The following is a 46,024-nucleotide window of genomic DNA, read 5'->3' as shown; positions in this document are numbered from 1 at the left end:
TTATATCATAATAAGCTATTTATATACATGAATTTCATCCATAGATTAATGAACAAGAATGTTTTTAATAGTAGTACATAGTAACATAATAAAAAACCAGTAACTACATATTGTAATTACTGGTTTTGTTGTTTTAAACTTATTTAAGATAATCAGCTAATGCTTGATCAATATAAGAAGCTTCTTCTGTAGTTGGTTCACACATTGGTAGATTAAATACGCCAGCAGGCAAACCAATTTTACGAGCTGCATACTTAACTGGAATAGGATTTGTTGTAATAAACATAGCTTTAGTGATTTCAGCTAATTTTTGATGTAATTGCGTTGCTTTTTGATTATTTCCTTCTTCAAAAGCTACAATCATATCATTCATATCTTGTCCAGCTACATGGGATACAACAGAAATAACGCCTGTGCCACCAACGGAAAGAATTGGTAATGTAAGACCATCATCTCCACTATATACCATGAAATCATCATCAGGCATTAAACGCTTAATTTCAGAAGCAATCATTAAATTGCCACTAGCCTCTTTGATGGCACAAATATGTGGATATTCTTTATGGAGGCGAGCTAATGTCGCTGGAAATATTCCAGTTCCTACTCGACCAGGTACATTATATACCATAATAGGTAATGTGGTGGCCTCTGCAATAGATTTAAAATGCAAATATTGACCTTGTTGATTAGGCTTATTGTAATACGGTACAACAACTAATAATCCATCAATACCAGGAATCGCAGATACTTCTTTTACAAAGTCTACAGAACCTTTTGTATCATTGGAACCTACATTAGCGATAATAGTACCTTTATCTCCACAAGCTTTTGAAATTGCTTTAAATAAGGCAATTTTGCTTTCACGAGACATCGTAGGATTTTCACCAGTGGTACCACAAACAACTAAACCATCAGACCCATGATCTAATAGATGCTGAGCAATGGATACTGTATTTTCAATGTTAACTGATCCATCTTCATTAAAAGATGTAATCATAGCCGTTAATACACGACCAAAGGTTTTCATATGTTTCTCCCCCTTGATAGATATTAAAATGCTTCTTTTTCTACCAAGTATTCTGCAATTTGTAATGCATTTAATGCGGCACCCTTACGAATTTGGTCACCTACAATCCAGAAATTCATACATTTATCATTGTATAAATCTTTACGGATACGACCAATTTCGCAATCATTTTGATTAGATGTATATAATGGCATAGGATACTCTTGCTCTGCTGGATTATCTTTAACTTGTAATCCTGGGAATGCAGCACAAGCTTTACGGAATGCTTCTACAGATACTGGTTCTTCTGTTTCGACTAATACTGATTCAGAATGAGAACGATACACAGGGACACGAACAGTTGTTGGCACGATTTGAATAGTGTCATCATGAAGAATTTTATGTGTTTCATTTACCATCTTCATCTCTTCTTTAGTATAATCGTTTTCTAAGAATACATCAATTTGTGGTAACAAATTGAAAGCAATAGGGAAATGTTTAGGTGCAGAACCTGTTGGTAACAAGTTAGCAGTCATCTCTTTACCTTCAGCATATTCTTTTACTTGGTTTTGAAGTTCTTCAATACCTTCTTTACCGGCACCAGATACAGCTTGGTATGTAGATACTACAATGCGTTTAATTGGAGAAATATCATACAATGGTTTTAAGCCAAGGCTCATAATAATTGTAGAACAGTTTGGGTTTGCAATGATCCCCTTATGCTTTAAAATATCTTCAGAGTTAACTTCAGGTACAACGAGTGGTACTTCTGGATCCATACGGAATGCACTGGAGTTATCAATAACAATAGCACCCCGTTTAGCTGCTTCTGGGGCCAATGTTTTAGAGATAGAGCCACCTGCAAATAAAGCAATATCGATACCATCAAAAGATTCAGGTTTAGCTTCTTCTACTATATATGTTTTGCCATTAACTGTAAGTTCTGTACCAGCAGAACGAGCCGAAGCCAATAGCTTTAAATTTTCATAAGGAAAATTACGTTCTTCAATAAGTGTAATAAATTCTGCTCCCACTGCTCCAGTGGCACCAAGAATGGCAAGATTAGGTTTTTTCATTTTATATCTCCTCAATTAAATGTATTGTTATGAATCTTATAAATAATGTTCTAAGCCATATGTTAATCCTGGTTTAGAAGCAATTTTTTTACATGCCAAAACGACACCTGGCATAAAAGATAAACGACTTAAACTATCATGTCGAATTGTTAGAGTTTCATCATAACCACCAAATAATACTTGTTGATGTGCTACATAGCCAGGTAGACGTACACTATGAATCGTAACATTATCAACCTTAGCACCTCGTGCCCCTGGTAAACTTTCACGTGTTAAGTCTTCGGAACCAGACACATGAGCGGCTTCCTTTGCATCGTTAATTAATTTAGCTGTCAAAATAGAAGTCCCAGATGGTGCATCGTATTTATGATTATGATGTAATTCAATAATTTCTACATCAGGAAAATAAGGCGCTAATTCGGCAGAAACTTTCATCATCATAACAGCACCTAAAGAAAAGTTAGGTGCTACTAAACAGTTTGCATTATGTTTTAATCCAAGTTTATGTAGCTCATTCCGTTGTTCTTCAGTAAGTCCTGTTGTACCAATTACTATATGTACGCCAGCACTAAGAATTTTTTTAGCATTTTCAAAAATAACAGCAGGATTCGTAAAATCAACGATTACATCAGGCTTATTATCACCCAACACTTCATCAATAGTTTCAGCCATTGTAATTTGTAATGGTTCAATTCCTGCTACAGTGCCAACATCTTGACCTGCCTTGGAAGGATCAATCCCCCCTACCATTGTTAATTCAGAATCAGCATGTACCGCTTTTACGACTTCACGACCCATTTTGCCGCCAGCACCATTTACCATTACTCGAATCATATTTACCTCCAAAAAAGCCAGTGGAGGTATCCACTGGCTTAATATATACGAAATATCGTTTATTAAACAAGAATTATGATAGCACTCCATCAATTTCAGTATTGATGACAGTCATCTACCTATTAAATAGACAACCAGCACGATGATTTGGCTATCATCGCACTTCGGCAAGTATACCTTTTGTCATGATTCATTGTTTGCCGACTCATCATGATGACTATTTATACTCGCACCTCTACCCTATTATTGAGTTAATATAATAAGTATAAGTAATTATGAGAGTTTAGTCAATGAAAATGATCAATAAGTTCTTGTGCAGCAGCAAGTGCAGTACTAGACATTCCTTTACCAGACATCATAGAGGCAATTTGTGAAAGTCGCTCTTTATCGCTTAATTCAGATAACGTTGAAATTGTTCTACCATTATATTCTGACTTAGCCAAATGATAATGCTGTTTTGCTATACTAGCGGTTTGTGGCAAATGAGTGATACAAAAAACTTGATTGGTTTTGGACAATGCTAAAATTTTTTCTGCTACTTTAACTGCAATATCACCACTTATACCAACGTCTATTTCATCAAATACTAGCGTTTTATGATTGTCGGTACGAAATACTGATTTAAATGCTAACGCAATACGTGCTAATTCGCCACCAGATGCGACTTTATGTAGTGGTAATAGTTGTTCGCCTTTATTAGCAGTAAATAATAATTCAATTGATTTAGCACCTAAAGGTAGGAGTTCTTCACATTCCTCTATGTAAAATCGAATATCCCCTTTTTCCATTCCTAAATCAATAATTTCTGTTTGTAATTGTTTTGCTATTATTTCAGCATTTTCCCGGCGTATAGAATTCAATGTAACTAATGCTTTTTTAGCAGATTTTTCTTTTTCAATTAATTGTTGCTCTAATTCACCTTGTTCGTAAACCTTAGACTCCAATTCCTCTAATCGTTGTTGAGCTTTATCTTCATAATTTAGTATATCTTGAACGGTATCTCCATATTTCTTTTTAAGACCATAAATTATAGAATCTCTATCTTGACAATATGCATAACGTTCTTCGTCATAACTGATAGAATCGCGATATCGATCAAGGGATTGTGCAGCTTCTTCTAATTGAAAGTAAGCAGAATTGACAAGTTCTGAAATGTCTTTAACTTGATCATCATATTTAATAAGATCATTTACTTCTACTTTAATTGTATTAACTGTCTCTAATAAAGGGTGTCGTCCACTATAAAACACATCATAACAAGAGCTGAGCACTTTATCTATATGATCAAAACTATCTAAACGTTTTAATTCTTCTGAGATAGATTCATCTTCCCCTATTTGTAATCCAGCATCTTCGATTTCATCAATCTGAAAACGAAGCATATCGAGTTCGCGGGCCCGTTCAGCCATATTTTCAGACAAATTATCTAATGCTTGTTTAGCTGTTTTATATTCTTTGTAAGCTGATTTATATGTTGCATATGCCTGTATACCAGCTTCGTTATAACTATCTAAATATTCGTGATGTGAATCGGGTTTTAAAAGTTTTTGATTGCTATATTGTCCATGAATATCTGCTAATAATAAGCCAATCTCTTTTAATGCTTTTAAAGGTATTGGTTGATCATTGGCTAATATTATGGATTTACCAGATATATTAAAAGATCTAGATAAAATAAGTTGATTATCTTCTACTATGATATTTTTAGACTTTAATACATCTAATAAACTTTGGTGATTGGCAATATCAAATATACCATCTATAACAAAACTATCTTTACCATGACGAATAAACTCGCTACTAGCTCGTTCTCCTAATAGAATACTGAAAGCATCCATTAGTATGGATTTACCTGCCCCAGTTTCGCCGGTAAAGATAGTAATGCCATCTTTAAATGAAATATTCATTTGCTCAATCAACGCAAAGTTGCGAATGCTCATTTGCGTTAACATATAATTTTAATCCTTCATTAAATCTTGAATTCTTGTAAGTACGGTAGGAACATCTTCTTCAGAGCGTGCGATAAGTAAGATTGTATCATCGCCAGCTAGTGTGCCAATTAATTCAGACCATTTTGCATGATCAATAGAAAAAGCTACAGATTGAGCAGAGCCTGGAATTGTATGTAATACAATTTGGTTTAAACTATGGTCAACCTTAATTAAGGAGTCTTGGAATAAGCGATTTATACGACTACGTGATAAAACCACATTTTCTTCTGGAGATAATGCATACCGATAATGTCCATCGCCAGTAGGTATTTTAATTAGCATTAGTTCTTTGATATCACGAGAAACAGTAGCCTGTGTTACTTCTATGCCTTCTTGTAATAAAGCAGCTGCTAACTCCTCTTGTGTTTCAATAGCCTTAGACTGGACAATTTCCTTAATTTTGTTATAACGATAGCGTTTCATTTTTTGCTCCCTTTTTTAAACTTGCACATAAAAGAGAATAGTATCTTTCTTACATTATTATACCATATATTCATAATTAATATATGGTATATTCCGTATATAGTATACGTGTTATGCATGTTATATTAATAATTAATAATTTTTAAATTTAATAATATGTATTTTCTTATAAATACACATAATACATGATTCATCTATTTATACAGAATTTATGATTAATGATTTTTATTGATATATTGCATAAATAAAAGACCCTTCTAAGGGTCTTTTATTTTGCATTATGCATTTTTAGTATAATAAAACTATAGAGTATTTCACTAAATATTAATTTTAATCAGAAATCAACGTTTTTGAATTAAATATAGTTCAGGCGGATGATTAGCTTGATTAATTGGTTGCCAATGACACACATTGTACTTAGATTGATCTAACTTGGAAATATAAGTATGTAATACATCCTTTTCTTCCATACCTTCAGGCGTACCAGGGTATGCTACGATAGTTATAATGCCATCCTTAGCTAATTTTGGAAAAGCATTATGTAAGGCTTCAATCGTATTTTTGGGCTGGGTTATAATACTATGATCTCCACCTGGTAAATAGCCTAAATTAAAAATAATTAAATCAATGGTATTTTCTTTAATCGCTTGATGAAGTGCAATATCATGAGAATTGTGTAAGAATGTAATTGTAACATTAGAATGTAATTTTTTTGATGCTAATAATTCTCTACTAGCATTAAGAGCTTGTTCTTGAATATCTATACCATATAGATGACATTCTGGTTGAGCTCGTTCTGCTAAATATAATAAATCATGTCCATTGCCACATGTTGCATCAACTACAACAGATGCAGACTTCATAATACGGTCCCAAATGAGATGCTGAAATTGAACTGCATTGTTGATATTAATCATACAACGTCACACTCCTTATAATAATTCGTCCCTACGAGATGCTAATTTTTTAAATAATGTACCAAAGAAACATTGGTCTTTAAATCGAACGAATAAACAATATACTGGATTTGATGAAACGTGTAAGGATTCTTTATTAGTGAATGAATAATCAAATGTACCATCTATACAAATATGTAGTTTAGGTTCTCTTTCTGGCATAGTTATTTGAATAGTATCATTTTCTTCTAAGACCATTGAAATTCCTTGAATTAAATGAGGAGCTACTGGCGTTACGATAATTGATCGGTTATCTGGTTTCATTATTGGACCACCGGCAGATAAATTATAGCCTGTAGAACCTGTAGCAGACGAAATAATAAGCCCATCTGAAGGATACATTTGAGTATGTTGTCCATTAACAGCCAAATTAATACGTGCCATTTTTGCAGGTTCCGATCGTGTGATTACAATTTCATTAATAATGGGAACAAGTTCATCTTTTGTACCATCTTCTCTGTCTACATAAGCGTGAAGATGTCCTCTTTTTTCAATCGTATAATCACCTTTTGCAATACGTTTAATATGACTTTGTAATTGATGGACTTCAATTTGATTTAAGAACCCTAGTTCACCTAAGTTAATACCACATACAGGTATATTATAAGAGAAAATTTGTCGTGCTAAATGAATGATGGTACCATCGCCACCAAAACTAAATGCTACATCAATATGTTTAAAAATTTCGGGTCTAGGAAGTACATTTTCCTTTGGTAGTTGTAATACCTTATAAGTATCAGGTATTTCTAGATCATCTGGTAAATATACTTCTATGTGTTCTTCTTTACAGATATGAGCTGCCATTTTAAGAACAGCCATGATTGTACTTTTACCCATATTGGGGAAAAAACCAATACGCATATATTTATCTCCTATAGTTTGTGAGCCTCATCTACAACGGCTGTAATCAACTCATTAGTTATAGATAATGCACTTTCTTTAGATTTTGTAAAATAGCCTAAAAACTCAATATTGCCTTCTGTTCCTTTGATTGGTGAGAAAGTTAATCCATGTAAATATAGTTGGCAATCATAAGCAACTTGTAATATACGTTGAAGCACTTCTTCATGCACAGCTCTATCGCGAACAATACCACCTTTACCAACTTTTTCTTTGCCAGCTTCAAACTGTGGTTTTATAAGAGCTACTAGTGAACCTGTATCTTTTAATAGTGTTGTGGCAACAGGTAATACTTTATCAAGAGATATAAATGCCACATCAATAGATATAAAGTCTACAAGTTCACCTAATTGTTCTGGAGTAACAGCACGGATATTTTGTTTTTCCATATTGATTACGCGCATATCTTGGCGTAGCTTCCAAGCTAGTTGATTATAGCCCACATCAATAGCAAACACTTTAGAAGCACCATTTTGTAATGCACAATCAGTAAATCCGCCAGTACTTGCTCCGATATCAATCATAACTGCATCAGTTAAATCAATAGGATATATTTGAATAGCTTTTTCTAATTTCAAACCGCCACGACTTACATAAGGTAAGGTATTCCCTTTTACAGTAAGTTTTGCATCTAAAGGAATCTTAGTACCTGCTTTGTCGATACGGATTGTATCCATAAAGATTTGACCGGCCATAATAGCGGCTTTTGCTTTTTCTCGACTTTCAAATAATCCTCGATTAACAAGGAGTATATCTAAACGCTCTTTATTACTCATATAACACCATTATATACAAAGAAATATTGAATATAAGCTATTAAAATACCCAACACTAAACCACCAAATACTTCAACAGGCGTATGACCAAGTAATTCTTTTAAAGCAATTTCTCTGTCTTTCAAAATAACAGGAATATTTCTTTTACTGAAATACTCAACAATTTGGTTTAATATTTTGGCTTGACGACCCGCTTCACGACGTACGCCGGAAGCATCATACATGACAACAATAGAAAATACTAATGCTACGACAAATATATCAGTAATACCATCATTTTTTAAGTATAATGCGGCTGTAGTAGAAATCACAAAAGATGTATGCGAACTAGGAAAACCTCCTGAACCTACTAGTCTTTCTAAGCGCAATGTACGATATCGGATAAGTTGCCATAAAAATTTAATGGCTTGTGCTGAAAACCATCCCCAAAAGGCTGCTTGAGCTATATAATTATGACAAATTTCTTCTAAAATATGGTACATATTATTTCATCCTTTAACGCTTAATGTGTACGATCCATTAAATAATCAATAATAGCACTTAGTATGTGTGTATTATCCTCTATTGTTGATAAAGCAGAATGTGCTTTTTGTGCTACTGCCTGTGCTTCTTTACGAGCTTGTTCGAGACCCAATAATGAAACATAAGTAGATTTATCCTGGCGTATGTCACTACCAGGTGTTTTCCCTAATTCTTCAATGGTTCCGGTTACATCAAGGATATCATCTGTAATCTGAAATAGCAAACCAAGACAATTTGCATATGTCATATAGGCGGCATATTTTGCTCGATCAGCATTAGATAAGATAAGTCCTAATTCAATAGCCGCATTAAATAAGGCGCCCGTTTTCCCACTATGTAAAACTTTTAACTCTTCTAGAGGAATATGTTTTCCTTCCGAAAGTAGATCAAAAGCTTGTCCACCAACCATGCCTGCAGGACCAGCTGCAGTAGCTAAACATTGAATAGCCTTAATTTTTTGCTCCGCTGATGCAGTTGTATTTTCACTACAAAGTTGGAAAGCATAAGTTAATAAACCATCACCGGCTAGAATGGCCATACCATCTCCATATACTTTATGATTGGTTAAATTTCCTCGGCGATAATCATCATTATCCATAGCTGGTAAATCATCATGAATCAGTGAATATGTATGAATACATTCCAATGCACATAGAAACTCTTTATATAAAGATGCATCAAGCTTCATTGCATCTAAAACAGCTTTCGTTAAAATAGGGCGAATCCGTTTACCCCCTTGCAATAAACTATAGTTCATTGCTTCATATAATTGTTTATATTCTGGTATAGGGGGCTTTAATACGATACTTAACCATTGTTCAATCGATTGTTTGCTAGTTTCTAAATATGTCTTTAACATAGCTCATTACTCTCCAATGCGTACCTCTTCGATAATTTGTTGGATTTCACCTTCCACAGAATCCAGCATATCTGCACATTCTTTAACTAAAGTTAAGCCTTTTTTATATTGATTTAACAACTCTGACATAGATAGCTCACCATCATCAAGTTGACGAACAATATCCTCAAGAGCTTTATATTTTTTTTCATAACTTTTTAGCGATGTTGCCATCCGGTATTACCTCCTCTACAACTGCTTTAATAGAACCATCACGCAATGTAATGTTACATATATCTCCTTTGGCTATATTTTGAATTGAATTTATGGTATGACCCTCTTTTTCTATTTTAGAATAGCCTTTTACCATCAAATGGATTGGATTTTGTAGTGATAATTCCTGTGTTATTAGCGAAAGTTTATGCTTTTCCTGCTGTAATCGTTGTGATACTAGAGTTTGTAATTTCTCCTTATAGGATTGTAAAAGAGAATTTTGTTTATGTAGTAACTGTAATGCGGGAAACCCAAGTCGGCGATTAAAAATCGTACTTAATTCAATACGTTTTTGCTGTAATGTTTGTTCCATTACATATTGTAAATAATCAAATTTTTGTCGTAAATTCTGTTGTAGTGTAGTCAATGGAAGCACCGCAATTTCTGCGGCGTGACTAGGTGTAGCACCACGCATATCAGCAGCATAATCAGCTAATGTATAATCTGTTTCATGACCAACTGCAGAAATAATAGGCGTAGATGCATTGTAAATAGCTTCGATAACAACTCTATCATTAAAGCACCATAAATCCTCCATTGAGCCACCGCCACGACCGACAATAATGACATCAACATCTGGATCTTTATCAGCAGCTTCAATTCCTTTAGCTATAATTGGACCCGCTGTTGTTCCCTGAACTGGTACAGAGAATAATTTAAATTGCATAAGTGGATTTCTATGTTCACTAATATGTAATATATCGTGTAATACAGCACCTGTAGAAGATGTAACAATACCGATACAACTTGATAGAACAGGTATTGGTTGTTTATGAGCATCATCAAAATAGCCCAATGCCGATAATTCTCTTTGCAGAGAATCGAATTCAAGCTGTAACGGGCTTTTAGAACCAACCTGCATATCCGATGCGATTAGATTTAAACGGCCCATTTTGTTATAGAAATTAACGGATGCCTTGATTGTTACTAATAATCCATTTTGGAATGCATTAGCGAGTCCTTTACTTTGAACCGTGCTAGACCACATCGTTACATCTATAGATGATTCCTCATCCTTTAAGGAAAAATACATATGACCACTACTATGACGCTTAGCATTTGTTATCGTACCACTAACATAGACATTTTTTAAGAGATATTCTCTATCTATTGTTCGTTTTATTAAGTTATTTAATTGGGTAATACTCAATATATTCACGATATACCTACTTTTGTGTTGCTAAAAATGCTCCATAAGCATTCCCCGTAGCATTGTCGACAGAGAATTTAGGATTTGCAAAATGAACATTTACGTTATTCTTATGGCAAAAACCATTAAGACGATTGCGTAGTATAGAATTACTCATTACACCACCAACGGCAATTAATGTTGATACTGGTGTATATCTGAGATGATAGGTTAATAATTTTTCTAGAGAATTTCCTATGCAACTAAATAGTGCCTTACTCATAGATGCAGGTGACGCCCCTTTTTCAATATTACGTAGTGCAGCACTACAAGGACCAGCAAAGCTAATCCATCCGTCTCTAACAGAGGAAGGTAACGAATCATACGTATCTGTTTGTAAAGCAAGCAGTTCTAATTCTTTGCCACAAGGAAATTGAATACCTAATGCAACACCTACACGATCAACAAATTGTCCTCCTTGTAGATCCTTAGAACCACCGATAATAGAGCTTTTAAAAATCCCCTTACCTTTATATTCTGTTAAAACGAGTTCTGTAGTACCACCAGAAAGATGTAAGCTATAGAATGGAAACGTAGGGACATGTCCAATTTCCCGTAGGGCTGCTAAAATATGATTTTCTTGATGAGCAAATTCATACATTGGTACTTGCATCATATGACTTAGTGTTCTAGCAAAACCATGACCAACAAGAAAGGCCGGCATATAAGAATCATCAGAGCGTCTAGGAAAAGCACTAACACCAATACCCGATAATGGAACTTGAGGTAATTCTTCGATAAGACGAGGCAATACCTTTGTATGTTGAAACACCATGTTAGATTGTTGAAGTCCCTTCATTCCTGGCTTTACATCTAATATTTTTCGAGCTTCCCCTACTATATTTAGTTCATCATCAATAATGGCACAGCTCGTCGTATAACAACTTGTGTCAATTCCTAGAAAATATCGTTTCATTATTTACTCTTATTATAAGCATCTAGAATCGCATTGATTAATTTATAGGATGCATCAGAACCAAAGAATTTTGCTAATTGTACAGCCTCATTGATAACAATAGATGGAGATACGTCTTCACTATTGTAGTTGAGCTCCCAAATCGCAAGACGTAAAATGGCACGATCTACTTTATCCATAAGTGCAAATTTTCGTTTTGTACAATATGGTTCAAGTATTGTGTCGATTTCTTCAAGATTGGATAACACACCATCTATTATTTGGTTTGCGTAGGCAATATCCATAGATAATGAGATTTCTCCATCTGGGAAGATCACATCATCGTTAGAGGTATGAAATTCATTAGCGTATAGAACTTGGAATGCATATTGACGTGCTTCACGTCTATTTCTCTTTTTAGACATATTGTCTCCTTATTCTTTGATAATTCCTTCAATATGTACATCAACCTTTACATGATCTAGGTCGAGCGTATTCTTTAATGTCTGTTTAATTTCAGATTGTAACTGTTTAGCAATATTTATGATATTGTATCCGTATAGAACACGAATATAAATATTGATTTCTAAAAATCCTTTTCTATGTTTTACATTAATGCCCGGTAAATTTTTTTGACCAAAAGCATTAGTAATACCATCTACAATTTCATCATATAAACGAGGACTTAAGGAATGAATACCAGGAATTGTACTTAGGGGCTTAATGGCAACATCAATAATAACAGAATCTGCAATATCAATAGTTGCAGTATCTAAACCATAGTTTAATTTATCTTCTTGATTCATAGGTCCTCCTATTATTCTCCAACCTTCGGTGGATCAGGTGTAAAATCATCAAAAATAATATCTTGGACTACTATATCTATTGTTTCTACTTCAATTTCAGTATATTTAACAAGTGCAGATTTAATTCGTTCTTGCAAGCGTAGTGCAATATCAGGTATACGGTAACCATATGAGATGCTAACGTATAAAGTTACTGAAATTGCCCCTTCATCATTAAAAGAAATTTTTACACCTTCATGAGCATTTTTACGTCCAAAAAACGTATTAACACCATCATTAAAAGTAGAACTCATATGATGAATTCCTTTGGTATCCAAAGCAGTCATACTGACAATCGTGGCATATACATTATCAGCTACTTTAATTTTACCAGTTTCTAACTCAGTATTTTTCTTAGTCATATAGGCCTCTTTCAAAAAAGAGCACCTGTCCCTATATAATGACATAGACGACAAGTGCTCAGCTCAACAAAGATATATGGGGGACTATATTACATTTAAAAGATCTGGCCCACTATATCAATGAAATAGTATTAGGCACGTTCAATGTATTGACCTGTACGTGTATCAATACGAAGTACATCATCTACTTCGATAAATAGAGGTACTTTTACAGTGTAGCCTGTTTCCAATACTGCTGGTTTGTTACCACCTGTTGCAGTATCACCACGGATACCAGGATCGGTTTCAACTACGCGAAGCTCTACAGCGACAGGTAAGTCAATACCAATTACGATACCTTGGAAGAACATAATAGATACTTCCATATTTTCAAGAAGGAAGTTTTTAGCATCACCTAATTGTTCAACATTTAATTCAACTTGATCATAAGTTTCGTTGTCCATGAAAGTGTAAGAACCATCGGATTCATATAAGTATTGCATACGACGACGGTCAACATGTGCTTTAGGAACTTTTTCACCAGCATTAAATGTACGTTCTACAACGGAACCAGTTTGCAAGTTTTTCATTTTTGTACGAACAAATGCAGCACCTTTACCTGGTTTTACGTGTTGGAAATCAACTACTTGCCATACATTACCGTCAATTTCAACGGTTACACCTGGGCGGAAATCATTACTGGAAATCATCTAACTCTTCTCCTTCTAAATACTTATTTCGATTAACTCTTTTGGGCTATGTGTTAATAATTCACAGCCATTGGCTTTAACAATAACACTATCCTCTATTCTCAATCCGATTTCACCAGAAAGATAAACACCTGGTTCTACCGTAATGATCATATTTTCGGAAAATACCGTATCGGATTTTGGATTAGCTACAGGTTCTTCGTGAATTTCAAGTCCTACACCATGACCTGTCCCATGATTAAATTCTTTAGTATATCCCTGTTCTCGTATATAGTCTCGACATACTGCATCAAGTTCTTTACCAGTAATACCAGCACGAACTGCTGCAACACCTCGTTTCTGTGCTTCCAAAACAATACTATATAAATTTTTTTGTTGCTCTGATGCAGGCCCCATAACTATGGTTCGGGTCATATCTGAATGAAATCCTTTATATACAGCACCAAAGTCAAAGGTGATAAAATCACCGGCCTCAATAACTTTGTCACTAGCGACACCATGCGGCATACTAGAGCGAGTACCAGAAGCTACAATCGTCGCAAAAGAAGGTTCTTCAGAACCTCGTTTTAACATTTCAGCTTCTAAAATGATTCGAGCATCATTTTCAGTCATGCCAACTTTTAATTGTGGTAACAATGCAGCAAAAGCTTCATCACCAATGCGAGCTGCTGTACGCATTAATTCTAATTCATCTTCCCGTTTTACAGCACGTAATTTAGCAAAATTAACAGAAGTAAAATTGAAGCGTTCATCTAATGTATCACACACGGTTTCATATGTATCAACAGGCATATATTTACCTTCGATTCCAAAGAGACCTTCGTGAATGTGATTGTCATTAAAAATATCTACAAGAGTATCCATAACCGATGTTTCATATTGAATAACCTTATAACCTTCACATTGTTTTGTAGCTTGTTCTGTATATCTAAAGTCAGTAATAATGAATGCTTTGTCTTGTGTAACAATAGCAAATCCAGTAGTACCTGTAAAACCAGCAAAATAATGTAAGTTTATAGGGTTAATTAAAATAACGCCAGTTAATTCTTGTTCTTTAATATACTGTTGTAGCTGATTTAATCCATTCATAATCATGCTCCTAGTCTATAAAGTACACTTTATAATACCATAAATTGCCTATATTGAATAGATTTTCATGCTATTTTTTAAAGTCTACTACATCTTGATCATCTAATTCTGAATATGTATTAATAGCCTCAATCCCATTTAATGTAATATGACCTATGGACAGTCTCTTTAAATAGGTAACTTCTCCCCCAGCAGCCCCAATCATACGTTTAACTTGATGGTACTTGCCTTCTTCAATAGTTATATGTAAAGATCGTTCAGAAAGAACTTGTATTTTGGCTGGTTTACATTGGGTTCCATCTCCCAATACTATCCCTGTTTCTATACGTTCAATGCCCTCTTGAGTGAGTTTACCCTTAAATTCCACATAATACAGCTTGGGTACATGTTTATGGCCATTTATAATAGAATGTGCCCATATTCCATCATTGGTAAGTAGTAAGAGTCCCTCTGTATCTTTATCTAGACGACCTACTGGGAACACACCCATTTTCTTGAATTCAGGTGGTAATAAATCCATCACTACAGGATGAATAGGATCTTCTACAGCCGTAATATATCCAGCAGGTTTATGAAATTTAATATAATACTGTTGTTTTGTCGATAGTTGTATGCCATCAACTGCAATGATATCATCACCAATATGTATGAACTGGTCTTTTTTTAGAATAACAGCACCATTTACAGTAACACGTCCATCCTTTATAATTTGGTGAACATCTTTGCGACTACCAAAGGCTTTATTGGCTAATAGTTTATCTAATCGCATTTTAATTCCTCTTTCATAATATTTGAAAGAATCAATTATACATGCCCTCTTAAATTATTTACGTGAGCAGTATCATTTAATAAGTTTAAAATATTGTGGTCCGATGGACCCATCCCATTGTAAAACACGCGATTAATTGCAGTATTACCTTGACTAAAATTCCAACAATGACCAATGGGAATATCGAGTATTTTGCATAAAAGTGTACGAATCGTCCCACCATGACAGGTTATTAAAATTGTTTCGTCATCATTATTTTGGCTTAAAAAATCTAAAAGACCATCCCATGCACGATTTTGTACTTCTTGAAAGCTTTCACCATTCGGTAGCTTTACAATATCAGGTTGTCGATACATTTGATCAATAAGACCTGGCCAGCGTTCTTCAATTTCTGAAAACAATAACTTTTCCCAGTCACCAAAGTCAATTTCTCGTAAGCGAGGATCTGCTGTAATATCAATTTTTCGATTGCCACGAATCATTTCTGCTGTTACGAGTGCTCTAGATAAATCACTTGATAGAATACGATCAAAATGTACATCCTTCAAAGCTTTAGCGCAAGCTTTTGCCTGTGCTATTCCATTATCATTTAGAGGAACATCGGTTATGCCTTGATAGCGACCTATTTTATTCCATTCTGTTTCGCCATGTCTAATAATATATAATGTTTTCATGTTGTGTTCCTATTTCTTAAATATGGTACTTAATAAATGAATAAGTTCCACGTTATGTGCATGATCTTTTATAGCAATCCGCATCCATTTAGGACCTAACCCTTTATAATTAGCACAGCTGCGAATTAATAGATTATGTTTTTCTAATCTAGTTTGTACATCATTAACTGTAATGGTAGGATTATTAAGTTCAATTAAGATATAATTAGCGGATGGCTTATAGACTATTAAATCTTTAATAGCAGTTAATGATTCATACATATATTTTGCTTCATTAGCCAATACCATCTTACTATCGTTAATATACTTAGTATCGGTTAGCGCAGATTCAATATAAGCTTGTGCCAATGTATTAACTGACCATGCAGGAATATACTGATGCAATTCTTGTGTTAATGTAGGATTTGCAAACGCAGCTCCAATACGAAGTCCAGGTACAGCATAAAATTTTGTAAAAGAATGTATGATAATTACATTGTCATATTGATTGATGAGTTCACGCATAGAGTAACTATTGTCTCGTAATGATTCATTGCCAATAAAATCAATAAATGATTCATCGATCACAAGTAAGCTATTAGCATCCTTTAGCATTTGTGCTAATACTTTGACTGACTGTTTATCCAACAATGTTCCATCTGGATTATTAGGATTCCCTAAAAACACAATAATGCGTCCGTCTTGCCCTTTTAATTCAGCAGCAAATGTTTGTAATGCTAAATATGGTACTTCAAAATATGGCATGCCATCATCATCTTGTCGTTGCCGATAAAAAATATCTCTCACCGGTATTTTAGCAGCATCCATAGAAGCTTGATATTCAGAAAAACCAGGTGCGGGGACAAAAGCCCCTGTAAATCCAGATAACCGACCAATTACATAGAGGAGTTCTGCTGCTCCGTTACCAAGAAGTATAGACCCTTTTTCTATACCATATACATCTGCAATAGCATTTATAACATCGTCATTTGTAACATCTGGATAGTGTGATATATAACGCAATCGCTTGTTAAGTGAATCTAATCCTTTTTGACTGGGGCCTAATGGATTAATATTAGCACTGAAATCAGATACTTTTGATAGATTTACATTGTGATCATGAGAAAATTTAAAAATATTTCCGCCATGTGTATCTGGCATAGAAAATCCTCCTTTATCGCTTTATATATGTTAGTCCTTCATTTGTAGTTTCTACAATATCAATATATTGTAAAGTAGGTAATTTTTTTTCAATATATCGTTTACATTCAGCAATAGCCGTATAATCACTAGGGAATAATAGTCCCATTATGGTACCACTGTGAGCAATGATAGTCCCAACACTATGAAAAGTATTACCAATATCGTGAAATTCATATAGATTTGGCTTATATAAAATACGTTGATTGGCAAAGGCACTCAATGTAGCTGCTTGTCCTATCAATGTAATATCATGTGTTTCTAAACCTTTTTTAAAGAGTTCTAGTGATTCTCTAATAATAGGTTCTTTCTCCTGGATTTTATGTAATAAGTCCTTTTGTTGGTTAAAAGAAATGGTATCAATGGTACCACCTTCATCAAAAATCAGAATTTTTAGAGGAGGACAAGTTCCTAAAAAGTTACAGATAGCCCCGTTTATATAATCAAACTGTGTGATACCAGGATAAAAAGCGGCATCTGTTGGTTCTACTGATAAACAAATGCTTTCTAATTCTTTTGGTGTTAATGCTTGATTACAGGATAAAGCGGTAGCCATTGCTGCTACAGCTATATCTGCAGAACTAGAAGCCATTCCCTTCCCTTGAATAATATCCGACCGTATATAGATGTCCGTATTGTTATGATTTGGTATATGTAATATATCTTTTACTAATTTACGAGCTTGACTAGACTTAGGTTGTAAAGAGCAATAATAGTGTGGTAATGAATGTGTTACTTGGCTCAGTGCATAGGAATATCGGTTGATGGGACATGTTACAAGAAATGATTGTCCATCAATAGATCCTTGTATAAATTCACCACAAGTGCCTGGAGCCCGAACATAATAAGTCACTAATTCCTCCTTATACAATAAAAACTATCTATGTATAATCAAATACTCAAAAAATAGGCGCTTTCACAACGGAAGACAGGAATGTTAACGTAATTATATATACTAATATTAATAGAACTTCTGTTACTTCTACTACAAATCCATATGTATCACCAGTTGTACCACCAAGTTGTTTAACAATATAATGGTTAATAATGCGATTTATAATATAACTCATAATCATAGAAAAAATATTGATTTCCATTAAACCAACCAAAGTGTAAGCCAGACCAAAGAGAGCTATACTATATGGTATAAATGGAATCGAAAATATACTTGTTATACCTAAAGCGATTGCATATAGTAACGATAAAAGTAAACAAATAATAATAGGCATACAGAAAGTAGAAATCGTGCTCCATGTGATGACATGTTTTGGTGCATATACTGCAAAAGCCTGCCCCATACCTGTCTTACGAGCGTATGGATATGACCGGATACTTAATACTAATGTATATCGACTCATAAGAGGCATTATTACAAGTATAATAGGAATAAATTCAGGAATAGGAATGGCAGTTAACAGCTGCCATTTTAACAATGTAATAAATACAAAGGCTACAACACCAAAAGAACCTACTCGGCTATCCTTCATTATTTCTAACTTTTTCTCTCTTTCACGTCCTGAGAAAAGTCCATCACTTGTATCCATTAAGCCATCAGCGTGCAATCCACCTGTAAATAAAAATTCACTAATAACAATAATTAGCATTAAAGGCGTAGGAGATAAAAATTGAGAAAATATGAAGTAGATTATGGTTAAAAAGATGCCTATGACTAATCCTACAAAAGGAAATGTGGCAACAGATTTACCAAAATCTTCCATGGACCATTCTGTTTGATTGACTATTTTTAGCCTAGTTAAAAATTGTAAAGCTATAAAAAAAGGTGTCATCTATATATTACTCCATAAGTTGATAAGTGATTATAGTTGTGATGATTATCATAACTATTGATGACAAATACATCATATATACACAGCGAATAATATGGAGTCGATTTAATGTTTCTAAAGCATCACCCATATATTCACGAAATGTCATCTTTTTAAAATATTGATTATAACCGCCAAGTCGAATATGTAAGGCACCTGCTACAGGAGCTTCTGCATACCCACCATTAGGGCTAGGATGTTTTGCGGCATCACGAAAACCTATACGTAATGCCGATTTACCGTCAAAACGTAGTATAAAAGCAGATATAACTAATAAAATAAATGTTAGTCGGGCTGGAATCCAGTTTAATATATCATCTAAACGTGCGGCTACACGTCCAAAGAACATATACTTTTTATTTTTGTACCCCAGCATAGAGTCCATCGTATTAGCTGTACGATATAATATGGCACCTACTGGACCACCTAATATAAAGAAAAATAAAGGTGAAACAATACCATCAACCGTATTCTCTGCTATTGTTTCTACAGTAGCTCGAGTTATTTCACTTTCATCAAGATCATCTGTATCTCGACCAACAATCCATGAAACACGATACCTTGCATCTTTAATCTTTCCTTGCTTGAGTAATCTATTAATTTCAAATCCAGCTGCTCCTAATGAACGAGGTGAAATTGTGATATATACAATAAGAACTTGAATAGCATATTCTACCCATTCATCAATAAGACTACCAATCCATAGAAGTAAAGAAGCTATAATATAAATAGTTAATAATATAAATCCAACAGTAATACCACCATACCAAAGTTTCTTAGTATCATTATCTGTCTCTTTATAAAACACTGCTTCGTAAAATGAGATGATACGGCCAATTAAAGCGACCGGATGAAATTTACTATTAGGGTCTCCAATTATCGTATCAATAATAAACGCAAAAATTGGAATACATATATAGTTATAATGTTTAAACCAATCTAAGAATATGCTAAAATCCATTCATATCACCCATTATCCTTAAGTAGAGTCATAATGTAATCCATATCTAAATGTTCTTCTACAATATCTGCTAAACGATTATAAGCATTGTTTTTATGTTCGAAGTAATGGAATACAACTGGTGTTTCATCTAAACCTTTACGTAATCGTAATTGGTTAATAATAAAACGGCGGAATTCATCATTATCGAAAATACCATGAATATAGGTCCCCATAACTTGATGACGACCATCTATAAATCCATCGACCACGGTAATTGGTGTTTCACTTCGTTTAGTAATAGTAAAGCAACGTTTTACTGTATTGTCATTGGGTTTTGTATCCCCCATATGAATTTCATAGCCCACAAGTTCACTTCCAGAAAATGTACCGTTAAGGAAGCTTAAATTATCAACATTAAATGTTACTTGATGAGTTGTTTTTTGATCTTTCATAGTTGTAGTAGAGTTAACTAAACCGAGACCTTCACTCTCTTCAATATCACCTTCCATATGATGCGGATCATATATGGCAGTGCCAAGCATTTGGTTGCCTCCACAAATACCAATTACAGGAGTTCCGTTTTCAGTTAGCTCTTTAATCTCATCAGCTAATCCCGAGTTTTTTAAATATGATAAGTCTGCTAATGTATTTTTTGATCCAGGCAAAATAATCAAATCGGGCGTGCCGATAACATCTCCTGCGCCTACAAAACGAACAGAAACATCCGGTTCATAGTTTAGTGCATCAAAATCTGTAAAATTAGAAATTTTAGGAGTTTGAATAACAGCAATTTGAATTTCTTTAGAGCCTATATTTTTTTTATTTTCCAAAGCTACAGAATCTTCTTCATCAATATCAAGGTTTTCAATAGCAGGAATAACACCAACAACTTTTTTACCCGTTTTTTCTTCTATGAAAGTCAATGCTGGCTCTAATAATTTAATATCGCCACGGAATTTATTGATTACAATACCTTTGATTAAATCACGTTCTTCAGGCTCAAGTAATTCTAGGGTGCCTACTATAGAAGCAATCGCACCACCTCTATCTATATCAGCAATAAGAAATACAGGTGCTTGTGTCATTTTTGCAATACGCATATTTACTATATCGTTAGCTTTTAAATTAACTTCTGCAGGACTACCAGCACCTTCAATAACAATCATTTCAAAATTTTTATCGAGAAATGAAAGAGATTCTTTCACTTTATCAAGAGCTGTTAATGAGTAATGTGTATGATATTCTTTAGCACTATAGACACCAACTGGTTTTCCCATAAGTACAACCTGAGATGACTGATTTCCCGTAGGTTTAAGTAATACTGGGTTCATTTGTACAATAGAATCAATACCAGCTGCTTCAGCTTGGGCAACTTGAGCACGTCCTATTTCATCACCCCATTTAGTTACATAGGAGTTTAAAGCCATATTTTGTGCTTTAAATGGCACAGTTTTATAGCCCATTCGATAAAGAATACGGCATAATGCAGTACATAAAATGCTTTTGCCTACATTAGAGCTCGTTCCTTGGAACATGATTTTTTTAGCCATTTATATGAACCTCCTGAGATTTTAATTCTATGGTTACTCCACTAACTGTTAAATACATTTTATTGGCAGCATTAGCAACTTCTCGATTTACACGACCAGTTATATCGCGAAAATATCTTGCTAATTTATTTTCCGGTACAATACCTAATCCAATTTCATTAGTCACAAAAATAACAGTTTTATCATTACTGTTATTAATTTCTTGTAGTAATAATCGCAATTCTTCTAAAATGATAGATTCAATACGATTCGCATCCTCCTGCGTATTGATATCACCATGAGCAAAGACATGATTTGATGTAAACATAGTAAGACAATCAATTAAGATGACATCACTTACATTTTTAATATTTTCCCAGTTTTGATGTAAATTAAGTGGAATTTCAAAATTAATCCATTCTTTACCACGACGTAATTGATGCTTTTTAATTCGGTCTTTCATTTCATCATCAAAAGCTTGCCCTGTAGCGACATAAGCTTTACGCCCTTTTAAGGATAAGGCTAATTGTTCTGCAAATTCACTTTTTCCACTACGAGCTCCTCCGGAGCATAGAATAATTGTAGATTTCATAAAGCACCTATACAAGTATATATAATTTCTGTATCATTATTAGTATAACAAAAGGAGATACACTATGGAAATTATGAATATGAAATTAAAAATGATGTCTACTCTTTGGGAAAATACATATCGTGTAGCTATTGAAGATGGTCAAGGTGGATATATTAGTACATGTCGTGTAGTGGTTAATGTGCCTTTAGACCCTTCTGAATTGCCTCCTAATGCACCTATTGTGGAACCACAACTGTTTGTATTAGTAGAAGATTTCTCTTTTGATGCATCTAAAATTATAAATTTCGAGACTACATTAGCAGATTTATTGCGAGAAAAATTTAGATATCAAATTCCTCACATCTTCTTTTTCTATCCAAGTCCACACGATGTATTAAATCAAGAGGTTATACAATCTTAATAAAGAAAAAAGCTATGTGAAGACATAGCTTTTTTTATTTATTCTTCTCCAATTTCTTCTTCTACACGACTTAGTATAAAACATAAATCAGACAAGCGATTTAAGTACCGTAAATTAGATTCATGTACGCTTTCACCTGCATCAAATACACGCCATAAATCACGTTCTGCACGTCGTGCTACAGTTCTAGATACATGTAAATATGCAGAAGATTTATTTTCACCCGGTAAAATAAATTCTGTAAGAGGTTCTAATTTAGCATCAAAACGATCAATCACCTTTTCTAAATGTTTTACTTGTTGATCTGTAATTTGTGGTGCCTGATTTAAGCTTGCAATATCAGCCATCAATGTCCATAAGGAACGCTCAATATCAAGTAATTCGGCTTGTACTCGTACATTTTTTGCATACGCACGAGCTAATCCTAAAAAGGATTGAAGCTCATCAATGGTGCCATAGGCTTCAACACGAAGAGAGGCTTTTTTTACACGCTCACCTGTATAAAGACCAGTTGTACCTTGATCACCTGTTTTTGTATAAACACTACTACTCATGGCTGTACCTCCTATTATATGTTATTTATATTCTGGAAACCATAAATGAATTTCACGTGTTGCTGAATCTACTGAATCAGATGCATGTACAACATTAGAATCCATAGTTAAGGCATAGTCACCACGAATACTACCTGGTGTGGCATCTACGGGATTTGTTGCACCATTGATAGATCGGACAGAAGTAACGGCATTTTTACCGGCTAGTACGAAGGCCAGAACAGGTCCAGATGTAATAAAATCAACTAATTCCCCAAAAAATGGTTTATCTTTATGCTCTGCATAATGTTCCTCTGCTAATTCTCTTGAGGTCTGAAGTAATTTCATAGCTTTAATAATTAAGCCTTTTCGTTCATAACGTGTAAGAATTTCACCACAGATTTGACGTTTTACACCATCTGGTTTGATAAGAACTAAAGTTTCTTCCATGTTTAACCCTCCTTTAAATTAAAATCTATAATGTGGATTTAAAGATAGTTTTTTTAATCTTGCAATGCGATCTTGTGTACTGGGATGTGTACTAAAAAGATTAGATAAACTAGCACCAATTCCCATCATTGGATTGATTATAAACATATGCGCTGTAGCATTACTAGCATTAGGTAATCTTCCATACTTAGAATATTCTTCTATTTTTGCTAATGCGGATGCAAGTCCTAATGGATTTTTGCTTAACATAGCGCCCCCTTCATCAGCTAAATATTCACGGGTACGAGAAATGCTCATTTGAATAAGAAAAGCTGCTAAAGGAGCTAAAATAACCATTCCTATTAAAGCAAGTGGATTTACATTATCATCTCGATCATCAGAGCGTCCACCAAAAAACATACCAAACTGCGCTATAGTAGATATAGCACCGCCAATAATTGCAGCGATAGTACTAATTAAAGTATCACGATTTTTAACATGTGTTAATTCATGACCTAATACACCAGCTAATTCATCATCTGTTAATAAATGTTGAATTCCAGATGTTACAGCTACAGCTGCGTGTTCTGGATTACGACCAGTTGCAAATGCATTTGGCACATCTGTTGGAATGATATATACCTTTGGCATTGGTAGATTACCATTTTTAGCTAATTGTTCCACCATACTATATAGTTTTGGGTTTGATTGAGCTGTAACTTGCTGTGCATCATATTGTGCTAATACAATCTTATCGCTATACCAATACGATGCAATCGACATGCCAGCAGATATGATGAACATAATCATCATTCCTCGAACACCGCCAAATACATCGCCTAATAATACTAGTATTGCTATTAAAGTAGCTAATAGCATTGTTGTTTTAAAATTATTCATAAAATCCTCCAACATAAGTTTTTGGACTATACCTTAACTAGATTTATTATACCATATTTTGAATAGTTGTGGCCCCAGTTGTATCTGCTTCTAACACATAAACTTTATTCTCAATGCCATAGAAATCAAAGATTTCTCCCATGGCGTCTGCCACTGTTTGTACATGAATTTTATCTGTATATGCAATTAAGGTAGAACCAGAACCACTGATTGTGGCACCGTATGCACCAGCCGCTTTAGCCGCTGAAAATACTTTATCACAATGTGGGATTAAGGTTTTACGATAAGGTACATGAAGATTATCTTCCAACGCAACTTCTAAATTATCCAATTGATTCGTAATTAAACTAGTTACAAATAATGATGCATGACTGACATTTTGAACAGCCTCTTTAAAAGGTACATGGTTGGGTAATACAGAACGTGCATATTCAGTAGAAACTAAAACTTCTGGTACTACTACCGCAAAATGAAGAGACTCTGGAACAGGAATTACTGTATTTAATACTCTATCTTTAAGTCCAGTTGCACAACATAGATTACCAAAAATAGCAGGTGCTACATTATCTGGGTGTCCTTCCATGCGATTGGCAATAATTAATAATTCTTCTTTTGAAAGTGGTTTTTTAACAAGGTTATTAGCTAGTAATAGCCCACCTACAATTGCAGTACTACTACTGCCAAGTCCGCGAGATGGAGGAATCAGTGTGTCAGAAGTAATATGACCATATTGTATTGGTTCTTGTGCTTTTGCAAATACCTGTTCAATAGCAAGTCCAATAAGGTTTTTTTTAGGGTCTTCTTTTTCCAAAATTTCAGCACCATAGCCATGAAATGTATAGCTAAATGATGTTGCATCTTTGTCAGGTGAAAACTCAAAAATATTATATAAATTTAAAGCTAATCCAAGGCAATCAAAGCCTGGTCCGCAATTTGCGCTTGTAGCGGGCACTTGTACACGAATAGTTGTCATAATATTACGCTTCCATAATTCTGATTATACTGCTTACTTCCTTCACAGAGCGTAAGCTATTAAAAGAATCTAACAAATTCAAAATATAAGAATGTGGACATTTAGATGTAACAATTGCAAGTACTGCTGTTTCAGGATCTTTGTTACGTTGAACGATGGAAAGAACAGAAATTTTTTGCTCTGCTAACTTTGTAGCAATCTTTGCAAGTACACCAGTTTTATTATCAACAGCTAATCGCATATAGTAACTAGATTGTATTTTACCTGGAGAATAAATATTCTTTTGATCGAAGTAGAATGGTTTAAAACGTCCTGTAGATTCAAAAGCTGCATTTTGAGCTACTTCCATAATATCGCTAACAACGGAACTACCAGTTGGTAAACTACCAGCACCACGACCATAGAACATGGCATCATCAATACCATTGCCCTTAATATAAATAGCATTATAAGATCCTCTAACAGAGGCTAATGGATGTGTTAATGGTACAAATGCAGGATATACATTAAGTGATAATCCTTTTGTAGTTTCTTTAGCAATACCAATTAGTTTAATATTGTATCCAAATTCTTTACCAAAAGAGATGTCCTCAGTATCAATCTTAGTTATACCTTCTACTGTTACATCTTCAAAAAATATACGACGATTAAAACTAATAGAAGCCAAAATAGCAAGTTTACGAGCTGCATCTAATCCTTCTACATCTGCAGTAGGGTCTGCTTCCGCATAGCCCAAATCCTGAGCTTCTTTTAATACATCTTCATAACTTAATCCTTCATCAGTCATTTTAGATAAAATAAAATTTGTCGTACCATTCATAATACCAACTAACTCAGTAATGCGATTACCACCGAGAGAATCGTATAACGTTCTTATAATAGGAATACCGCCAAGAACAGAAGCTTCAAAACGTAAATCAACTTTATTTTTATATGCTAAGTCAAATAAATATGGTCCAGCTTCAGCTAGTAAATCTTTATTAGCTGTGACAACACTTTTACCATGTTTTAAAGCAGCTTCTACACATTCTTTAGCAAATGTAGTCCCACCCATTAGTTCAACAACAATATCTATGGTTTCATCGTTAATAACATCATCTATATTAGTCACATATTGCGCAGAACTTGGTAGTTTAATATGACTGTATTTATCTGGATTTCGTACAAAGATTTTTGAAATTTCAATGGTCACACCACTACGATTTGTAATTAAATCAGCATTGTCTTGCAATAAATTAAATGTTCCTTGGGAAACAGTACCAAATCCTAATAAAGCTATTTTTATGATTTTCATAATGGTCCTACTCTCTTCTATAATGTTTGGCCCCGTAATATAACTACGCTTGACCTAATATTTCTACCTTAATAATTCCCTTCATACTTCTAATATCATGTAGTAATTCTTCTAAAGATCCTTGTAGATTTTTAGTTTCAAAAGAAATACTACTATTAGCGATGCCTTGTAACGGGATATCCTGATTAATAGTTAAAATACTACCATTTTTATCAGCAATTGCTTTTAAGACACTTGATAACATTCCTGATTCATTAGACATAGATACGGTAATGCTAACAATTTTTCCTTGAGCAATCTCAAAAAATGGAAATACGTAATCTTTATATTTGTAATAAGCTGATCGACTTAAGTCCATTTTTTCAACAGCTTCATTTATTGTTTTTACTTCACCTAGCTTTAAAATTTCTTTTACTTTAATTGTTTTTTTTATAGCTTCAGGCAAAATATCTTCTTGAACTAAATAAAATTTATCCTTTTTTGGCTTTGACATACTAAATCTCCTTACTTTAATTTGATGTTTCTTGAGCAACAAATTGACGTCCATATAAAGTTAATACTGCATACATACCTATAAAAAAAGGTAAATACTCTGCGATTACACGCCACGCAACAGCTATAATACCAACAGTACCGATTGGTACAAATGGTGTGAAGAATAAAATGAATAAACCTTCAGCAATACCTGTTCCCCCTGGTGTGGGTGCAAAATAAAGTATTAAATTTAATAATATCATTCTATCTAATATTGTGATAATTGGTATATCAGTAGAAAAAGCAAACATTAACGCTGGAGCGATACAATATAAACATAATAAACTGACTCCAGATTCTATAAAAACAATAAAGGATTGTGTTGGCTTTTTATACAATAATGAAAGTCCCTGATTTAAAGTCTCTAGTTTTATTAGCCAATCTTTTGTTTTATTCGCCTTAAAATGTTGGGCTAGATTGTATACAAATTTTCTCATATATATAGTTTGTAAAAGATATGTTCCTAATAATGTTGCTAATACGGCTAAAAAAGAAAATAATAACAACATATCTCTTGAAATATATGGAATTTCTATAGAGTCATATAGAAATACGATTGGTAACATGATAACTAAAAACATAATTGAAAAAACTGTACGTATTAATACAATTGGTGTCCCTCTACTTATGGGAACATTATAGCTTTTTAGTACTAATACTTGTGCTACAGCACCACCACTAGCACCTGGTGTAAGCATAGCCATAAAATAATTACTAAAAATAACTCGTAGTACCGCTTTGATTGATAAATGATAGCCACCTATTTTTACTAGTCGCTGCAATCTTAATCCATCAAAATACATACCTAAAGCAAGTGCAATAATCGCAAAAAACAATGATTCACCATTAAAAGTGGTTATTGTTTTAAGGGATTCTAAATCAATCGTATAATAAATAATTCCTAAAGATACGGCAAACAATAACACAAACATAAAAATGCCACGTCTTATCATTTTACTCATAGTAAATCCCCATAATTAATAAGTTCTATATTGTGTTGTGTTAGATATCTCCGTATATTATCGGATGTCATAGCAGATAATTCATCTTGCCAATGATAACCCCAATTATATTGTTTTCTTAGTACTTCATTACTAATACCTGGATGAGTCATAATTTCATGCGTACCAGATAGAGAGCTAATTTGTTTTAAAATCGATAGCAACTCAGTTTCACCTAAAGCACCACCATTAATCATCCCCCAAAAGTATTGTGTAAAATAAACGCCTTTATCGCGAATACTAGGTAATGATTGGGACGCTACAGTGCTTAAACCACATTTTCCTGTAATGCGAACAGGATTATGCACACCATTCAAAAAGGTTATTTTTTCATTTGGTACCCGTATAGCTTTAATTTTATGTCTTATGGCTTGTTCTAGTACTATAGGAAGAATGGTTGGTAGGATATGCAGATGTTGGTGTCCATCAATATGAGTTACGTTTACACCCGACTCCATAATTTTAGAAACTTGATTTGTAATCTCAGTTCTAACTTCATCATAATTAATAGAGCCACTATATATACGTTTCATAAACTCTATATAATTATCAACAAATACACCTTCTTTTGTTACTAAACTAGGAATGTCGCTAGGATCACTTACAGGTGCGATTCCTCCTACTAAAGCTATGTGAATACCTACACCCAACTTTGGATATTCCTTTGCCATATCTACTGCTTCATTAAAAGCAGCACCACTTGCCAATATAGATGTGCTTGTAATAACACCTTTAGTATGCCCTACTATAATACCTTCATTTATAGCTGAATGAAGGCCAAAATCGTCAGCATTTATGATTAATTTTGACATATGCGTGCCTCTTTATTAGTAAAAAAGTGAAAACGATGTTCACCCAGAAAAGATATATGTTATTTTAACAAATACAGGTATATAAAATCAATACAAATTAGCGATACTTGTATACTGAGAACGGACTTTTTATATCGTTTTCACATAGTTTATATACTCTTCTATCATAGATAATTATATTATTATAGATAATAATATACCCTGTCATCTTTAATAATTGATGACAGAGTATCATTATAGTTTATTAAATTTGTTCTCTTACCTTATACATACATAGAGCTGCTGCAATTGATACATTTAAAGATTCTATATCACCATACATAGGAATTGTAATAGCTTGGTCACACATTTCAATAATGTCTCTAGATACTCCATTACCTTCATTACCGAGTATAACCATAGTTCGTTTTGCATATGAAATGGTATGATATGGTTTTGCATTATTTAGTGAGGTAACATAGGTTTTTATAGTATTATCCTTTACCAAATCATAAAATTCAGATAATGTAACATCTTCAAAAATAGGAATATTACAAAGAGCACTCATCGTACTACGTACGCATTTTTCATTATAAGGATCTACTGTTCCTTTTAACAAGAATATACCTTTAGCACCAACAGCTACAGCTGTGCGAATTATAGTGCCTAAATTTCCCGGATCCTGTACACCATCAAGAGCAATATATAATCCATCCTCTACTACAAATGAATGTAAATCATTAACACATTTTTTTGCTATACCTAATATACCTTGTCCATTTACAGAATGCTCAATTTTATTAAATATTGGATCTTGTACTATATAGATAGAAGAAACAGTAAAACCTTTTTGTATTAATGGTTCCAATTCACTTTGCTTTGATTCCCTAATTAATATAGAGCGCAAATATCCTTTGTTCCCTATATCCGTTACAGCACGAATTCCTTCCACTATGTATTCACCAAATCTTTGACGATATTTTCGCTGTTGTAAACTGATAATATGTTTTATAGTCTTATTGTCTTTTGATTGAATATAATCTATTTTTGGTGATTCCATAACTTGTAAAAATCTCCCTTATGTTGCATAAGTTCCTCAAATGTTCCATCTTCCACAATCTTACCATAGGAAAGAACTAGAATTCTATTTGCTTTTTGTACAGTTGATAATCGATGTGCTACGTTAATAATAGTTTTTTCGCCACGTATAGTTTCAATACTTTTTTGAATTTGTGATTCCGTATGACTATCTATATTTGCTGTAGCTTCATCAAGTAATAAGATTGGTCTATTTAAAATCAACGTTCTTGCAAAAGCCAATAATTGTTTTTGGCCATCTGATAACAGAGACCCTAAATATCCTACTGATGTTTGATAACCATCAGGCAAAGATTCAATCATATCATGTAATTTGACCTTTTTAGTAGCATTCACAATAGTATCCATAGAGATAGAGGAATCATATAAATTAAGATTGTCTTGAATGGTACCTTTGAATAAGTAAGCATTTTGAAATACATAACCCATTATATTTCTAATCATAGAAGAATCATAGTTGTTAATGTTATAACCATTTATATAGATATCACCTTTTGTTGGTCGTAATATCCCCATTAGTAATGAGAGCAATGTAGACTTGCCACTACCAGATAATCCAACAATACCAAGATATTCTCCTTTTTTGATTCTAAAAGAGATGTTATTTAAAGCATATATATCATTGTCATCATAAGAGTAATAGACATCTTTTAGTTCAATTGAATCAATATATTTAAATTCATCAGGAACAGTAGTTATTAATTCACGCTTTGGTTCATCTAAAATAGGAATCAATCGTTCTGCACCAGCTAAGGCACTTTGTAATGAATTATATTTATCTGCAATTTCTTTCATCGGTTGAAAGAATCGATCCATATATTGTATAAATGCGAATACTGTACCGGCATCGGCTACAGAATCTAATAGATTTGTCATTGTAAAAATAACAATGAGTGCTACAAAAAATAATCCATCTACAAGAGGTCTAAATATAGAAAAGGTAGTAACCTCAAATATACCAGCTTTTAAAAACTCGCGATTTACGGTATCATACCGATGTTCAATACTTCGTTCACCTAAATATGTTTTTACAATTAATATGTAATTCAATAATTCTTTGATACTCGAATTAGATGCTGCCACAGAAGAACGAACTTGTCTAAAAGCTTTTCTGGAAAATTTTTGATACACCCAGATAATAAACCCCATTATAGGAATCAACAAAGTCATAACAATTGCTAAGGGCACATTAATAGCATACATAAAGACTAAAATACCCAAAATCATCAATGCACTACTTATGAGTTTTAGCAATACATCTGTATATAATGTACGCAATGATTCTACGTCATTAGTAATACGAGTCACCCAATTCCCGATAGGCAAAGACTGAAAATCTTCGGCGGATTTATGAAGAATTTTTTCAAATACCGTACTACGTATATGAAAAATAATCTTCTGCCCAAAGGTAGATAATAAATAGTTTTGTAAAAGGATAAAGACAATGCTGCCAACTATAGTTAATGCATATAATCCAGCATAATGCTGAATCGTATTTAAATCTTTCATAGCAAAGCCCAAATCGATAACTTGTTTTGATAAATATGGACGTATGAGTGAAGATAGTAAATTGCTAATAAGGGCCATACTAGCCAAAATAAGTAACCATAAATAAGGTCTAATATATTTCGTTAGATATGTAAATAGGTGCCAATCATTATATTTAAGTTTCATTATTGGACCTCCTTATTTTGAGCTGTATACATTTGATAATATAAACCTTTTTTGCACATTAACTCATTATGAGTTCCTACTTCACAAATTCTGCCCTCATCAAACACAATTATACGATCTGCATGTTTGATTACTTCTAGTCGTTGGGATATACATAAAATGGTTTTATCTTTTGTATCCTGCAACACTTGTAATATTTCATCTACAGTTACGGTATCTAAAGCAGAGAAGCAATTATCTAATAATAAGTAAGGTGCATTTTTGTAAAATCCACGTGCAATATTGATCCGTTGTTTTTGCCCACCTGATAAATCGCGCCCCTCTTCTGCTAATACGTTTAATGGATTCTCCAAATCTTTTCCTAAGTCACGATATAATTGCGCTTTTTTTGCTGCCTCAGCAACGGTAGTATGATTTTTATTTTCATAGCCGAAACTAATGTTGTCAGCTATTGTTGAACTTAGTAGATATGATTGAGTTGGCACATAAGAAATTGAATTTCTTATAGTACCAATTGGTAGTGTTGTAATATCTTGATTATTAATATAAATAGTTTTTGATGGTGCTTTTTGAAGTCCTAATAACAATTTAAAAAGCGTACTTTTACCAGAGCCAGGCTTACCCACTATGCCTACAAACTCTCCTTTTTTGAATGTAATATTAATTTGACGTAATGCAGGTGATTTAGACTCATTATAGGTGAAATTTAAATATTTTATATCTATATCTCCTAAAGCAAGTTGTTTGCCATCGGTATCATTACATTCTGCAGGTAAACTCATAAAATCTACAATTCGATCAAGTGAGGCCAGTCCCTTTTGGACTATAGTTACTAATGAACCTAACGAAATTAATGGACCTATAATAAGCATAATAAAAGCATTGATTGTAACAAATTCACCGACAGTCATCTGTCCTTCTACAGCTAATGAACCACATATATACATACTAATACTAATACAAATAAAAGGTGCAATCATGGTTAAAGGCGATAAAATAGCATCAAGAATGGCTACACTCATATTATCTGAATAATTTTTCTTGTTGATACGATTAAACAATCCACCTATAGTCGATTCTTTATTAAAAGCACGAATAACATCCATGCCTTGAAAAAGTTCTTGTCCAAATTCTGTCATATCACTATATGTGGTTTGAGCTTGACGTTGTTTCTTTCGCAAACGTCTTCCTAGCGTAAAAATTGAACCTAAAATAAAAACAACCGGGGTCATAATCTTTAAGGCTAAGACAAAATCTATTTTTTGAATTAAAATGATAGAGCCTAATATTGAATATAAAATGATATCAACGATAATCATAACACCTAAACCGAGAGCAACGCGTAGAGATGTGACATCATTTGTCATCAAAGCCATTACTTTACCAGGACCGTTAACATCATAATATGTAGTGGGGATTTCTAGCGCTCGAGCACATAATTTTTGGCGAAATAAATATTCCATGCGTCGGATAGATCCTAATAATGTTCTACGTGATATAACTTTCAATATAGTAATAATGATTAATAAACCTATAAAATAAAATATATAATGGGTTAATCCCTCTTTATTATGACTTAATGTATCGATGGCACTACCAATTAATTGTGGTACGATTAAAAAAGCTACATCGATTGCGATTAGTATAGTTAATCCGATGAGATAATATATACCTTCACGACGAAAAAATTCCTTGAAAATTGCATATGGATTCATCGTATACCTCCTTTTTTCTTTCTATCGTACCATTTACTACATAATTCTTCTACCAAAAACATTAAAGTGAACTATATCCAAAATTAATAACAAACTATATCGAAAAAATTAGTTTACTAAAATGGATAGAAATGATATACTAACCATAGAAACATTGTTTAATCTATTTAGTATATAAACTCTTAGGAGGAATGAAACATGGAAAAACGTACTGGTGTTGTAACATTTGCAGGTGGTCCAATCACATTGGTAGGCCCAGAAATTAAAGTAGGTCAACAAGCACCTGATTTTACTGTACTATCAAATGATTTACAACCTAAGACTTTAAAAGATTATGAAGGTAAAGTAAAAGTGATTTCTGTAGTACCTTCTCTTGATACTGGTGTATGTGATGCACAAACTCGTTGGTTTAACCAAGATGCAACAGGTTTATCTGATGATGTAGTTGTATTAACTATTTCTATGGACCTTCCATTTGCTCAAAAGCGCTGGTGTGGTGCTGCAGGCGTAGATAAAGTAGAAACATTGTCTGACCACAAAGATGCATCTTTTGGTACAAACTATGGTTTCTTAATTGAAGAATTACGTCTATTGTCCCGTGGTGTTGTGGTTATCAACAAAGATAATAAAGTGACATATGTTGAATATGTACCTGAAGTAACTCAAGCTGTTAATTTTGATGCAGCGTTAGAAGCAATTAAAGCTGATATCTAATAACTACTTAATAAAAAGGTCGTACATTGTACGGCCTTTTTATATGTTTTAATTTTATAATTGGAGATATTTATGTGGATTAAAATTTCTAGACTACTCTTAACGATCAAAAATATAGCTTTACTTGGTGTAGGCGTAGCATTATGTATCGCTTTAGTTAATTCACTCATTAATTTAGGAATCATTACATGGGCCAATATTTTTGGTGAAAGTACATACTATTTTCTTATTGAAGAATTAATTACCTTCTTCCTCTACTTCGAATTTATTGCATTAATTGTAAAGTATTTTAAAAATAACTTTCACTTTCCTTTAGACTTTTTCCTATATATAGGCATCACTGCTATTGTTAGATCTGTTATTATAGCTCATGATACATCAATAGATATACTTATATGGTCTATTTCTATTTTGGTTCTTGTATGTAGTTTAGTATTAGTAAAAAAATTTATTGGCCATGATGAATAAACAGTATTATTCATTGAGTTATAGCATGTAAAAAAGGTCCTACCGGTATTCGGTAGGACCTTTTTTTACATATAAAGGATTAGAAAATGTTTTTGCTGTAATTAGCGTATTTAGCTTCTAATTCTTCCATTTTGTCATTCATTTCTATTTGTAATGCAGATGCAGTATCATAATCTTCAGATTGTAAAGCTTCTACAATACGTGTAAACAAAGATTTGCGATCATCACTATCTTTTGCAAGATAGAAACGTAAGTCATTAACTTCGGCAAAACGTTTGTCATCAATACTGTTGCGGCTATCAGTATGAATAGAAACCATTTTTCTTACTGTTTCCATGTTATTAGGAATAATACGATGAGCTAACACAAGTTTCCAACGTTTCAAAATAGAAGCAATAAAGGAATCCATTAAATCATGAGCAAATGCGTCACCTTGTGCCAATGTATTTACAAGTTCAGGATTATTTTTATAACCTTTAATATTTTCCCATACTGTTGCAGGAGCTACGCCGAACATTTGGTTACGTTCTTCTTGAGTGTAGTCTTCAAATACATCTTTTTCAGAACGGAATGCACGTTCTTTAGGTAAGTAGTCTGCATCTTGACCAGCTTCTTTGGAAAGTTCTGCTTCCAATTGAGCTTGAGTTTTACCACTTGTAATAGCATACTTCATACCATCAAATGCAGAGATGAAAATCAATGCCAATGCAATGTATGTATTAGTATAAGGATTTGGAGAACGCAATTCATAACGTGTAGCCATTGGATTGTCAATATCGCGAATCAAACCGCAAAGGATTGTACGGTTACGGCTAGGTTCAGAAGGATCATTGCCTAAGGAAGTTACAATACAAACTGGAGCTTCGAAACCAGGTTTCAAACGATTCAAGGAATCTGTTGTGGAGCTGATGAATGGGTTAATAGCTTCATAGTGTTTCAATAGACCCATAATTGCACCAATACCCAAGGAGCTAGCAGATTCTTTTTTCATATCTTCTGGACTAAATAAGTTAACAAGTTTGCCAGATTTTAATTTTGCCATAACACCAAAGTGAGTATGTTCACCAGAACCAGCAACACCGATAATTGGTTTTGCATTAAATGTTACATCAAGACCGTTTTCACGGAATACTTCACGAACAATAATACGAGCTTGTAATTCGTTATCTGCTGTTTGTAATGGGTTACCAGAGAATTTCCAGTCGATTTCCAATTGTTCCAATACAACGGATTCATGACCATCTTCATCAAGTTTAGCTTTTACACCACCAACTTCTTTATGGCCCATTTCAGCGTCCATACCATATTGATCAAGACGTTCTACAGCTTGTTCTAATGCTGTACGAACAGTACCATGTGTACGTTGCCAGTATTGCTCTTGCAAACGTTGAGAAACGGACAATTCTTTTTTAGTAACTGTTTTAGAAGGTGTTTTTACCCAGAATTCTAATTCAGTAGCAGATGTGAAAACGATATCTACCACATCATCAGCTTTCACATGAGGCATGCCAGGTACACCTTTTTCTTTGATTAAGGATAATAATTCTGCACGAACATAGTCACAACTGCGTTTCAAGATAGAACGAGAATCTACATAGCGGTAATTATGCATCAAGAATGCAGGAATACGAAGTGTACCAGTTGGCAAACCTGTTGCTTCATCAATGTTTTCGTAGTTGTAATCAACAAACCAGTTTACACTTGGGTCGCCCCACATATCAACACGAGCATTGTTCAATGTAGCAATATTTGTCAATACTACAGAGGAACCATCAGTTTGAACAGCACGACCTTCAAAGAATGCTTCATAATCATCAAAGAATGCGGCCATTGGGATTTTTTCATCTGTATCATTACCAGCTAAGTCGATACCTACTAAAGATACAAATTTAATTTCTGGATGTTGTTCTAATAAAGATAAAACCCCTTCTTTACCATATTGACCTGCAGGAATGTAATACAATAATTCTTTTGTAGCCATATTTGTTCCTCCTAAACTATAAAAAGACTCCAACAATACAGATATACAAACTGCATACCTATCCAGTGGAGTCTTCATTGACTAATTATTTTCTTGAATACATATTACCATAGTGAGAAAATTCTTGTCAATAAATTTCTATAGAATCTTACTAAAATATTAACCTAGTAATTCTTTTACGATGGTATTTACTAATTTACCATCTGCACGGCCTTTAGTATGTGGCATAACATGTTTCATAACATTACCCATATTTACGGTATCGCCGCATTCTGCAATGGCTTTTTTTACAACATCTCGAATTTCATCTTCTGTCATTTGAGCTGGCATATATTTTTGGAGAACAGATATTTCTTCCTTAACATGGCTAATTAAATCTTCACGACCTGCCTTTTCAAATTCTACAAGAGAATCTTGGCGTGTTTTCATTTCTTTAGCTAAAATACCTAATACACCATTATCATCAAGTTCAATTTTATCATTTATTTCTGTATTTTTAATGGCACTATTGACCATACGAATAACAGATAAAGCTATCTTGCCTTCTTCTCGAGCCTTCATAGCAGCTTTCATATCTTCTTTTAATTGATCTTTTAAACTCATGGTAACCTCCTATACGACTCAATCATTAATAAAAATATTAGTATCTAAAAAACTAATATATATAAAGAAACCCTAATCCTGAATTTCATGAAGCCATGAAAAGGCAGAATTAGGGTAATCATCTTATGCTCTGAATTTGCGTTTTCTTGCTGCTTCAGATTTTTTCTTTCTTTTTACGCTTGGTTTTTCGTAGTGTTCGCGTTTTCTTACTTCAGACAAAACACCTGCTTTTTGGCAGGAGCGTTTGAATCGACGAAGAGCACTTTCAAGCGTTTCGTTTTTACCGACTTTAATTTCAGACATCTATATCCCTCCCTCCAAAATTAATCTCAGGGAAGTGCTGATAATTTTATTTACGCACATATACATATTATATGTAGAATACTAGGTTCTGTCAATATATACCACTATATTTTATAAGAATTTTATTACAAATCAATATTTTTTGATGTCTTAATACTTTAAAATTAATAATTTTCTTATTAAAAACTCATTAAGCTTCAGGCCAACCCATTTCCTCGCCACCCAATAGATGTGCATGCATGTGGAATACAGTTTGACCTGCTTTTGCGCCAGTATTAAAAATCAATCGATAACCATCCTTAGAAATACCAAGCTCTTTTGCTACATCACGAACAAATGGCAATAAACCTTCAACATACTTTTCATTCTTTTCTGTGATATGGGCAATATTAGCAACATGATTTTTAGGAACGATGAGTACATGAACTTTTTTTACAGGTTCAATATCATAAAATGCATAGAATTTATCATTTTCTAATACTTTTTTTGATGGAATTTCACCATTAATAATTTTACAAAAAATGCAGTCGCTCATGGGGGACCTCCTCTATCTTATTCAATAATTACAAAATCTTTGTCAACAGCAACTACTGTGCCACCAATAAGATCACCTATAGAATGCTGACCATCTGATTTAACTCTACCATGTATATATTCATTTGTTAAGCCCGTATAGTATCCATTTTCCTCTTTTTCAATAAGAATTTCTCCTGGTTTACCTATACGAGAGGTTGCATACGCTTGTAAACCTTTTTCACTTAAATCATTTAAAAGTGCTACGCGCGCTTTTTTTACAGCTTCTGGTACTTGATTTGGCATTGTGGCGGCCGGTGTACCTTCACGAATAGAATATGGGAATGCATGAATATGAGTAAAGCCAATTTCTTTTACTGTATTCATAGTTTCATCAAAGTCTTCATCAGTTTCTTGGGGAAATCCTGCGATGATATCGGTTGTAATTGATAAATCGGGAATACGATGTCTTAAATTTGTAATCAAGTCTTTATATTCTTGAAGCGTATAATGTCGTTTCATCAAAGTTAGAACATGATCTGATCCTGCTTGAAGAGGTAAATGTAAATGTGGACATACACGTTTATTAGTAGCCATTAACTCAATAAGTTCATCAGATACTTCAACAGACTCAATAGATCCAAAACGTATGCGATGTAAGTTTTGGATTTCTAAGAGAGCTTTTACTACATTTGCTAGTGTAGGTCTTCCTGGTAGTTCAACGCCATAGTTCCCAAGGTGAATACCAGTTAAAACGATTTCGTGAAACCCATGTTCTACTAAACGTTTTGCTTCATTTACTATGTCATCGACTTTACGAGACTTTAATTTTCCACGCGTATAAGGAATGATACAAAACGCACAATAATTATTACAACCTTCTTGGATTTTCATAAAGGCTCTCGATTTATCCGATTCATTACCAAATAATGGCATTTCTTCAAAATTAGACTCTTTCATGATATCGCGAACAGCATTAATTTGACGTTCTGTTGTTTCTAATTGTTCAACAAGTTCTACAATTTTTGAACGATTATTTGTGCCAATTACTAGATTAACGCCATCGATGGCAGCAATTGCATCAGGGTCAAGCTGTGCATAACAGCCTGTAACTATTACATAAGCATCTTGATTTTGACGTTTAGCTTTACGAATTAATTGACGAGACTTTTTCTCTCCCATATTTGTAACAGAACATGTATTAATAACATAAATATCAGCCTTAGAGTCAAAATCAACAGTTTCATAATCATGTTGTAAAAATAACCCCTTCATAGCATCCGTATCATACTGATTGACACGACAACCAAGGGTTGTAAAGGCAACGGTTTTCATTGCACCTCCCAATTCTTTATCTCAATAAAGCTAAGTAAATAACACAGCATAACTTAATAATTATAATTCCAATTCATATTTTATCATGGAAACAGCAGCAATAGCAGCTGTTTCAGCACGTAGTATGGTATGGCCTAATGTAACTGATTGAGCACCACTTTTTATAATATCATTGATTTCTTTCTCTTGAAAGCCCCCTTCAGGGCCAATACAAATTAAGATATCCCTATTAGTTGAATCACTATTAATAGCCTTTAAAGCATCTTTTATGGAGTAGCCCGCTTCATTTTCATAGGCAACCAATTTTAAAGATTCAGATTCGATGTCTAATACATTAGAAAGTGGCTCATCCACAACGAGCGTAGGTAACTGTGTACGCCCGCATTGTTGAGAAGCCTCTAACATAATCTTTTCCCAACGACTAGATTTTGACTTTAATTTTTTTACATCATACTTAGCTACACAGTTCAATGTAGGTACAAGATATACCGTATCGACATTAAGCTCTGTAGCTTTTTGTAAAACCCATTCTAATTTTTCACCTTTTAAATAAGCTTGCACTAATATGATTCTATGCATAGATGTAGGAGTATCAATATATTCTATAAGACTAGCTTGTGCTAAGCCATTTATCTCATCATTAATCTGATAGATACCACAACGGTTATCGCTACCTGTGACAGTGATTGGTTTTTCTATATTATGACGAAACACATGTAATATATGATGGGTTATATCTTTTGGTAATTCAATGATTTCATTTAATGGTGTAGGAATAAATATCTTTTTCATAATTTTGTTAACGCAAATGTATGCCAAGGTCCAGCAATGCGCTCCTCAATAATTTGCCAATATTCATTAATATAAGGCATAATTTCATCATAGCGGTCATCAATAATGCCACTGATAATTAATATACCTTTATCATCTATTTTTTTACCTATTTGAGGTAATAAAATCTTTAATGGATCCACTGTTAAGTTAGCTAAAACTAATTGAGCAATGCCATTAAAATCCGCATCCAAATTACCACAGATTATATCAGCTATGACATGATTATTCTCACAATTTATCTTTGCCTGTTTAGCAGCATATTCTTCGATATCAATTCCAATTAAATTTTTTATACCTAAATGGGCAGCTACTAATAAAAGTATACCTGTACCTGTGCCAATATCTAAACAAGTAATAGAATCAAGATTCATAGATTCAGCATATTTTTTTAATAATTCAGCACAACTTTTTGTTGTTTCATGTGAACCAGTACCAAATGATATATCTGAATCTATTTCAATAATGGCCTTATTATGCTTATTATCATAATCTTGCCATGCAGGTCTGATTATTAAATTAGGTAGTATTTCTGTAGGTTCTATATACTGTTGCCAAGAATTAAGCCAAGTAGATTCATCTAACATATGTGTATCTATTGATGTAATATCGATGTTGGCTTCGTTAAGACGCTGTTTTATATCAGACTTAATCGTGTTACAATCTAATGCTGCATCGGCATAAAGAGTTAATTGTATTAAATTAGGTTGATCTTCAACATCTTCTTCTATAATTCCATTGTCTGCATAATCGTCAAAAAGAGTAGTCACCTCATCGGTGGCTACTCTTTCGCAGACAATAGATATTTCTATCCATTGCATAAATGCTCCTTTACTATTGATGCGCAGGAACTAACCATTCACGCACCAGAGCTGTTCATTTAGTTAAACAATCCTTAATTTTTTCAAATAAACTTTTGCTAACTTGTAAGTTATTAACATCCTCATTGCTTTCACTAGCAAAACGAAGTAATAATTCACGTTGCTTTTCTGTTAACTTTTTAGGAGTTTGCACAGTTACAACAACATGTTGATCACCTCGTTGTTTAGGATTACGTAAATAGGGAATACCTTTGCCCTTAAGTCTGAATGCAGTTCCCGTTTGAGTGCCTTCTGGAATCTTCAACTCTACTTTACCATCTAAGGTATTCACTTGTACAGTTGCACCTAAAGCAGCTTGTGCAAAACTAATATTTACACGACTAATAACATCATTTCCATTGCGGTCAAATTCCTTATGAGGTCGTACATATATATAAACATATAAGTCTCCTTTAGGACCGCCTAGAATACCAGGTTCACCTTCGTTAGAAACACGTAATCTAGATCCGTTATCAACACCAGCAGGAATCTTGATATCTATCTTTCGTTTTACAAGTACCTCACCAGATCCACGGCATTTGGAACAAGGTTTTTCTATTACCTTACCAGCTCCATGACAACGAGAACATGTACGAGCAGATTGCATACGTCCAAAAGGTGTATTTTGAATAACAACTTCCTGACCAGAACCATGACAATTTGGACATGTATCAACCTTAGATCCTGGTTCACCACCAGTGCCATGGCAATGGTCGCATTCCTCATGACGTTGCACAGTAATGGACATAGATTTACCAAATGCAGCATCTTCAAATGAAATATCTATATCTTCGCGTAAATCACTACCTTTTTGTGGACCTTGTTGTTGGCGGCCTCCACCACCAAACATACCACCAAAGATATCACCGAAAATATCACCAAAACCGCCAGCTTGGCCACCAAAACCGCCAAAGCCACCTTGGAAACCACCGGCTCCAGCGCCACCCCCTTGTTTGAAGGCGTCGTGGCCGAATTGGTCATATTGTGCTTTTTTAGTTTCATCAGACAATACTTCGTAAGCTTCATTAGCTTCTTTGAATTTAGCTTCTGCTTCTTTTGGATTATCTTTATTTACGTCGGGATGGTATTGGCGAGCCTTTTTACGAAAGGCCTTTTTGATTTCATCTTGGGAAGCATTTTTACTAACACCAAGGATGTCATAATAATCTCTTGCCATACGTTATACTACCCTTCTTATTTCTTATCGTCATCCACTACAGTGTAATCAGCATCAACTACATTATCGTCTGATTTACCTTGTTCACTTTGTTTAGCATCACCAGCAGCTTGTTGTGCTTGTTGTGCTGCTGCATACATTTGTTCAGCTAATTTGTGCAATGGTTGTTCTAAAGCTTCACTGTCTTTTTTGATATCTTCAATGTTGCCAACTTCAATAGATTTTTTCAATTTATCTTTAGCTTCTTCTACTTCTTTCATTAATGCAGCATCGCCTTTTCCTTCAAGATCTTTCAATGCTTTTTCAGCTTGGTATACTAAGGAATCTGCATTATTTTTAACGTCTAGTTCTTCTTTTTTGGCTTTGTCTTCTGCAGCGTGAGCTTCGGCTTCTTTAACCATGCGGTCTATTTCATCTTGTTTTAAACCGCTAGAAGAAGTAATTGTAATTTTTTGTTCTTTTTGAGTACCTAAATCTTTAGCTTTTACATGTACGATACCGTTAGCATCAATGTCAAATGTTACTTCGATTTGAGGAACCCCACGAGGAGCCGCTGGGATACCATCTAAGTTAAAACGACCCAATGTTTTATTATCTGCTGCGAATTCACGTTCACCTTGTAATACGTGAATATCTACAGATGGTTGGTTATCAGCTGCAGTGGAGAATACTTGAGATTTAGATGTAGGAATTGTAGTGTTACGATCAATGATACGAGTGAATACACCGCCCATTGTTTCAATACCAAGAGACAATGGAGTTACGTCAAGTAATAATACGTCTTTTACTTCACCTACTAATACACCACCTTGAATAGCAGCACCAATAGCTACACATTCATCAGGGTTAACGTTTTTAGTTGGTTCTTTACCCAATACTTTTTTAATGGCCTCTTGTACAGCTGGGATACGGCTAGAACCACCAACTAACAATACTTTATCGATATCAGAGGCAGATAAGCCAGCATCGTTCATTGCTTTACGAGTAGGTTCAATTGTAGCTTGTACCAAATCAGCAGTTAATTCTTCAAATTTAGCACGAGTCAATGTTACATCTAAGTGTTTAGGACCAGTAGCATCAGCTGTGATGAATGGCAAGTTGATGTTTGTACTAGCTACACCAGACAATTCAATTTTTGCCTTTTCAGCAGCTTCTTTTAAACGTTGATCAGCTAATTTATCATTGGATAAATCGATACCAGTTTCTTTTTTGAATTCTTCGATAAGATAGTTCATAATGCGTTGGTCAAAGTCATCACCACCAAGATGATTATTACCAGATGTTGCCAATACTTCGAATACGCCATCACCAAGTTCAAGGATAGATACATCGAATGTACCACCACCAAGGTCAAATACAAGAACTTTACCATCTTCGTCTTTATCTACACCATATGCAAGAGCCGCAGCTGTAGGTTCATTAATAATACGAAGTACTTCAAGACCTGCAATAGAACCAGCGTCTTTAGTAGCTTGACGTTGAGCATCTGTAAAGTAAGCAGGAACAGTAATAACAGCTTGTTTTACAGGTTCACCCAAATAAGCCTCAGCGTCAGCTTTAATTTTTTGAAGAATCATTGCAGAAATTTCTTGAGGTGTATATGATTTACCTTCTACAGTTACTTTGTAATCAGAACCCATATGACGTTTAATAGAAATAATTGTGTTTTCTGGATTAGATACAGCTTGACGTTTAGCCAATTGACCAACTAAACGTTCTCCATTTTTGGCAAAACCAACTACGGAAGGGGTTGTACGTGCACCTTCTTGGTTTGTAATAACCGTAGGTTCGCCGCCTTCCATAACAGCAACACAAGAGTTTGTAGTCCCTAAATCAATACCAATTACCTTTGCCATAATATATGACCTCCTAATACTTATAATCTATTCAACAACTTTTACCATTGCTGGTCGAATACAACGACCATCTACAGTATAGCCAGTTTGTAATACTTCACATACCGTATCAGATTCATACTCATCTGATGGTACACGCATAATTGCTTGATGGAAGTTTGGATCAAATGGTTTACCAACTGCATCGATAACAGCTAAACCATGTTTAGATAACATAGCCATCAAGTTTTGATGAATCATAATGAATCCATCAAGGAATACTTTTGTATCCCCTTCTGCAGGAGCCTGTACAGCTCTTTCAAAATTATCTAATACAGGTAGCAAATCCATTAAGACATCGCCTTTAACAAAACCTGCTAACTGTTCTTTTTCTTGATTAGTACGACGTTTAAAATTTTCAAAATCTGCTTGTAAGCGTTTATAACGATTATCAAAATCGGCTTTTAATTCTTCTAATACTTCAGTTGCATCAACTACAGATTCTTCAGCATTCTTTGCTTCAGTCTGTTCGTTAGATTCTTCTGCTGTATTTTCTTTGTCTACCACATCTTTTTTAATTTGTTCTTCAGACATGCCTTATCCTTTCTATAATTGATTTCTCGCCATCGTTTCCATTATATGCTTCATATAAGAAAGCATATTTATAATGCGTCCATATTCCATTCTTGTAGGTCCTAATATTGCCAATGTACCAAGTTGATTATTGTCTTTAGAAAAGTCAGTTTGTATAAGGCTCATATCACTTAATGCATCCATATGATTTTCTGAACCAATCTTAATCTTAATCGGATTTTTTGAATCATCTTGTAATATGTGCCCTAATTCCTGCTGTTCCTCTAATAATGAAAGTACAGGCTGTACCTTTTCTACCGTTTTGAATTCCGGTTGACGTAACAACTCTGTAGCACCTACTGAATAAAATAAGCGCCGTTTGGTGATGGCCCTTAATAAGGTTTCTCCGATTTGTAACAATACGGATTTTGGACCGTCTATATGTGCGATAATGGCACTAATATAATCTGATGTAATATCTTGTAAAAGCTTATTTTGAACAGCATTGCTAAATTGTATAGCTAATCGTTGTAATTCTTCAGCTCTCACTGGTGATGAAAAATACATCAATTCATTATCAAGTGCACCGGTTGCAGTTATTACAACCATAACAGCTTGGTGAGCATCAAGAGTTAAAATATGTATATATTTTAATTGTGCTTGATCATGTCCCGGAGCCAATAATAAACTCATACTATGACTTACTTGAGAAACCAATCTAGCCATATGCAATAACATTTCACTACTCGATAGCTGTGAGTCATTCCATATATTGTTGATTTGTTTCACATCCTCAGTTAAGACTGGACCTTGATGCACCATAGAATCAACGTATAAGCGATAGCCTTTTGATGATGGTATCCGTCCAGCTGATGTATGAGGTTTTTCTAAATAGCCTAAGTCCTCAAGATCAGCCATTTCATTTCTCACCGTGGCAGAACTAATACCTAAATTATAATTTTTAGCTATCGTCCTAGAACCAACAGGCTCAGCAGATTTTACATAATCCTCTATAATCGCTCGTAAGATGCGTTGTTTTCTTTCATCCATAATGACACCTCACTTGTTAGCACTCAAAATATTCGAGTGCTAATCGCATGTATAATATTACCATATCAAAATAAAATGTCAAGTAAAATTATCCTTAAAAACCCTAATAAAATCAGTTTAGTCAAAAAGACAATTTAATTTTCTTATAAAATAAGTCAAAAAGGCAATCTTTTATTTTGCTAAAATAGTCAAAAAGACAATATGCATTAGTGTTTAGAATAGACTATCTATAAAGTTAAAATAGCCCTTAGTACTTTTTA

Annotated in this window: 51 protein-coding genes and 1 riboswitch; of the genes, 3 read left to right on the top strand and 48 right to left on the bottom strand. The window is 33.9% G+C overall.

Annotated elements, in window-relative coordinates:
• Positions 1-139 precede the first annotated feature (139 nt).
• The 26 genes from dapA to cobU all read right to left on the bottom strand — a co-directional run bounded on the left by dapA (position 140) and on the right by cobU (position 22,176).
• Positions 140-1,027 carry a 4-hydroxy-tetrahydrodipicolinate synthase gene (dapA, locus tag Q0E20_RS06160; RefSeq protein ID WP_295997819.1) on the bottom strand — a complete coding sequence of 296 codons (888 nt, stop codon included), beginning with the start codon at positions 1,025-1,027 and terminating at the stop codon, positions 140-142.
• A 23-nt stretch (positions 1,028-1,050) separates the two neighbouring features.
• Complete coding sequence (locus Q0E20_RS06155) at positions 1,051-2,082, bottom strand: aspartate-semialdehyde dehydrogenase (protein ID WP_295997816.1); 1,032 nt, start codon at positions 2,080-2,082, stop codon at positions 1,051-1,053.
• Positions 2,083-2,118: 36 nt separating this feature from the next.
• Positions 2,119-2,916, bottom strand: coding sequence for a 4-hydroxy-tetrahydrodipicolinate reductase (gene dapB, locus Q0E20_RS06150; protein ID WP_295997812.1), 798 nt, complete (start codon positions 2,914-2,916; stop codon positions 2,119-2,121).
• Between the two features lie 71 nt (positions 2,917-2,987).
• Positions 2,988-3,162, bottom strand: a riboswitch (Lysine riboswitch).
• Between the two features lie 41 nt (positions 3,163-3,203).
• Positions 3,204-4,868: a DNA repair protein RecN gene (gene recN, locus Q0E20_RS06145; RefSeq protein WP_296033124.1), complete on the bottom strand. Its 1,665-nt coding sequence runs from the start codon at positions 4,866-4,868 to the stop codon at positions 3,204-3,206.
• Positions 4,869-4,874: 6 nt separating this feature from the next.
• Positions 4,875-5,330, bottom strand: coding sequence for an arginine repressor (gene argR, locus Q0E20_RS06140; protein WP_295997807.1), 456 nt, complete (start codon positions 5,328-5,330; stop codon positions 4,875-4,877).
• 341 nt (positions 5,331-5,671) lie between these two features.
• Positions 5,672-6,247, bottom strand: coding sequence for a class I SAM-dependent methyltransferase (locus Q0E20_RS06135; RefSeq protein ID WP_295997805.1), 576 nt, complete (start codon positions 6,245-6,247; stop codon positions 5,672-5,674).
• A 15-nt stretch (positions 6,248-6,262) separates the two neighbouring features.
• Positions 6,263-7,147 (bottom strand): NAD(+)/NADH kinase, encoded by an 885-nt coding sequence (locus tag Q0E20_RS06130; protein ID WP_295997804.1) that lies wholly within the window; start codon positions 7,145-7,147, stop codon positions 6,263-6,265.
• A gap of 11 nt (positions 7,148-7,158) precedes the next feature.
• The gene (locus tag Q0E20_RS06125; RefSeq protein ID WP_295997802.1) at positions 7,159-7,962 is read right to left on the bottom strand and encodes a TlyA family RNA methyltransferase; all 804 of its coding nucleotides are present in this window, start codon (positions 7,960-7,962) and stop codon (positions 7,159-7,161) included.
• The gene (locus Q0E20_RS06120; protein ID WP_295997800.1) at positions 7,959-8,444 is read right to left on the bottom strand and encodes a divergent PAP2 family protein; all 486 of its coding nucleotides are present in this window, start codon (positions 8,442-8,444) and stop codon (positions 7,959-7,961) included. The genes Q0E20_RS06125 and Q0E20_RS06120 overlap by 4 nt, the downstream gene beginning before the upstream one ends.
• Positions 8,445-8,464: 20 nt before the next feature.
• Positions 8,465-9,343, bottom strand: coding sequence for a polyprenyl synthetase family protein (locus Q0E20_RS06115; protein ID WP_295997797.1), 879 nt, complete (start codon positions 9,341-9,343; stop codon positions 8,465-8,467).
• 6 nt (positions 9,344-9,349) lie between these two features.
• The gene (gene xseB / locus Q0E20_RS06110) at positions 9,350-9,556 is read right to left on the bottom strand and encodes an exodeoxyribonuclease VII small subunit (RefSeq protein WP_005378912.1); all 207 of its coding nucleotides are present in this window, start codon (positions 9,554-9,556) and stop codon (positions 9,350-9,352) included.
• Positions 9,531-10,754, bottom strand: coding sequence for an exodeoxyribonuclease VII large subunit (gene xseA / locus Q0E20_RS06105; RefSeq protein WP_295997795.1), 1,224 nt, complete (start codon positions 10,752-10,754; stop codon positions 9,531-9,533). Before xseA ends, xseB begins: the two co-directional genes overlap by 26 nt.
• Positions 10,755-10,761: 7 nt before the next feature.
• A complete protein-coding gene (locus Q0E20_RS06100) occupies positions 10,762-11,700 on the bottom strand; it encodes a metallohydrolase (protein ID WP_295997794.1) in 939 nt (312 codons plus the stop codon).
• Positions 11,700-12,104, bottom strand: coding sequence for a transcription antitermination factor NusB (nusB, locus tag Q0E20_RS06095; protein WP_295997791.1), 405 nt, complete (start codon positions 12,102-12,104; stop codon positions 11,700-11,702). Before nusB ends, Q0E20_RS06100 begins: the two co-directional genes overlap by 1 nt.
• Before the next feature lie 9 nt (positions 12,105-12,113).
• Positions 12,114-12,485, bottom strand: coding sequence for an Asp23/Gls24 family envelope stress response protein (locus Q0E20_RS06090; RefSeq protein WP_295997789.1), 372 nt, complete (start codon positions 12,483-12,485; stop codon positions 12,114-12,116).
• Positions 12,486-12,496: 11 nt separating this feature from the next.
• Positions 12,497-12,886 (bottom strand): Asp23/Gls24 family envelope stress response protein, encoded by a 390-nt coding sequence (locus Q0E20_RS06085; RefSeq protein ID WP_366509631.1) that lies wholly within the window; start codon positions 12,884-12,886, stop codon positions 12,497-12,499.
• A gap of 131 nt (positions 12,887-13,017) precedes the next feature.
• Positions 13,018-13,575, bottom strand: coding sequence for an elongation factor P (efp, locus tag Q0E20_RS06080; RefSeq protein ID WP_295997784.1), 558 nt, complete (start codon positions 13,573-13,575; stop codon positions 13,018-13,020).
• A gap of 15 nt (positions 13,576-13,590) precedes the next feature.
• On the bottom strand, positions 13,591-14,664 hold the full coding sequence (locus Q0E20_RS06075) for a Xaa-Pro peptidase family protein (RefSeq protein WP_295997782.1): 1,074 nt from the start codon (positions 14,662-14,664) through the stop codon (positions 13,591-13,593).
• 70 nt (positions 14,665-14,734) lie between these two features.
• Positions 14,735-15,433, bottom strand: a complete 699-nt coding sequence (locus Q0E20_RS06070) for a pseudouridine synthase (RefSeq protein WP_295997779.1) — start codon at positions 15,431-15,433, stop codon at positions 14,735-14,737.
• A 35-nt stretch (positions 15,434-15,468) separates the two neighbouring features.
• A complete protein-coding gene (gene cobC / locus Q0E20_RS06065) occupies positions 15,469-16,107 on the bottom strand; it encodes an alpha-ribazole phosphatase (protein WP_295997778.1) in 639 nt (212 codons plus the stop codon).
• Positions 16,108-16,116: 9 nt separating this feature from the next.
• Positions 16,117-17,247, bottom strand: a complete 1,131-nt coding sequence (locus Q0E20_RS06060; protein ID WP_295997776.1) for a histidinol-phosphate transaminase — start codon at positions 17,245-17,247, stop codon at positions 16,117-16,119.
• 13 nt (positions 17,248-17,260) lie between these two features.
• Positions 17,261-18,139, bottom strand: a complete 879-nt coding sequence (locus Q0E20_RS06055) for a GHMP kinase (RefSeq protein ID WP_295997774.1) — start codon at positions 18,137-18,139, stop codon at positions 17,261-17,263.
• A gap of 46 nt (positions 18,140-18,185) precedes the next feature.
• Positions 18,186-19,073 carry an adenosylcobinamide-GDP ribazoletransferase gene (gene cobS / locus Q0E20_RS06050; RefSeq protein ID WP_295997771.1) on the bottom strand — a complete coding sequence of 296 codons (888 nt, stop codon included), beginning with the start codon at positions 19,071-19,073 and terminating at the stop codon, positions 18,186-18,188.
• 7 nt (positions 19,074-19,080) lie between these two features.
• The gene (cbiB, locus tag Q0E20_RS06045; RefSeq protein ID WP_295997769.1) at positions 19,081-20,073 is read right to left on the bottom strand and encodes an adenosylcobinamide-phosphate synthase CbiB; all 993 of its coding nucleotides are present in this window, start codon (positions 20,071-20,073) and stop codon (positions 19,081-19,083) included.
• 5 nt (positions 20,074-20,078) lie between these two features.
• Positions 20,079-21,605: a cobyric acid synthase gene (locus tag Q0E20_RS06040; protein ID WP_295997767.1), complete on the bottom strand. Its 1,527-nt coding sequence runs from the start codon at positions 21,603-21,605 to the stop codon at positions 20,079-20,081.
• Positions 21,598-22,176: a bifunctional adenosylcobinamide kinase/adenosylcobinamide-phosphate guanylyltransferase gene (cobU, locus tag Q0E20_RS06035; protein WP_295997765.1), complete on the bottom strand. Its 579-nt coding sequence runs from the start codon at positions 22,174-22,176 to the stop codon at positions 21,598-21,600. Before cobU ends, Q0E20_RS06040 begins: the two co-directional genes overlap by 8 nt.
• A 64-nt stretch (positions 22,177-22,240) precedes the next feature.
• Between cobU and Q0E20_RS06030 the strand changes: the two genes are divergently transcribed.
• Complete coding sequence (locus Q0E20_RS06030; RefSeq protein ID WP_295997763.1) at positions 22,241-22,579, top strand: hypothetical protein; 339 nt, start codon at positions 22,241-22,243, stop codon at positions 22,577-22,579.
• Between the two features lie 38 nt (positions 22,580-22,617).
• On the opposite strand, the gene Q0E20_RS06025 is transcribed toward Q0E20_RS06030, so the two are convergent.
• The 11 genes from Q0E20_RS06025 to Q0E20_RS05975 all read right to left on the bottom strand — a co-directional run bounded on the left by Q0E20_RS06025 (position 22,618) and on the right by Q0E20_RS05975 (position 33,521).
• Positions 22,618-23,133 carry a cob(I)yrinic acid a,c-diamide adenosyltransferase gene (locus tag Q0E20_RS06025; protein WP_295997761.1) on the bottom strand — a complete coding sequence of 172 codons (516 nt, stop codon included), beginning with the start codon at positions 23,131-23,133 and terminating at the stop codon, positions 22,618-22,620.
• Positions 23,134-23,154: 21 nt separating this feature from the next.
• Positions 23,155-23,562 (bottom strand): nucleoside-diphosphate kinase, encoded by a 408-nt coding sequence (gene ndk, locus Q0E20_RS06020; protein WP_295997759.1) that lies wholly within the window; start codon positions 23,560-23,562, stop codon positions 23,155-23,157.
• Between the two features lie 18 nt (positions 23,563-23,580).
• Positions 23,581-24,441 (bottom strand): zinc metalloprotease HtpX, encoded by an 861-nt coding sequence (gene htpX / locus Q0E20_RS06015; RefSeq protein ID WP_295997757.1) that lies wholly within the window; start codon positions 24,439-24,441, stop codon positions 23,581-23,583.
• 46 nt (positions 24,442-24,487) lie between these two features.
• The gene (gene thrB, locus Q0E20_RS06010; protein ID WP_295997755.1) at positions 24,488-25,414 is read right to left on the bottom strand and encodes a homoserine kinase; all 927 of its coding nucleotides are present in this window, start codon (positions 25,412-25,414) and stop codon (positions 24,488-24,490) included.
• 4 nt (positions 25,415-25,418) lie between these two features.
• The gene (locus Q0E20_RS06005; protein ID WP_295997753.1) at positions 25,419-26,708 is read right to left on the bottom strand and encodes a homoserine dehydrogenase; all 1,290 of its coding nucleotides are present in this window, start codon (positions 26,706-26,708) and stop codon (positions 25,419-25,421) included.
• A 43-nt stretch (positions 26,709-26,751) separates the two neighbouring features.
• On the bottom strand, positions 26,752-27,201 hold the full coding sequence (locus Q0E20_RS06000; protein ID WP_295997750.1) for an ACT domain-containing protein: 450 nt from the start codon (positions 27,199-27,201) through the stop codon (positions 26,752-26,754).
• 16 nt (positions 27,202-27,217) lie between these two features.
• On the bottom strand, positions 27,218-28,204 hold the full coding sequence (locus Q0E20_RS05995) for a lysylphosphatidylglycerol synthase transmembrane domain-containing protein (protein WP_295997747.1): 987 nt from the start codon (positions 28,202-28,204) through the stop codon (positions 27,218-27,220).
• Positions 28,201-29,055 (bottom strand): ChbG/HpnK family deacetylase, encoded by an 855-nt coding sequence (locus tag Q0E20_RS05990; RefSeq protein WP_295997744.1) that lies wholly within the window; start codon positions 29,053-29,055, stop codon positions 28,201-28,203. Before Q0E20_RS05990 ends, Q0E20_RS05995 begins: the two co-directional genes overlap by 4 nt.
• 244 nt (positions 29,056-29,299) lie before the next feature.
• The gene (locus tag Q0E20_RS05985) at positions 29,300-30,094 is read right to left on the bottom strand and encodes an RNA methyltransferase (protein ID WP_295997742.1); all 795 of its coding nucleotides are present in this window, start codon (positions 30,092-30,094) and stop codon (positions 29,300-29,302) included.
• Positions 30,076-31,806: an ABC transporter ATP-binding protein gene (locus tag Q0E20_RS05980; protein ID WP_295997739.1), complete on the bottom strand. Its 1,731-nt coding sequence runs from the start codon at positions 31,804-31,806 to the stop codon at positions 30,076-30,078. The genes Q0E20_RS05985 and Q0E20_RS05980 overlap by 19 nt, the downstream gene beginning before the upstream one ends.
• The gene (locus Q0E20_RS05975; RefSeq protein WP_295997695.1) at positions 31,806-33,521 is read right to left on the bottom strand and encodes an ABC transporter ATP-binding protein; all 1,716 of its coding nucleotides are present in this window, start codon (positions 33,519-33,521) and stop codon (positions 31,806-31,808) included. Before Q0E20_RS05975 ends, Q0E20_RS05980 begins: the two co-directional genes overlap by 1 nt.
• Before the next feature lie 198 nt (positions 33,522-33,719).
• On the opposite strand from Q0E20_RS05975, the gene tpx reads away from it, so the two are divergent.
• The gene (tpx, locus tag Q0E20_RS05970) at positions 33,720-34,235 is read left to right on the top strand and encodes a thiol peroxidase (protein ID WP_295997692.1); all 516 of its coding nucleotides are present in this window, start codon (positions 33,720-33,722) and stop codon (positions 34,233-34,235) included.
• A 72-nt stretch (positions 34,236-34,307) separates the two neighbouring features.
• A complete protein-coding gene (locus Q0E20_RS05965; RefSeq protein WP_295997689.1) occupies positions 34,308-34,703 on the top strand; it encodes a phosphate-starvation-inducible protein PsiE in 396 nt (131 codons plus the stop codon).
• A 79-nt stretch (positions 34,704-34,782) separates the two neighbouring features.
• On the opposite strand, the gene Q0E20_RS05960 is transcribed toward Q0E20_RS05965, so the two are convergent.
• From Q0E20_RS05960 to hrcA, 11 genes are all read right to left on the bottom strand, one after another.
• The gene (locus Q0E20_RS05960; RefSeq protein WP_295997688.1) at positions 34,783-36,684 is read right to left on the bottom strand and encodes a glutamine synthetase; all 1,902 of its coding nucleotides are present in this window, start codon (positions 36,682-36,684) and stop codon (positions 34,783-34,785) included.
• Between the two features lie 159 nt (positions 36,685-36,843).
• Positions 36,844-37,287: a GatB/YqeY domain-containing protein gene (locus Q0E20_RS05955; RefSeq protein WP_295997685.1), complete on the bottom strand. Its 444-nt coding sequence runs from the start codon at positions 37,285-37,287 to the stop codon at positions 36,844-36,846.
• Positions 37,288-37,410: 123 nt separating this feature from the next.
• Positions 37,411-37,590: a 30S ribosomal protein S21 gene (gene rpsU / locus Q0E20_RS05950; RefSeq protein ID WP_004695751.1), complete on the bottom strand. Its 180-nt coding sequence runs from the start codon at positions 37,588-37,590 to the stop codon at positions 37,411-37,413.
• Between the two features lie 190 nt (positions 37,591-37,780).
• A complete protein-coding gene (locus Q0E20_RS05945) occupies positions 37,781-38,125 on the bottom strand; it encodes a histidine triad nucleotide-binding protein (protein WP_295997682.1) in 345 nt (114 codons plus the stop codon).
• 17 nt (positions 38,126-38,142) lie between these two features.
• Complete coding sequence (gene mtaB / locus Q0E20_RS05940; RefSeq protein WP_295997680.1) at positions 38,143-39,438, bottom strand: tRNA (N(6)-L-threonylcarbamoyladenosine(37)-C(2))-methylthiotransferase MtaB; 1,296 nt, start codon at positions 39,436-39,438, stop codon at positions 38,143-38,145.
• 60 nt (positions 39,439-39,498) lie between these two features.
• A complete protein-coding gene (locus tag Q0E20_RS05935) occupies positions 39,499-40,230 on the bottom strand; it encodes a 16S rRNA (uracil(1498)-N(3))-methyltransferase (RefSeq protein ID WP_295997677.1) in 732 nt (243 codons plus the stop codon).
• Positions 40,227-41,090 carry a 50S ribosomal protein L11 methyltransferase gene (locus Q0E20_RS05930; protein ID WP_295997674.1) on the bottom strand — a complete coding sequence of 288 codons (864 nt, stop codon included), beginning with the start codon at positions 41,088-41,090 and terminating at the stop codon, positions 40,227-40,229. The genes Q0E20_RS05935 and Q0E20_RS05930 overlap by 4 nt, the downstream gene beginning before the upstream one ends.
• Before the next feature lie 55 nt (positions 41,091-41,145).
• Positions 41,146-42,306 (bottom strand): molecular chaperone DnaJ, encoded by a 1,161-nt coding sequence (gene dnaJ, locus Q0E20_RS05925; protein ID WP_295997671.1) that lies wholly within the window; start codon positions 42,304-42,306, stop codon positions 41,146-41,148.
• A 17-nt stretch (positions 42,307-42,323) separates the two neighbouring features.
• Entirely contained in the window at positions 42,324-44,162 is a 1,839-nt protein-coding gene (gene dnaK / locus Q0E20_RS05920; protein ID WP_295997667.1) for a molecular chaperone DnaK, read from the bottom strand.
• 27 nt (positions 44,163-44,189) lie between these two features.
• A complete protein-coding gene (grpE, locus tag Q0E20_RS05915) occupies positions 44,190-44,735 on the bottom strand; it encodes a nucleotide exchange factor GrpE (RefSeq protein ID WP_295997664.1) in 546 nt (181 codons plus the stop codon).
• 12 nt (positions 44,736-44,747) lie between these two features.
• A complete protein-coding gene (gene hrcA / locus Q0E20_RS05910) occupies positions 44,748-45,764 on the bottom strand; it encodes a heat-inducible transcriptional repressor HrcA (RefSeq protein WP_295997662.1) in 1,017 nt (338 codons plus the stop codon).
• Positions 45,765-46,024 lie beyond the last annotated feature (260 nt).

The sequence above is a fragment of the uncultured Veillonella sp. genome (assembly GCF_934230905.1).
GTDB lineage: Bacteria > Bacillota > Negativicutes > Veillonellales > Veillonellaceae > Veillonella.
The sequence above is the reverse complement of the archived record's forward strand: the minus strand, read 5'-3'. Positions and strand labels throughout refer to the sequence as shown.

Coding starts and splice junctions, on each gene's coding strand:
- dapA (WP_295997819.1), bottom strand. CDS start 1,027: ATGAAAACCTTTGGTCGTGTATTAACGGCTATGATTACATCTTTTAAT.
- Q0E20_RS06155 (WP_295997816.1), bottom strand. CDS start 2,082: ATGAAAAAACCTAATCTTGCCATTCTTGGTGCCACTGGAGCAGTGGGA.
- dapB (WP_295997812.1), bottom strand. CDS start 2,916: ATGATTCGAGTAATGGTAAATGGTGCTGGCGGCAAAATGGGTCGTGAA.
- recN (WP_296033124.1), bottom strand. CDS start 4,868: ATGTTAACGCAAATGAGCATTCGCAACTTTGCGTTGATTGAGCAAATG.
- argR (WP_295997807.1), bottom strand. CDS start 5,330: ATGAAACGCTATCGTTATAACAAAATTAAGGAAATTGTCCAGTCTAAG.
- Q0E20_RS06135 (WP_295997805.1), bottom strand. CDS start 6,247: ATGATTAATATCAACAATGCAGTTCAATTTCAGCATCTCATTTGGGAC.
- Q0E20_RS06130 (WP_295997804.1), bottom strand. CDS start 7,147: ATGCGTATTGGTTTTTTCCCCAATATGGGTAAAAGTACAATCATGGCT.
- Q0E20_RS06125 (WP_295997802.1), bottom strand. CDS start 7,962: ATGAGTAATAAAGAGCGTTTAGATATACTCCTTGTTAATCGAGGATTA.
- Q0E20_RS06120 (WP_295997800.1), bottom strand. CDS start 8,444: ATGTACCATATTTTAGAAGAAATTTGTCATAATTATATAGCTCAAGCA.
- Q0E20_RS06115 (WP_295997797.1), bottom strand. CDS start 9,343: ATGTTAAAGACATATTTAGAAACTAGCAAACAATCGATTGAACAATGG.
- xseB (WP_005378912.1), bottom strand. CDS start 9,556: ATGGCAACATCGCTAAAAAGTTATGAAAAAAAATATAAAGCTCTTGAG.
- Q0E20_RS06100 (WP_295997794.1), bottom strand. CDS start 11,700: ATGAAACGATATTTTCTAGGAATTGACACAAGTTGTTATACGACGAGC.
- nusB (WP_295997791.1), bottom strand. CDS start 12,104: ATGTCTAAAAAGAGAAATAGACGTGAAGCACGTCAATATGCATTCCAA.
- Q0E20_RS06090 (WP_295997789.1), bottom strand. CDS start 12,485: ATGAATCAAGAAGATAAATTAAACTATGGTTTAGATACTGCAACTATT.
- Q0E20_RS06085 (WP_366509631.1), bottom strand. CDS start 12,886: ATGACTAAGAAAAATACTGAGTTAGAAACTGGTAAAATTAAAGTAGCT.
- efp (WP_295997784.1), bottom strand. CDS start 13,575: ATGATTTCCAGTAATGATTTCCGCCCAGGTGTAACCGTTGAAATTGAC.
- Q0E20_RS06075 (WP_295997782.1), bottom strand. CDS start 14,664: ATGAATGGATTAAATCAGCTACAACAGTATATTAAAGAACAAGAATTA.
- Q0E20_RS06070 (WP_295997779.1), bottom strand. CDS start 15,433: ATGCGATTAGATAAACTATTAGCCAATAAAGCCTTTGGTAGTCGCAAA.
- cobC (WP_295997778.1), bottom strand. CDS start 16,107: ATGAAAACATTATATATTATTAGACATGGCGAAACAGAATGGAATAAA.
- Q0E20_RS06060 (WP_295997776.1), bottom strand. CDS start 17,247: ATGCCAGATACACATGGCGGAAATATTTTTAAATTTTCTCATGATCAC.
- cobS (WP_295997771.1), bottom strand. CDS start 19,073: ATGACACCTTTTTTTATAGCTTTACAATTTTTAACTAGGCTAAAAATA.
- cbiB (WP_295997769.1), bottom strand. CDS start 20,073: ATGGATTTTAGCATATTCTTAGATTGGTTTAAACATTATAACTATATA.
- Q0E20_RS06040 (WP_295997767.1), bottom strand. CDS start 21,605: ATGGCTAAAAAAATCATGTTCCAAGGAACGAGCTCTAATGTAGGCAAA.
- cobU (WP_295997765.1), bottom strand. CDS start 22,176: ATGAAATCTACAATTATTCTATGCTCCGGAGGAGCTCGTAGTGGAAAA.
- Q0E20_RS06030 (WP_295997763.1), top strand. CDS start 22,241: ATGGAAATTATGAATATGAAATTAAAAATGATGTCTACTCTTTGGGAA.
- Q0E20_RS06025 (WP_295997761.1), bottom strand. CDS start 23,133: ATGAGTAGTAGTGTTTATACAAAAACAGGTGATCAAGGTACAACTGGT.
- ndk (WP_295997759.1), bottom strand. CDS start 23,562: ATGGAAGAAACTTTAGTTCTTATCAAACCAGATGGTGTAAAACGTCAA.
- htpX (WP_295997757.1), bottom strand. CDS start 24,441: ATGAATAATTTTAAAACAACAATGCTATTAGCTACTTTAATAGCAATA.
- thrB (WP_295997755.1), bottom strand. CDS start 25,414: ATGACAACTATTCGTGTACAAGTGCCCGCTACAAGCGCAAATTGCGGA.
- Q0E20_RS06005 (WP_295997753.1), bottom strand. CDS start 26,708: ATGAAAATCATAAAAATAGCTTTATTAGGATTTGGTACTGTTTCCCAA.
- Q0E20_RS06000 (WP_295997750.1), bottom strand. CDS start 27,201: ATGTCAAAGCCAAAAAAGGATAAATTTTATTTAGTTCAAGAAGATATT.
- Q0E20_RS05995 (WP_295997747.1), bottom strand. CDS start 28,204: ATGAGTAAAATGATAAGACGTGGCATTTTTATGTTTGTGTTATTGTTT.
- Q0E20_RS05990 (WP_295997744.1), bottom strand. CDS start 29,055: ATGTCAAAATTAATCATAAATGCTGACGATTTTGGCCTTCATTCAGCT.
- Q0E20_RS05985 (WP_295997742.1), bottom strand. CDS start 30,094: ATGGAATCACCAAAAATAGATTATATTCAATCAAAAGACAATAAGACT.
- Q0E20_RS05980 (WP_295997739.1), bottom strand. CDS start 31,806: ATGAAACTTAAATATAATGATTGGCACCTATTTACATATCTAACGAAA.
- Q0E20_RS05975 (WP_295997695.1), bottom strand. CDS start 33,521: ATGAATCCATATGCAATTTTCAAGGAATTTTTTCGTCGTGAAGGTATA.
- tpx (WP_295997692.1), top strand. CDS start 33,720: ATGGAAAAACGTACTGGTGTTGTAACATTTGCAGGTGGTCCAATCACA.
- Q0E20_RS05965 (WP_295997689.1), top strand. CDS start 34,308: ATGTGGATTAAAATTTCTAGACTACTCTTAACGATCAAAAATATAGCT.
- Q0E20_RS05960 (WP_295997688.1), bottom strand. CDS start 36,684: ATGGCTACAAAAGAATTATTGTATTACATTCCTGCAGGTCAATATGGT.
- Q0E20_RS05955 (WP_295997685.1), bottom strand. CDS start 37,287: ATGAGTTTAAAAGATCAATTAAAAGAAGATATGAAAGCTGCTATGAAG.
- rpsU (WP_004695751.1), bottom strand. CDS start 37,590: ATGTCTGAAATTAAAGTCGGTAAAAACGAAACGCTTGAAAGTGCTCTT.
- Q0E20_RS05945 (WP_295997682.1), bottom strand. CDS start 38,125: ATGAGCGACTGCATTTTTTGTAAAATTATTAATGGTGAAATTCCATCA.
- mtaB (WP_295997680.1), bottom strand. CDS start 39,438: ATGAAAACCGTTGCCTTTACAACCCTTGGTTGTCGTGTCAATCAGTAT.
- Q0E20_RS05935 (WP_295997677.1), bottom strand. CDS start 40,230: ATGAAAAAGATATTTATTCCTACACCATTAAATGAAATCATTGAATTA.
- Q0E20_RS05930 (WP_295997674.1), bottom strand. CDS start 41,090: ATGCAATGGATAGAAATATCTATTGTCTGCGAAAGAGTAGCCACCGAT.
- dnaJ (WP_295997671.1), bottom strand. CDS start 42,306: ATGGCAAGAGATTATTATGACATCCTTGGTGTTAGTAAAAATGCTTCC.
- dnaK (WP_295997667.1), bottom strand. CDS start 44,162: ATGGCAAAGGTAATTGGTATTGATTTAGGGACTACAAACTCTTGTGTT.
- grpE (WP_295997664.1), bottom strand. CDS start 44,735: ATGTCTGAAGAACAAATTAAAAAAGATGTGGTAGACAAAGAAAATACA.
- hrcA (WP_295997662.1), bottom strand. CDS start 45,764: ATGGATGAAAGAAAACAACGCATCTTACGAGCGATTATAGAGGATTAT.